Origin of the sequence: Clostridium sp. LIBA-8841 (genome assembly GCF_034439435.1) — a bacterium.
In the GTDB taxonomy this organism is placed as follows: Bacteria; Bacillota; Clostridia; order Clostridiales; family Clostridiaceae; genus Sarcina.
Window position 1 is genome coordinate 519,044 of sequence record NZ_JAPCKJ010000003.1, and the last position, 55,030, is coordinate 574,073.

Annotated in this window: 44 protein-coding genes, 1 tRNA gene, 1 pseudogene, 1 riboswitch and 1 other annotated feature (1 of these 48 only partly in view); of the genes and pseudogenes, 8 read left to right on the forward strand and 38 right to left on the reverse strand. The window is 27.8% G+C overall.

Features of this window, described 5'->3' with window-relative positions; all coding sequences use genetic code 11:
- The 8 genes from phoU to trpS form a co-directional block, all read right to left on the reverse strand.
- On the reverse strand, positions 1–211 hold the 5' portion of the coding sequence (phoU, locus tag OIF33_RS10880) for a phosphate signaling complex protein PhoU (protein WP_322504270.1). 443 nt of this gene lie to the left of the window's left edge; the window shows 211 of its 654 coding nt (coding positions 1–211); the start codon lies at positions 209–211; the stop codon falls past the left edge of the window.
- Positions 212–235: 24 nt separating this feature from the next.
- Complete coding sequence (gene pstB, locus OIF33_RS10885; protein ID WP_322504271.1) at positions 236–997, reverse strand: phosphate ABC transporter ATP-binding protein PstB; 762 nt, start codon at positions 995–997, stop codon at positions 236–238.
- A 17-nt stretch (positions 998–1,014) separates the two neighbouring features.
- Positions 1,015–1,836 (reverse strand): phosphate ABC transporter permease PstA, encoded by an 822-nt coding sequence (gene pstA / locus OIF33_RS10890; protein WP_322504272.1) that lies wholly within the window; start codon positions 1,834–1,836, stop codon positions 1,015–1,017.
- Positions 1,837–1,838: 2 nt separating this feature from the next.
- A complete protein-coding gene (gene pstC / locus OIF33_RS10895) occupies positions 1,839–2,726 on the reverse strand; it encodes a phosphate ABC transporter permease subunit PstC (protein ID WP_322504273.1) in 888 nt (295 codons plus the stop codon).
- Positions 2,727–2,804: 78 nt separating this feature from the next.
- Complete coding sequence (locus tag OIF33_RS10900; RefSeq protein ID WP_322504274.1) at positions 2,805–3,623, reverse strand: phosphate ABC transporter substrate-binding protein; 819 nt, start codon at positions 3,621–3,623, stop codon at positions 2,805–2,807.
- 222 nt (positions 3,624–3,845) lie between these two features.
- Positions 3,846–4,679 carry a phosphate ABC transporter substrate-binding protein gene (locus tag OIF33_RS10905; protein WP_322504275.1) on the reverse strand — a complete coding sequence of 278 codons (834 nt, stop codon included), beginning with the start codon at positions 4,677–4,679 and terminating at the stop codon, positions 3,846–3,848.
- Positions 4,680–4,963: 284 nt separating this feature from the next.
- Positions 4,964–6,076 carry an anaerobic sulfatase maturase gene (locus OIF33_RS10910; protein ID WP_322504276.1) on the reverse strand — a complete coding sequence of 371 codons (1,113 nt, stop codon included), beginning with the start codon at positions 6,074–6,076 and terminating at the stop codon, positions 4,964–4,966.
- Positions 6,077–6,773: 697 nt separating this feature from the next.
- Positions 6,774–7,772 (reverse strand): tryptophan--tRNA ligase, encoded by a 999-nt coding sequence (gene trpS / locus OIF33_RS10915; protein ID WP_322504277.1) that lies wholly within the window; start codon positions 7,770–7,772, stop codon positions 6,774–6,776.
- A 207-nt stretch (positions 7,773–7,979) separates the two neighbouring features.
- Positions 7,980–8,195, reverse strand: a binding site (T-box leader).
- A gap of 423 nt (positions 8,196–8,618) precedes the next feature.
- Between trpS and brnQ the strand changes: the two genes are divergently transcribed.
- Both brnQ and OIF33_RS10925 read left to right on the forward strand, forming a co-directional pair.
- A complete protein-coding gene (gene brnQ / locus OIF33_RS10920; RefSeq protein ID WP_322504278.1) occupies positions 8,619–9,893 on the forward strand; it encodes a branched-chain amino acid transport system II carrier protein in 1,275 nt (424 codons plus the stop codon).
- 307 nt (positions 9,894–10,200) lie between these two features.
- Entirely contained in the window at positions 10,201–11,205 is a 1,005-nt protein-coding gene (locus OIF33_RS10925; RefSeq protein WP_322504279.1) for an LCP family protein, read from the forward strand.
- A gap of 163 nt (positions 11,206–11,368) precedes the next feature.
- On the opposite strand, the gene OIF33_RS10930 is transcribed toward OIF33_RS10925, so the two are convergent.
- The 3 genes and pseudogenes from OIF33_RS10930 to OIF33_RS17095 all read right to left on the reverse strand — a co-directional run.
- Positions 11,369–12,265 (reverse strand): beta-1,6-N-acetylglucosaminyltransferase, encoded by an 897-nt coding sequence (locus OIF33_RS10930; protein ID WP_322504280.1) that lies wholly within the window; start codon positions 12,263–12,265, stop codon positions 11,369–11,371.
- Between the two features lie 75 nt (positions 12,266–12,340).
- A complete protein-coding gene (locus OIF33_RS10935; RefSeq protein ID WP_416173356.1) occupies positions 12,341–14,704 on the reverse strand; it encodes an N-acetylmuramoyl-L-alanine amidase in 2,364 nt (787 codons plus the stop codon).
- 3 nt (positions 14,705–14,707) lie between these two features.
- Positions 14,708–15,475: pseudogene (locus OIF33_RS17095) on the reverse strand (glucosaminidase domain-containing protein); the annotation flags it as partial.
- Between the two features lie 535 nt (positions 15,476–16,010).
- On the opposite strand from OIF33_RS17095, the gene OIF33_RS10940 reads away from it, so the two are divergent.
- Positions 16,011–17,150 (forward strand): glycosyltransferase, encoded by a 1,140-nt coding sequence (locus OIF33_RS10940; protein WP_322504282.1) that lies wholly within the window; start codon positions 16,011–16,013, stop codon positions 17,148–17,150.
- Between the two features lie 36 nt (positions 17,151–17,186).
- Here the strand turns inward: OIF33_RS10940 and OIF33_RS10945 are convergent, their stop codons facing one another.
- Genes OIF33_RS10945 through yidA form a run of 7 tightly spaced genes read right to left on the reverse strand, consistent with a single transcriptional unit; the run spans position 17,187 to position 24,057 of the window.
- On the reverse strand, positions 17,187–18,482 hold the full coding sequence (locus tag OIF33_RS10945; RefSeq protein ID WP_322504283.1) for a lipopolysaccharide biosynthesis protein: 1,296 nt from the start codon (positions 18,480–18,482) through the stop codon (positions 17,187–17,189).
- Between the two features lie 58 nt (positions 18,483–18,540).
- On the reverse strand, positions 18,541–19,482 hold the full coding sequence (locus OIF33_RS10950; RefSeq protein ID WP_322504284.1) for a glycosyltransferase: 942 nt from the start codon (positions 19,480–19,482) through the stop codon (positions 18,541–18,543).
- A 14-nt stretch (positions 19,483–19,496) separates the two neighbouring features.
- Entirely contained in the window at positions 19,497–20,717 is a 1,221-nt protein-coding gene (locus tag OIF33_RS10955; RefSeq protein WP_322504285.1) for a hypothetical protein, read from the reverse strand.
- Positions 20,718–20,731: 14 nt separating this feature from the next.
- Positions 20,732–21,811 (reverse strand): glycosyltransferase, encoded by a 1,080-nt coding sequence (locus tag OIF33_RS10960; RefSeq protein WP_322504286.1) that lies wholly within the window; start codon positions 21,809–21,811, stop codon positions 20,732–20,734.
- A gap of 3 nt (positions 21,812–21,814) precedes the next feature.
- Positions 21,815–22,537 (reverse strand): WecB/TagA/CpsF family glycosyltransferase, encoded by a 723-nt coding sequence (locus tag OIF33_RS10965; protein WP_322504287.1) that lies wholly within the window; start codon positions 22,535–22,537, stop codon positions 21,815–21,817.
- An 18-nt stretch (positions 22,538–22,555) separates the two neighbouring features.
- On the reverse strand, positions 22,556–23,203 hold the full coding sequence (locus OIF33_RS10970; RefSeq protein ID WP_322504324.1) for a sugar transferase: 648 nt from the start codon (positions 23,201–23,203) through the stop codon (positions 22,556–22,558).
- 53 nt (positions 23,204–23,256) lie between these two features.
- Positions 23,257–24,057 carry a sugar-phosphatase gene (gene yidA / locus OIF33_RS10975; RefSeq protein ID WP_322504288.1) on the reverse strand — a complete coding sequence of 267 codons (801 nt, stop codon included), beginning with the start codon at positions 24,055–24,057 and terminating at the stop codon, positions 23,257–23,259.
- 401 nt (positions 24,058–24,458) lie between these two features.
- On the opposite strand from yidA, the gene OIF33_RS10980 reads away from it, so the two are divergent.
- The 3 genes from OIF33_RS10980 (at position 24,459) to OIF33_RS10990 (ending at position 30,455) form a co-directional block, all read left to right on the forward strand.
- Positions 24,459–25,064 (forward strand): ATP-binding protein, encoded by a 606-nt coding sequence (locus tag OIF33_RS10980; RefSeq protein ID WP_322504289.1) that lies wholly within the window; start codon positions 24,459–24,461, stop codon positions 25,062–25,064.
- Between the two features lie 213 nt (positions 25,065–25,277).
- Positions 25,278–26,873 carry a peptide chain release factor 3 gene (locus OIF33_RS10985; RefSeq protein ID WP_322504290.1) on the forward strand — a complete coding sequence of 532 codons (1,596 nt, stop codon included), beginning with the start codon at positions 25,278–25,280 and terminating at the stop codon, positions 26,871–26,873.
- Positions 26,874–27,134: 261 nt separating this feature from the next.
- On the forward strand, positions 27,135–30,455 hold the full coding sequence (locus tag OIF33_RS10990; protein ID WP_322504291.1) for an MMPL family transporter: 3,321 nt from the start codon (positions 27,135–27,137) through the stop codon (positions 30,453–30,455).
- Between the two features lie 172 nt (positions 30,456–30,627).
- On the opposite strand, the gene OIF33_RS10995 is transcribed toward OIF33_RS10990, so the two are convergent.
- Positions 30,628–31,467, reverse strand: coding sequence for a Cof-type HAD-IIB family hydrolase (locus OIF33_RS10995; protein ID WP_322504292.1), 840 nt, complete (start codon positions 31,465–31,467; stop codon positions 30,628–30,630).
- A 327-nt stretch (positions 31,468–31,794) separates the two neighbouring features.
- Here OIF33_RS10995 and OIF33_RS11000 point away from each other — a divergent pair, with 327 nt between their 5' ends.
- Positions 31,795–32,001, forward strand: a complete 207-nt coding sequence (locus OIF33_RS11000) for a hypothetical protein (RefSeq protein WP_322504293.1) — start codon at positions 31,795–31,797, stop codon at positions 31,999–32,001.
- A 120-nt stretch (positions 32,002–32,121) separates the two neighbouring features.
- Here the strand turns inward: OIF33_RS11000 and OIF33_RS11005 are convergent, their stop codons facing one another.
- Both OIF33_RS11005 and OIF33_RS11010 read right to left on the reverse strand, forming a co-directional pair.
- On the reverse strand, positions 32,122–33,423 hold the full coding sequence (locus OIF33_RS11005; RefSeq protein WP_416173357.1) for a M18 family aminopeptidase: 1,302 nt from the start codon (positions 33,421–33,423) through the stop codon (positions 32,122–32,124).
- 134 nt (positions 33,424–33,557) lie between these two features.
- Positions 33,558–35,222: an SH3 domain-containing protein gene (locus tag OIF33_RS11010; protein ID WP_322504295.1), complete on the reverse strand. Its 1,665-nt coding sequence runs from the start codon at positions 35,220–35,222 to the stop codon at positions 33,558–33,560.
- A gap of 261 nt (positions 35,223–35,483) precedes the next feature.
- On the opposite strand from OIF33_RS11010, the gene OIF33_RS11015 reads away from it, so the two are divergent.
- Entirely contained in the window at positions 35,484–36,665 is a 1,182-nt protein-coding gene (locus tag OIF33_RS11015) for a cation diffusion facilitator family transporter (RefSeq protein ID WP_322504296.1), read from the forward strand.
- A 98-nt stretch (positions 36,666–36,763) separates the two neighbouring features.
- Here OIF33_RS11015 and OIF33_RS11020 read toward each other — a convergent pair whose 3' ends face one another.
- From OIF33_RS11020 to OIF33_RS11100, 17 genes are all read right to left on the reverse strand, one after another.
- Positions 36,764–38,608, reverse strand: a complete 1,845-nt coding sequence (locus OIF33_RS11020) for an LTA synthase family protein (RefSeq protein ID WP_322504297.1) — start codon at positions 38,606–38,608, stop codon at positions 36,764–36,766.
- A gap of 178 nt (positions 38,609–38,786) precedes the next feature.
- Complete coding sequence (locus tag OIF33_RS11025; protein ID WP_322504298.1) at positions 38,787–39,119, reverse strand: EamA family transporter; 333 nt, start codon at positions 39,117–39,119, stop codon at positions 38,787–38,789.
- Positions 39,112–39,450 (reverse strand): EamA family transporter, encoded by a 339-nt coding sequence (locus OIF33_RS11030; protein ID WP_322504299.1) that lies wholly within the window; start codon positions 39,448–39,450, stop codon positions 39,112–39,114. Before OIF33_RS11030 ends, OIF33_RS11025 begins: the two co-directional genes overlap by 8 nt.
- 9 nt (positions 39,451–39,459) lie before the next feature.
- Positions 39,460–40,095 (reverse strand): HAD-IB family hydrolase, encoded by a 636-nt coding sequence (locus OIF33_RS11035; protein ID WP_322504300.1) that lies wholly within the window; start codon positions 40,093–40,095, stop codon positions 39,460–39,462.
- Positions 40,096–40,177: 82 nt separating this feature from the next.
- The gene (locus OIF33_RS11040) at positions 40,178–41,089 is read right to left on the reverse strand and encodes a decaprenyl-phosphate phosphoribosyltransferase (protein ID WP_322504301.1); all 912 of its coding nucleotides are present in this window, start codon (positions 41,087–41,089) and stop codon (positions 40,178–40,180) included.
- A gap of 165 nt (positions 41,090–41,254) precedes the next feature.
- The gene (locus tag OIF33_RS11045; RefSeq protein WP_322504302.1) at positions 41,255–43,063 is read right to left on the reverse strand and encodes an LTA synthase family protein; all 1,809 of its coding nucleotides are present in this window, start codon (positions 43,061–43,063) and stop codon (positions 41,255–41,257) included.
- A 220-nt stretch (positions 43,064–43,283) separates the two neighbouring features.
- Positions 43,284–44,006 carry an amino acid ABC transporter ATP-binding protein gene (locus OIF33_RS11050; protein ID WP_322504303.1) on the reverse strand — a complete coding sequence of 241 codons (723 nt, stop codon included), beginning with the start codon at positions 44,004–44,006 and terminating at the stop codon, positions 43,284–43,286.
- On the reverse strand, positions 44,003–44,674 hold the full coding sequence (locus OIF33_RS11055) for an amino acid ABC transporter permease (RefSeq protein WP_322504304.1): 672 nt from the start codon (positions 44,672–44,674) through the stop codon (positions 44,003–44,005). The genes OIF33_RS11050 and OIF33_RS11055 overlap by 4 nt, the downstream gene beginning before the upstream one ends.
- A gap of 34 nt (positions 44,675–44,708) precedes the next feature.
- Positions 44,709–45,545: a transporter substrate-binding domain-containing protein gene (locus OIF33_RS11060; RefSeq protein ID WP_322504305.1), complete on the reverse strand. Its 837-nt coding sequence runs from the start codon at positions 45,543–45,545 to the stop codon at positions 44,709–44,711.
- 394 nt (positions 45,546–45,939) lie between these two features.
- On the reverse strand, positions 45,940–48,057 hold the full coding sequence (locus OIF33_RS11065) for a HelD family protein (RefSeq protein WP_322504306.1): 2,118 nt from the start codon (positions 48,055–48,057) through the stop codon (positions 45,940–45,942).
- A 270-nt stretch (positions 48,058–48,327) separates the two neighbouring features.
- The gene (gene ftsH / locus OIF33_RS11070) at positions 48,328–50,433 is read right to left on the reverse strand and encodes an ATP-dependent zinc metalloprotease FtsH (RefSeq protein WP_322504307.1); all 2,106 of its coding nucleotides are present in this window, start codon (positions 50,431–50,433) and stop codon (positions 48,328–48,330) included.
- 24 nt (positions 50,434–50,457) lie between these two features.
- A complete protein-coding gene (gene lepB, locus OIF33_RS11075; RefSeq protein WP_322504308.1) occupies positions 50,458–50,988 on the reverse strand; it encodes a signal peptidase I in 531 nt (176 codons plus the stop codon).
- A 2-nt stretch (positions 50,989–50,990) separates the two neighbouring features.
- The gene (locus tag OIF33_RS11080; protein ID WP_322504309.1) at positions 50,991–51,209 is read right to left on the reverse strand and encodes a DUF3006 domain-containing protein; all 219 of its coding nucleotides are present in this window, start codon (positions 51,207–51,209) and stop codon (positions 50,991–50,993) included.
- Positions 51,210–51,623: 414 nt separating this feature from the next.
- Entirely contained in the window at positions 51,624–52,919 is a 1,296-nt protein-coding gene (lysA, locus tag OIF33_RS11085) for a diaminopimelate decarboxylase (protein WP_322504310.1), read from the reverse strand.
- A 133-nt stretch (positions 52,920–53,052) separates the two neighbouring features.
- Positions 53,053–53,222: riboswitch (Lysine riboswitch) on the reverse strand.
- 108 nt (positions 53,223–53,330) lie between these two features.
- A complete protein-coding gene (locus tag OIF33_RS11090) occupies positions 53,331–53,870 on the reverse strand; it encodes an NAD(+) diphosphatase (protein WP_322504311.1) in 540 nt (179 codons plus the stop codon).
- Positions 53,871–54,091: 221 nt separating this feature from the next.
- The gene (sfsA, locus tag OIF33_RS11095; RefSeq protein ID WP_322504312.1) at positions 54,092–54,784 is read right to left on the reverse strand and encodes a DNA/RNA nuclease SfsA; all 693 of its coding nucleotides are present in this window, start codon (positions 54,782–54,784) and stop codon (positions 54,092–54,094) included.
- 165 nt (positions 54,785–54,949) lie between these two features.
- Positions 54,950–55,024, reverse strand: a tRNA-Glu gene (locus OIF33_RS11100).
- Between the last annotated feature and the right edge of the window lie 6 nt (positions 55,025–55,030).

Below are 55,030 nucleotides of genomic sequence, written 5' to 3' on the forward strand. Positions count from 1 at the left end.
TTAATGCCGTTAACTCTATAGATTTTTCAATTATTTTATTCCTTAAGTTATCTATTTCATCATCCATTTTTATAACTTCTCTAGCAAGAGCCAAGTCCTTATTAACTATTGAGTCTACTGATTTTTCTATTGCTATTTCACATAGTTCCATCATTTGTTTAGTTTCTGCCTTTAGCTCTTTTATGCTTACTCTTAAATCATCTATACTCATTTTTTCTAATCACCCCTTATATTTTTAGCCAAATCTTCCTGTTATATAGTCCTCAGTTCTTTTATCTCTTGGATTTGTGAATATTGTATTAGTATCACTAAATTCTACAAGCTCTCCATTTAAGAAAAATGCTGTTTTGTCTGATATACGAGCTGCCTGTTGCATGTTATGTGTTACTATTACTATAGTATATTTATCTTCAAGCTTTCTTATAAGCTCTTCTACTTTTAATGTTGAAATTGGGTCTAAAGCTGATGTTGGTTCATCCATAAGAATTATCTCCGGATTCATAGCTATTGCTCTAGCAATACATATTCTTTGTTGTTGTCCTCCTGAAAGACCTAATGCAGATGATTTAAGTCTGTTTTTAACTTCATCCCATATAGCTGCATCTCTTAAACTATCTTCAACAATTTTATCTAAAACTTTTTTATCTTTTATTCCATGTACTCTTGGTCCATAAGCAACATTATCATATATACTCATTGGGAAAAGATTAGGTTTTTGGAATACCATTCCTACTTTAGTACGAAGTGCTATAACATCATCATCTTTGTATATATCTTTTCCATCAACTTGTATTTCACCTTCGATTCTAACTATAGGAATTAAATCGTTCATTCTATTTAAAGTACGAAGAAAAGTTGATTTACCACATCCTGAAGGTCCTATTAATGCTGTAACTTCGTTTTCTTTTATATCTATATTAATTTTCTTTAAAGCATGATTGCTTGCGTAAAATAGATCTAAATCTCTTACTTGAATTTTTGTTTTTTTATCACTCATCTTAATACCACCTTAAATTAATAGTTTGCCTTATTGAACTTTTTAGCTATTAACTTAGCTGAAATATTTAAAGCTAATATTATTACTATAAGCACTATTCCAACCGCAGCTGCTGTTTCTATATCTCCTTTTTCCTTTGTTACAAGGTAAGCTTGAACTGTAAGTGTTCTTGCGCTTGAGAAAATTCCCTTTGGCATTTGTGCAACAGTTCCAGCAGTAAGTAATATGGCTGCTGACTCTCCAATTATACGTCCAATTGATAATATTACTCCTGAAAGTATTCCAGGCATTGCACTTGGTAATATTACTTTATATAAAGTTTGAAACTTTGTAGCTCCTAATCCTAAAGAAGCCTCTCTATATGATTCAGGCACAGTTTTTAATGCCTCTTCTGTTGTTCTAATTATTACAGGTAAAATTATTATTGATACTGTCAATGATCCTGCTAGAATTGAGTATCCCATTTTTAAAGCAACTACAAAGAATATACCTCCGAATAACCCATAAACGATTGAAGGAATTCCTGCTAAGCTCTCAGTTGCAAATCTTATAAACTTAACCATTTTCCCTTGCTTAGCGTACTCTTGTAAGTAAACCGCTGCTAAGACTCCTATTGGTGTAGCTACTGCTAATGAAAGTACAACTGTCCATAGTGTTGTTACTATCATTGGTAATATTCCACCACCGCTTGCTGAATAGTTACTTGTTAAAAATGATAAATTTATTTTTCCTATACCTTTTACGAATATAAATCCTAATATTATTACAAGGATTCCAATTGTAAAGGCTGCTGATAACCAAACTAATCCATTTAATATATTATCTTTAACTTTTCTCATATTTATTTACCACCCTTGTTGGAAAGTTTACTTAGCACTAAGTTTAGTATTAATATGAATGTAAATAATACTACTCCTGTTGCAAATAACATTTCTTGATGAGTTCCAAAAGCATATCCCATCTCTAAAGCTATGTTAGTTGTAAGTGGTCTTACACTATCCATTATAGAACCTGGAATAACCGGTGTATTACCTGCTACTAATATAACTGCCATTGTTTCTCCAATAGCCCTACCTATACCTAATACTACTCCTGTCATTATTCCTGATTTAGCAGCTGGTACAACAACTTTGAATATTGTTTCAGTTTTTGATGCACCTAAAGCCAATGATCCTTCTTTATATGCATTTGGTACGGCTCTTATGGCTGTCTCTGAAACTGTGATAACAGTTGGTAACATCATTATGGCTAATACTATTATTACAGCTAATAAACTTTGCCCTTTTGGTAAGTTAAATATATCTTGTATTGTAGGAACTATTACAGCCAATCCAAATACCCCATATAAAACAGATGGTATTCCAGCTAAAAGTTCTACTGCTCCAGACATAATCTTTGCTATTTTCTTGGGTGCTATCTCTGCTATGAATATTGCTGTTAATATTCCTATAGGTACTCCTATTATTAATGATCCTATTGTAGCACCTAAAGAAGCTACTATCATAGGTAATATTCCGTATTTATTTGCACTTGGTATCCATTGTGTCCCAAATATAAAGTCCCAAAAAGAATATCCTTCTATTATAAATGGTCTTAATCCTTTATAAAAAACAAATCCTATTATTAAAAGTAAGCTTATTACAGCTATTGAGGCACTTACTAAGAATATTTTTTCAGTTAAGCTCTCTATAAAGTACTTATTCTTATTATTTTGACTTTTAGCTTCCATATTTACCTCCACCTAAAAATGATCTTTCCATAATATCTTTCGCATTTTTTTCAAATTAATTCTTTTTAATTAATAAGCTTATCCTACACTTATTAATCCTTCCTCTTCTACTATTTCTTGTCCTTCTTTAGTCATCATAAAATCTATAAACTTCTTTGAATTTTCACTTAAATTATCTTCTTTATAAACTAATAAAAATGGCCTTGATAGCTTGTACGTTTTATTTTGTACATTTTCTGATGTAGGTTTTACTCCATCAACACTAACTGCATGAACTGAATCATCTACATAACTAAATGATATATATCCTATTGCATTCTTATTTCCTGCTACCATAGTCTTTATGCTTCCTGATCCATCTGATATTTGTGCTTGTGAACTTATCTCTTCTGAATTAAAACCAACTATTTCTTGGAAAGCATCTCTTGTTCCTGATCCATCTTCTCTTGAAACTAATACTATTGGAGTATCTTCTCCTCCGACTTCTTTCCAATTTGTTATTTTTCCTGTATAGATATCTTTTATTTGTTCCATAGTAAGATTTTGTACTGGATTCTCATTGTTAACTATTACTGACATTCCATCATAGGCAATAGGTTTTTCTTTTATTCCAGTCTCTAATTCTTTTTCTTTTAAATCTCTTGATGAAATTCCTATTTCTACAGTTCCATTTATAGCATCTTTAATTCCTGCTGATGAACCTAATTGATTAACCTCAACAGTCACCTCAGGCATTTCATTTTTAAATGCTTCAGCCTCAACCTCAATAACTGGCCCTACTGAACTGGACCCTGAAATTTTTACTATATTTGCTCTTGACCCTTCTCCACAGCCTGTCATTAAAAAACCCATTGATAAAATGCTAATTAATGCAACTATAATTCTTCTCCTATTCATTTTTTTATCCTCCGCTTATATCAATTTAATATACATTTAAAATCTAATCATTTATTTTTATTTAACTTTCTATTTTTATTTCGCTTACAAATTAATGATATTTCTCTTAAGTTAAGTTAATATTATTTCTATGTTAAATCTATGTAAAAAAAAAATAGAAAAAATCCTAACAATAACTTTAAGTTATCGTTAGGATAAATGTATATTAAATATATAAGCGAACTATTTAATTTTTATTAAGTGTTCTTTAGACACGATATCTTGCCCTTCTTCACTTAATATGAAATCTATAAAACTCTTACCTGATTCTGTTAAAGAATCTTCCTTGTAAACAACTAAGAACGGTCTTGAAACTTTGTAAGATTTGTTTATAACATTTTCTGGTATTGCATCTACCCCATCAACTTTTAATGCACTTACAGTATCATCTACATAACTAAATGATATGTATCCAATTGCATTCTCATTTCCTCCAACTAATGATTTTATGTTTCCTGAACCATCTGATATTTGAGAATTTACAGTTAGCTCTTCTGCCTTAAATCCTACTATCTCTTGGAAAGCATCTCTTGTTCCTGATCCATCTTCTCTTGAAACAACTACTATTGGTGCATCCTTCCCACCTACGTCTTTCCAATTTGTTATTTTGCCTGTATATATATCTTTTATTTGGGCTATAGTCAAATCCTTAACTGGATTATTTTTATTAGTTATTAATGCTATTCCATCATAAGCTATTTCTACTTCTTTAAGACCAGCTTGCTTTTCTTCTGGCTTAAGATCACGAGAAGCCATGCCTATTTGTGAAACTCCATCCATAGCATTTTTAATACCTGCTGATGAACCTATCTGATTTATTTCTATAGAAACATCAGGTTTTTTAGTTTTAAAAGCTTCAGCTTCAGCTTCCATAACTGGTCCTACAGAAGTTGAGCCTGATACGCTTACTACAACATTTGAAGATTTAGTTGCCCCACCTGAAGAAGTACATCCTATCATTGCTGTTGTACCTATAAATATAGTCCCTATAATTGCTATTAATCTCTTCTTAAACATATTCAATTTCCCTCCAAAATCTCAGTTAATATTGAGTACACTCTTATATTATCTTCTCAATGTTAAAAGGAAATTATGCTAAAGTTAAGTCCATGTTAATAAAAAAATAAAGGCTAAAATAGAATCCAAATCCATCTTAGCCTTTTATGTCTATAAACAATTAAAATAAAATTTATTAATATATTCAGACATTCTCTTCATACTATTCATAAGTTTTATATTTTAATTGCTAATACTATTTACTATTATATAAAAATTAAATATATAATTTTTCAAACTCTATATTACTTTATCGTATTAGCTACGTTAATTAGTCTAGGTAATGCATATTCAAAGAACTCTTTATAACTTTGACAGTAGTAGTTTAGATTTAGTTCAGAATCTTCTTTTGAATCTCTATATCTTCTACATCCGCCTTTGCAAAGAGTAAACCACTTGCATTTTTGACATTCTTCATCTACCTTGAATGATGATTTTATGAACTCATGATTCCTTTTTGTTTCAAATAGTTCTCTCATTGTCATTTCTTGTATGTTACCGAGTTTCCATTTATCTAAAACATAAAAATCACAAGGATAAACACTTCCATCACTTTCTACTACAAACTGACAAGTACATGCCCCATTCATCCCACAAGATGATGACTTTCTAAATATAATTGTTTCTAATAAGCTATCAAAATATCTGATACTAATCCTATGGCCTTTAATAAAATCATTATACCAATTATCAAATAACTCTTTTAAAAATTTAGTATAGTCTTGTATCTTAAGGGAATATTTATACTTTCCTTTTTCCTCATATAAAGGATCAAGACAATTTATAAATTGAATAAATCTAAAATCTTTTTCTTTAAAGTACTTATATACTTTGTTTGTATGCTTAGCAGTGTTAGAAGTAACAACACATAATATATTAAATTTAACTTTATACTTTTTAAATAGCTCTGCTGTCTTTTCTACTTTATTAAAAGTATCTAACCCTAAACAATCTTTTCTATTTAAATTATGTATTTCTTTTGGACCATCAATAGATAATCCCACAAGAAAATTGTTTTCGCTTAAAAATTTTGCCCACTTTTCATCTATTAAAGTTCCATTTGTTTGTAAACTATTATATATTTTTAACTTCTTATGATTATACTTTTTCTGAAACTCAATTAACTTTTCAAAAAATTCTAGTCCTGCTAAGGTAGGCTCTCCTCCTTGAAAAGCAAAACTACAATGCTCATCAGCTTCATTTAAAACTTTCTTGACCATATTTTCTAAAACTTCATCTCTCATAACTCCATAGCTTTTAACATTTCTATTGTCACTTAAAGAATGATAAAAACAATAAGTGCATTTTAAATTACATCCACTTGAAGCTGGCTTAATAAGCAAACTTAATGGTGGCATACCAATTCCCCCTTTTATTTTTACTAAATAATTTAAACAATCTATTAATCCTCAAAATGAATCTTATAAAAACTCCTTTGAATAAAGTTTATCATATATATAATCTAAGATATTTTAATAATTGGTTATAATTTCGTTCTAATATAACTCGTATATACTTAAACAAAAATAGCTTAATCTAAAATTTCTAATTATATTGAAAATTTCTATCTAGCTAAGTTATTAGAACTTAATTTATTACTTTTTATATCTAACTCCTATAATAAACTCTATAAAAAAATTCATCATATATAAAACTGATATTTGAATGAATTTGTCCTTAAGAAGTTTTTTTCTAAATGGAGCACCTTTTCACTTCGTTCAAATGTGTAAGTTCAATGTACAAAATTAAAAATTTGAACTTTCACTTAAAGCGAATCAAGCTTTTCAGCTTTAGATAAACTTAAGATCTATTTTCTTAATAAACAATAAAAAGCTCCATAAAGAAAGTTCGCTAGATATAAGCGAAGTAATACTTGCATAAGTGACTAGAATTTCATTTATTCTGTAATAAATATAATGTTAAAAATCTGAGACTGTTTGACCATCGGGGGTTTCGAAGCCTTAGTTATATTTATGGAAGAATGAATAGAAATTCTTCACGAAATTCAACAATTACTAAGCTATATCTAGCGAACTTTTACTTAATAGAGCTTTTCTATCTTGGAATTAATCCTATTTTCTTTTGCATTTTTCTAAGAGTTTTCATTGCAACATAGTTTGCTTTTTCTGCACCTTTTTTGTATATTTCCTCTAAAGCTTTCTTATCTCCTAATAAAGCTTTAACTTTTTCTTGAACTGGTGCTAGCTCTTCAACTATTGCCTCTCCAACATCCTTTTTAAAATCAGCATATCCTTTTCCATTATACATTTCAACAACCTCTTCTGGAGTATATCCTTTTATAGCACAAAGAATATTTATTAAGTTTTTAACTCCTGGTTGTTCATCAGTATAATTTACAACTCCAATGCTATCTGTTACAGCTCTTGAAATTTTCTTTCTTATAACATTAGGTTCATCCATTATTAATATGAAACCATTTGGATTAGCATCTGATTTAGACATTTTCTTACTTGGATCTTGTAAATCCATTATTTTTGCTCCCTCTTTTGGAACATATCCTTCTGGTATAGTAAATGTTGGGCTATAAGTATTATTAAATCTAGTAGCTATATCTCTAGCAAGTTCTAAATGTTGCATTTGATCCTTTCCAACTGGAACAAGGTCAGCATTATATAAAAGTATGTCTGCAGCCATAAGAACTGGATAGTTAAATAATCCTGCTCCTATTGAATCTCCCATTTTCTTTGATTTATCTTTATATTGAGTCATCCTGTTTAATTCACCCATGTATGAATTGCATGTTAAAAGCCATGAAGCTTCCGAATGAGCTGGTACATGTGATTGAATAAATAAAGTATTTTCTTCTGGATTTATACCTGAAGCTATATATATAGCTAAAACCTCTAAAGTTCTTCTTCTTAAGTCAGCTGGCAATTGTTTTACTGTTATTGCATGTAAGTCAACAACACAGAAATAGCAATCATATTCCTCTTGTAACTTAGTCCAATTTTTTATTGCTCCTAAGTAATTTCCTAATGTCAAATCTCCTGATGGTTTTATTCCACTAAAAATAACTTTTTTCTTATCTTCCATTATGACTCTGTCTTTTCACTAAAATTATATAATTGTATGAAGAGACAGATACACCTCCTTTATTTTAATTACTATATTATAAAAATTAACTTGTTTTTCTTAAGTAGCTTTCTTAATTAAATTCATGTCATTTAAAAATCTTGAACTTTAAATGTCTCATCTTATTTATTAACTAAGAAATAAAAAAGTCCTATAAGTCATTAAAACTTATAGGACGAATATATCGCGGTACCACCTAATATTACAAAGATAAAATCTTTGTATCTCTACCCTGTAACGTAAGGATTACGGTTTAGAATACTAAAAATTCCTCTAAACATCTCAAAGATCCATTCAACCTAATCATAACTATCATACTCTCAGCAATATATGATTCTCTGTAAGTCTGCTTTTAAGCTTACTAATTCTTTTCATAGATATTTTATATTAACTTTAATGTTATTTTATCATTTTTTTACTTTTAGTCAAGAATATTTATTTTTTCAATTATTGATAAGTTAAAAATTATATATGTTTATCTTTAAATCACATTAACACTAATTCAATGTTTTCTTTATTTTTTTATTAAATTATCAAATTTATAATCTTTTTATTTTATTTATAAAATATTTTTATTGATTTTATTTAACATTATGATAATATATTATTATAACTTTTATAAATAAAATTAAAAATCACATGAATAATAATAATGTAAATAAAGTAAAAAATATTGTTATAGAATCAAATTATATTTACTCATTTCTCATAAATTTTAAAAATTTCTATATAAACAATCTTAAACAAAGAACATTTTATGAGTTAAATATTTTATTGATTTGATTTTACAGAAAGATGAGGTGTGTTATGAATAACAAAAGATCAGATTTTTTAGTAATCGGCTTTGCATTATTTTCAATGTTTTTAGGTGCTGGTAACCTTATTTTCCCACCTTTTTTAGGAAGAAATTTAGGACCTGACTACTATTTAGGTATTATAGGATTTATAATAACTGGTGTTGGTGTTCCTCTACTTGGAATACTATCTTCAATGAGAGTTAACGGAAGATTTGAATTATTCGGAGATAAAGTTGGTAAGAAGTTCTCATTAATATATTCAATAGCATTGTTTATACTTATAGGACCATTATTAGCTATACCAAGAACAGCGGCTACTACATATGAATTGGCTTTTGCGCCTAACTTCCCTAACATAAATTACTTTGCAATAATAGTTGCTTATTTCTTAATAAACTTAATATTTGTATTAAAACCATCAAAGGTTATTGATGTTTTAGGTAAATTTTTAACACCTATATTATTAGCTATACTATTCTTCTTAATAGCTAAAGGTGTACTTAATCCTATAGATGCCTTAACTACATCATATACTCCAGATGCACTTCCAGTATCATTACTTGAAGGATATCAAACAATGGATGCTATTGCAGCTGTAATATTCTCTTCAATAATATTAGGTTCAATAAAATCTAAAGGATATACTGGAAAAGCAAGCTTTAAAATACTTATTAAAGCTGCAGCTATTGCAATCGGTGGGTTAGCAATAATTTACGGTGGATTAATATTCTTAGGTGCTCACACTGGGAACCAAGCTTTAGATTTATCAAAATCTCAATTATTACTTTTTATTGCTGAGAGTATTCTAGGACATGCAGGTGCAATATTAATCGGAATATCAATGGCATTAGCTTGCTTAACAACATCAATAGGATTACTTTCTGCTGGTGGAAGCTTCTTTGAAAGAGTTTCTAATGGTAAACTACCTTATAAATTTAATGTTATTTTAATGACTGTAACAAGTATACTAGTTGCCAGCATGGGATTAGATAAAATAATATCTTTATCAGGTACTTTACTTGGTATTATATACCCAGTAACAATAGTTCTTATATTATTAAACTTATTCCATAAGAGAATAACTAATCCACTTACTCATAAAGTTACTGTATATGTTACTTTAGTATTTAGTATATTAATAACATTAGCTGGTTTTATGCCTGGATTAGAAAACTTAGTTTCTCTACTTCCACTATACTCTAAGGGATTTGGTTGGTTATTACCTGCATTAGTAGGATTTATAATACCTAGCATTATTCCTAGCAGAAGAACTGCTACAGCTTAAAATATAAAAATTATAAAAACAAAAGAAATTAATGTATAAAATTTCTTTTGTTTTTTTATTTGGCTAATTAAAATAATCACTCATTTAAAACAGAGCTTTTTATTTATTATTGTACTTTTAAATTAATGTCGATTTTTAATTTTTGATTAGTATATTTAAACATAATTTTAATACTTTTCTATTTAATATTTTTATAAATAAATAGAATTATTTTATCAAAATTTCAACAATTTTATCCATAACTTTACAACTTATATAATAGAATGCTACAATTGTTTTGTAATTTAAAAAAGGGAGGATGCTTACATTGGCAAGAAATAATAATAAAAAAGGGAAATCCAAAAAGCCCGCTAAAAATCGTAAGTTAATAATAACACTTTCGATTATTGGTCTTTTGATAGTGGGTTTAGTAGGTGGAGCTGCTACCTATGGCTTAACGATGCTTAACAAAATGAATAAAGTTGATTTAAACGAAGAAAATTTAGGAATTAATAAGGATATTGATGAAAAGCTTTCTAAATATGATGGAATAACAAACATAGCCTTATTTGGAGTTGATGCTACTGAAGGAAATACTGGCAGATCTGATGCTATAATGATTGCTACAATTGATAAAGTACATAAAAAACTTAAATTAACTTCAATAATGAGAGATTCTTATGTAGAAATTCAAGGACATGGAAAAGATAAAATAAACCATGCTTATGCTTTTGGTGGTCATGAGTTAGCTTTAAAAACTTTAAATGAAAACTTTGATTTAAATATTAAAGATTTTGCTACAGTTAACTTCTCATCATTACCTAAAATAATAGATGCTGTTGGTGGAATCGAGTTAGATATAAGATCTGATGAACTTCAATATATAAATAATTATATAAATGAACTTAATACTTTAAATAAAACAAATTCACCTAATATAACTTCAGCTGGTACTCAGCATGTAGATGGAACTCAAGCATTAGCTTACTGTAGAATAAGATATACTTCTGGTGGAGATGGAGAAAGAACTGAAAGACAAAGAATAGTTTTAAGTAAACTATTTGAAAAATTCACTAAAGTTTCTCCAACTAAATATCCATCGATATTAAATGAACTTATGCCTATGGTAACTACTAACCTTTCATCTAGTGATATTTTAAGTCTTGCAACAACTGTTGCTTCTATGGGAGGATCTGGCTTAGAACAAGAAAGATTCCCTAAAGATAATTATTCAAAGGGTGAGATGATAAAAGGAGTTTATTACTTAACTTTTGACAAAGATGCTACAGTTAAGCAAATACATGATTATATCTTTGAAGATATAAAAAGCTAATAAAAAATAAACATTAGCTTTGTATTATATACAAAGCTAATGTTCTAAAATAATAGATAGTTTTACCTTTGTATCAAACTACCTAATTTCCACAAATGGCATAAGATAACTTATATTCTTGTTAATATCTATATAATTACTTTAATCATTATAGTAATTAATTTTATTTGCTTTTGGAGTTTAAATAATTAAAAACATCAGTTACTATATCTTTATCCACAGTAGAACTAAATTTTCTTGCAAATAGTCTACCAGAACCTATTAATTCATTAAAATCTTCTTTTCTAAATACGTAAGGATTTCCTCTCTTCCAATCTATATATCTCATACAAGATTTATAATTGTTTTCTCCTTTTAAATAGACATTCTCATAAAAACTTGAATTATAAACTATAGTTTGTAAAAACAATTCATCTGAACATGTAGAAAACTTAAAACTTTTCTTTGCCCATTCTTCTTTACTAACAACATATTGAGCTAAATCATCTGTAATACTAAACCATTGTGCACCAAAAGAAATTTTAATGTTATCATCCCATTTTCTTTCAAACTTAGTTGCTTTTTGTATCCTACCAATTACTTTATTAAAATTTCTTATCCCATATCCAAGTAATTTATTTGATGACTTGTAATATTTCATAAAGTGATAATTTTTCACTCTATTTTCAACAGATTTTGCTTCTTCATCACTACAAAAATGTATAAATTCTTTTCCTTTATTTTCTTCAAAAAATTCATGTATTTCATCTTGAGTTTTTAGGGGTAAATCTACTCCTGAAATTAAATGATAATATGAATATCCCTTTTTAGTTGCTGCTTTTAATAAAACTAATTCACATTCAACTTGAGTTGGTGCTCCCCATCTAACATCTTTTCTTTCAACGAACTCTATATTAGAATTTTTAACTAAATTTTTGAAATAATCAAATGGAAAATCCTTAACCTTTTTATCTATATGTAAATATAGATCATTTCTTTCATCATCTAATAATCTAATCAACTTTTCTAAAATTTCAAATTCATTATGTGCAATAATCATATATGCATGTTTTTTTTTCATTCGTCTTCCTCCATAAACCTAAAATATTACTAGGAATACGAAATATATTCCTAGTAATATCCAAATTTCAATTTATTACCCTATAACTTGTTTAACTGACTTTGCAATTGATTCTGCTATTTTTTGTTGATTTTTAGGATCTGCAGCTTTCTTAGCTTCATCTGGATTGGTAATAAATCCATTTTCAACTAATACTGCTGGCATATTAGTTCTCTTAGTAACACCTAAGTTTCTATCATGCTCTTTTCTATTAGAATAATTAACATCTGATGATAAATTATTTACTATAGTTTTAGCTAAGTCCTTTCCAACTAAAGCTTCTTTTGTTGGAGTTAAATCAACACTTAAATCATACCAATCATACCCATTAGGATCTTTTCCTGGAACTATATCTGTATTATCTAATCCGGATTTCCAACTACTATAAAATGTTGTTACTCCTTTAGCCATAATACTAGAAGATGAGTCATGATGTATACTGATGAATGCAGAAGCATTTAGTCCATTTGCCAAATCTACTCTTTTAGCAATACTTGTACTTAAATCATCCATAGGTCTCTCAAATAATTGTCTTGTTAATATAACAGAATATCCTTGCTTTTCAAGCTCATTTCTTAATTTATCAGCAATAAACATATCTAATTCTGTTTCACTATATTTTACACCATCAATAGTTGACTCTGCTCCATAGTCACCACCATAATTATGTCCTGGATCTACTACAATTAATTTTCTAGAAATATCTGTTGCTACACCATTCTCGTCAATTTCTTTTCCATCTATTGTAGTGTTTTTTGCCATAATTCCACTTTCAGGATAGAAGTAATATTCTTTTCCTTCAATAATTTGCCAACCTATTTGCATTCTTCCTAAATCATTAAAGTAATATTTATCACCGTTTATTTCTGTCCACCCTTTACTCATTACTCCATCATTGGTAAAGTAGAATGTATTTCCACCTAATTCCTTAAATCCTGTTGCCATTTCTCCATTATTTATATCTAGATAATAACTCTTATCTCCAATATCTTTCCAACCTCTATGCATTTTTCCATCGGCATTGAAATAATATTTATTATTATCTATAGTCATCCAACCTGTTTGCATTTTACCTTCAGCATTGAAATAATATTTTTCAACACCTATAGTTACCCATCCTGTTTCCATTCTTCCTAAATCATTAAAATAATAAGTATTTCCATCTATTTTAACAAGTCCCTTACTCATTACTCCATCATTAGTAAAGTAGAATGTTTTTCCTCCTAATACTTTAAAGCCTGTTGCCATTTCTCCATTATTTATATCTAGATAATAACTCTTATCTCCAATGTCTTTCCATCCCTTATGCATTTTTCCATCAGCATTGAAATAATATTTATTATTATTAGTAGTTATCCAACCTACTTGCATTCTTCCTAAATCATTAAAGTAATAAGTATTTCCATCTATATCTACTAATCCTTTACTCATTACTCCATCATTAGTAAAGTAGAATGTTTTTCCACCTAATTCTTTAAAGCCTGTTGCCATTACTCCATTTTCATCAAAATAATAGCTCTTATTATCTAAATCTAGCCATCCAATGTGCATTCTTCCATCTTCATTGAAATAATATCTTTTACTGCCCATATCAAGCCATCCACTTCTCATAGCTCCATCAGCATTAAAATAATATAAATTACCATCAATTTTTTTCCAACCTACTTGAAGTGTACCATCTTCATTTAAATAATATTTTTTTCCATTATCTTCAAACCAACCGTGAGTAATCATTTCTCCATCATTATTAAAGTAATAAGTTTTTCCATCAATGACAAGTTTACCTTTTTGCATAACACCTTTTTCATTGAAATAATATTTTTTTCCATCAAAATCTAAGAAACCTTTGTGAGCTTTTCCATCTTCATTGAAATAATATTTATTATTTCCTGAAGTTATCCAACCTGTTTCTCTTCTTCCTAAATCATTAAAGTAATAAGTTTCACCATCAACTTCTACTATTCCTTTACTCATTACTCCATCATTAGTAAAATAGAATGTTTTCCCTCCTAGTACTTTAAATCCAGTTGCCATTTCTCCAGTATTAACATCTAAATAATAGCTCTTATCTCCTAAATCTATCCATCCCTTATGCATTCTTCCTAAGTCATTAAAGTAATAAGTTTTTCCATCTATTTCTGTAAAGCCTTTACTCATTACTCCATCATTAGTAAAGTAGAATGTATTTCCACCTAATACCTTTAATCCAATTGCCATTTCTCCAGTATTAACATCTAAATAATAGCTCTTATCTCCTAAATCTATCCATCCTTTATGCATTCTTCCTAAGTCATTAAAGTAATAAGTTTTTCCATCTATTTCTGTAAAGCCTTTACTCATTACTCCATCATTAGTAAAGTAGAATGTATTTCCACCTAATACCTTTAATCCAGTCGCCATTTCTCCAGTATTAACATCTAAATAATAACTCTTATCTCCAATGTCTTTCCAACCTTTATGCATTTTTCCGTCTTCATTGAAGTAATATCTATTTCCTTTTATATCAATAAACCCAGCTTGTCTAATTCCATTTTCATCAAAATAATAAGTATAACCATCAATATCCTTTAATCCAGTTACTTTTTTATCATTTTCATAGTAATACCAGTTATTATTTTCTTGAATCCATCCATTCTTAACTTCATCAGCTTTAGCTGCCATTTCATTATATAAATTTAAAACTTCTAATCCATAAGATGGATTTGGTGCCCAAGCTCCACCTAATTCTTCTACAGTCTTAGCTTTTCCACAAATACTATCAAAATGTCTTGGATCATATGTATCCTTTCTTGGATATCCATTCGCACCAGCATATAAAGCTAAATGATCTAGATGAGCTTGTACACCTTGATCCCAGTTTTCAAATCTGAAATGAGCATTTGGATCATTATCCTCTCCACCTTGTCTTGTTTTTAATCCACAAGGATTATGATAAGTTGCATCTATTACTCCACCAAACTTACCATAACCAGTCTCCTTCGCTGATTGTGCATAAGCTACTGCTGGATTTACTCCGCCATGATCTTTAGCATATTTCCAATATAAACTTGCTAATCCTATAAACTCATCTGTAGCACCTTTTGATTTTGCCCATTCTTCTGCTATTTTTTGAGTTACTTTTGTATCAGAAATAATGTTTTCATTAGCTACATTTTGAACTGCAAACATCATAACTCCATTATTTGGTGATTCAGTTTCAAATTTATCATATAAATTCTTATCTTTATTTATGTCAATTTCATCTTTACTTATGTCATCTTGATTGTTTTCTAGATTTTTAGAATCTTTTTCTTTAGCTGTACCTTCATTAGAATCTTTAGAAGTGTCATCTTTTTTCTCAGTAATAACTGTATCCTTTTGGTTTGAATTAACCTCACTAGCTTGTACACTTAAATTCCCTACTAAACTAGTACTTAATGCTATTGCAACAATTAGCGCTATTCTTTTCATATAAATCCTCTCTATCTATAAATTTCTATTTTACCGTATATTAACACAATAATCTTATCATATTACCCATTAATTTTCAAAAATATTTAATGCAAAAACAATTTTTTTTAAATTTGTTAAAATATAAGAGTTTTTACTTAACTTTATTATCAATTTTTTAACAAAAATTGATAATAAAATCATTTCATACTTTTAATTTTTTCACTTTATAGTATAATAAATATGTAAAATTATATATAAAATTAAGGAGTTTTAAATGAAAATTTTATTTATACCATGGACATTTAGTAATGGTGGTGGTTCTGAAAAAATACTTTCCAACTTGTTAAATGCCTTAAAAAATTATAACTTTGATATAAGTTTATTTGAAATAGAAAAAGGTCATCATAACTTTGATACTAATAGTACTTTATTTAAATACCTAGGTTTTTTATTTAAAAACACACATCTTGAAAATTCTATTCCTTATAAAATAAAAAGAAAGTTTTTATTCTTTTTACTAGAAAATTTTCCTTCATTTATTAAAAAATTTTATATAAAAGAAGATTTTGATATAGTAATATCCTTCAATTACTTATACCCTAGTTTTGTAGCCTCTACTTTTAAAGGAAAAAAATTAATGTGGTTTCATGAGTTTATAGAAAACCTAGACTATTCTAAATTTAGCGGTAAAGAAAAATTTAAAATGAAACATTTATATAAAAATCAAAAAAAAGCTTTGAAGGAAGCAGATTACATAATTTCGATTTCTGAAAAAACTGAATCTATGATAAAAACTATATATCCAGAGTTTTCAAATAAAACGGTTAAGATATTTAATGGATATAATTTTGATGAAATCATAAAAAAATCTGATGAAACTTCTATTGATCCAATAGATATAATAGCTATAGGACGTTTAGATGAAAATAAGAATTTTTCATTACTTATAAATTCAATAAAAGAGGTAAAAAAGAGTCTTCCTAATATAAAAGTTAAAATTTTAGGCGAAGGAAATGAACGCGAATTACTAACTAACTTAATAAAAGAAAATTCCCTTCAAAATAATATAGAATTACTTGGATATACAAATAATCCTTATCCATATATAAAGTCAGCATCTATATTAGCTTTAACATCTAAGAAAGAAGCTTTCCCCACTGTAATTGTAGAAGCAATGTCATTAAATTGTCCTTTTGTTTCTACTAATGTTGGGGGAGTCAAGGAATTAAGTAATGATGGAAGATGTGGTAAAGTTATTTCTACTGAAGAGGATTTAGCTAAAACTTTAACACTATTATTAACTAATAGAGATTTATTAAATGACATGAAAAAAAATTGTAGTGAATATGTATCTAAATATTCATTAGAAAATCAAGCTACTGAATTAAATAAACTAATCTCTTCTCTACTTTAACAAAAAAGCTACTAGTAAAAACTAGTAGCTTTTTTGTTATATTTTTTCTCTATAATTATTTTTTCTCATAATTACTAGCTTAAACATAACAACTACAAAGGCTTGTAAACTTAAAGCTAATATTACTCCATTTAATCCAAAAGTATTTACTAAGAAATAAATTGCAACTAAATATACGGCATTAACACCTAATAAAATAGGAATTGTATATTTTATATAATTTAATGCTATAAACAAACTATGTACTCCTACAGTTCCATTTATAAATACAACAAATATTAAATAAAACATTAATGAGAATACATAATCATCATAATTTGGAATAAAGAATCCTAACCATAATTCATGAGTAAAATAAGCTAAAACTATTATTACAGTTCCTAAAGCAAAAATTGAATACATAAGCTTATCATTCATTTTTTTAGCACTTTTATAATTTTTCTTAGCTATTCTTTCGTTCATTTCAGGGTAAATTATTTGTCCTAGTGGTGAACCTAATTTACCAATAATTGAACCTATTTTCTCAAAAACTTTATATATAGATATTTGTGAATAACCTAAATATTTATTTATTATTACAGTTGTAAGAGTTCCTACTGGTATATCTATGGTTGATGATATATTACTATAAAAATTAAACATAAAGAATCCCTTATCTATATTTAACTTTCTTTTATAGAAATCTGTTAATTTTTTCTCTTTTAATGCTTTGTAAGCCAAATAGTTTATTAATACATTTGGAAGTATAAATAATATTACCTCTGAATAAAAATAATAATTGAAATTAAATCCGCCTACTATTCCTATTAAATATAATATTAATCTTGCAATAGCTACTAAAACATTACTATAGGTTATATAATTAAACTTGTTAAATGTTCTTAATATACCAATTGGTGTTCCTTGTATTTGGAATATTGATGCCCATATAAATATTTTTGCATAAAAGATCATATGACTATTCCAATCCATAAATCTTCCATACATATTTAAGAATACAAAACTAAAAAATGTTGCTAATATTACAGCAATTATATCAAGTGCATATGACTGATATATATAATCCTTAACCTTCTCATTATCTTTACGCTCAAATGCTACTGCAACATACTTTATTAGAGCTTGGAAAGATTTAAATCCAAAAATATTATTTAATAATAGACAATATGTTTGAATTGATAATATCATACCATTAAATTCTAACCCAATAGCTTTTATGATTATCATCATACTAAGCATTCCAATTAATGATACAACACCCTCTCCAGTTAGCAAGACAATAAAATTGTTTAAGAATTTATTATTTTTAAAACTATTAATTAAATTCTTCATTAATTATCCTCTATATTATAATAAAATTATTTCACTTTATATTTTTCATTAATAACTCTTATTTAAATAATATTTTTACAGCTACTTTATTTTTATACCAAGTAAAATATTTAGGCGAAATTATACTTATTAATAAAACATAAAAACCTTTTGAAACCTTATTGTTATTTTTTCCTAGGTCTAAAGCCTTTTTATGTAATTCATAAGCTTTCTTATTCCAACTTGAATCATCTTTAAGTAACAACCTATCTAATTCTTTTAAATTTAAATTATATAAAGTATTATCCTTCAAGTGCTTCTTATAAGTTTTTTGTAAAAACTGAGTTGTTGTAATCTGATAATCTTTCTTACTTATTGAAATTCCAGTATCTCTTAACCTATACTTTAATAATTTTTTATCTAAATTACACACCTTTTTCCCATTAACAACAAACTTTATTATTAATTCATAATCCTCTGCATACAATGCTTTGTCATATCCACCTAACTCTTTAACTGTATCAGTCTTATAAATAATAGTTGGATGAGCAAATGGGTTATCATATTTTAAATATTTTTTTATATCTTCATAGCTACAAACTCTATTATCTTCTAAAAGAATTTCATTTCCAATATCGTCTATATACTGAACTTTCGTTCCGATAAGCTCATATTCTGGATTATTAATTATAAAATTCATTTGTTCTTCTAATCTAGTGTTAATTGCTATATCATCTGAATCCATTCTTGCAATGTACTCACCACTTGAAAGGCTTATAGCTTTATTTAAAGTATCTATTAATCCTAAATTTTTCTCATTTACATAAAATTTTATTCTATCATCATTTTTAGAATATTCTTCTATTACTGATTTTAATTTTTTATTCTCTGGATTATCTAGTATTATTACAAACTCTAAGTTTTTATATGTTTGATTTAATATTGACTCAATACTTTCACGAACCCATATTTCTTCTTCATTATAAACACCCATTATTACTGAAATTTTAACTGAATTCACCCTATGCAGCCTCCCTATTTATAAAATATATTTTCAGTTCTATTATTTTTTATAGATTCTGCAATCCATAAAGCATTTATAAACCAAAAAATATAAGTCATTTCAGCTGCTATAGTATAATCTATACATCCACCAGCAATAAATAATATATTGGCAACTAAATATTCTATTCTTCTATTTCTATAATATATAAATAACATTGCTAATATTAATGCTACAAATAAAATACAACCAATAATTCCTCTTTCAATTAATTCATTTATGAAAATATTATGTCCATTTGTAAATGGGAAATCCAAATTAGGATTTGTCATAAGAAAATCACTTCCCATAGATACATTTCCCATAGGATCTGAGCCTATTTGATGCATTGCACTTTGCCAAATATATAATCTAGACCCTAAAGTAAATATGTTTCTTTTCATACTTACAATCCAAATACCCACAACCCCTATTATAGGTACGCCTACCATAGTTAATATTTTTAACCATCTGAATCTACAGAATAAACTTAATATCATATCTTTTAATATAAATATTAATGCTAGTCCTCCTATTGCAATAGATGTAATAGAACTTGATAGTATCAAGTTTATGTAAAGTAATATTATTGTAAAAATCTTCATTTTCTTATTTACAAACTTATTATAGTTAACAAAGAATATACCTATTAAGCAGTAAAGAGCATATCTACTTTTATGTGAAGTCAGCCATGATAATCTAATCTCATGATCCCACATAAGATAGGTTTTTGTTGGTGTTAAATATATTCCATGTTCAAAAGATAAATCTATTTTACTATACCCTAGAATAACCATAACAATTGCTGCTATTGCTGTTATTAAAAATATATAAAAAATAAATTTATTTAATTTCTCTATTATGTAATCACTATTAACAAAATCATAAATTAAAAATAACATAGTTATAAATGGAATTACTATATTTGCAGAATAAACTATTGCACTAGGCATTTTTACTAAAGTAAGTACTAAAACATATATCGCATATATAGCAGTTATGTAATAAAAAGGCTTCAAATCTCTATTTTTATCTAAGAATCCTCTTATGCTCCCTAATATTCTTATTCTATAAAGTATAAATAATCCTGAAATAAGTGTTACAAAATAAAAATAATTAAAATTATCTAGAACAATTACTTTTATTAAAACTAAAGCGAATAAATATAATACTATTATGGGTATTAAATTGTATTTTTCATTTTTCAAATTCATATAAACATCCTCCACTATTGTAAACTTTTATATAATTCACAATAAGAATTTATAAACTTACTAATTTCATATTTGTTAATAAAATCTATTTCTGCTTGTTTTGCTCTTAATTTAATTTCCTCTTCATTTTGCATACAGAATTTAATTTTATTTTTAATTTCATTAGCATCATTTCTCTTCATTGGTATTCCATTTTTTTCATTAATGACTCCAGCAATTCCTCCTATTTGGTGAGCAATTATAGGAACATCATAACTCATAGTCTCTAATAGTGTTATAGGTAACCCTTCCATATCAGAATGTATTATTAAACAGTTACTTTCATCTAAAACATCCCTAACATCATCTATAAAGCCATAAAACTTTATTTCATTTGTCATATTATTTTCATTTGCAAATTCTTTTAACTCTTTTTCTAATTCTCCATTTCCTGCTATTACACACTTAAACTTAACATTTTCTTTTTTTAATTCTATTAAAGCATCTATTAATTTTTTATGTGCTTTTACTGGAGTTAGTCTACCTATTGTACTTATTGTAAAAACATCATTTAAATTTTTTTTTCTTTTTTCTAAAGGCTTTATTCCATTTATAATAGTATCAATCTTTTTCGAATCTACTTTCATTTCATTAATAAAAAAATCACTTAAAGCATCAGAAACAACTATATATTTACTATTATATTTTAATAATACTTTTTGAAGAAAACAGTATATTTTCCCTTTCAATTCATTTGTAGTATCAAAATCAGCCCTACTATGAATAGTAGTAACTAATTTACGCTTAGTCATCTTAGCTAATAAAACTCCAAAAATTTCAGAGGTAACTCCATGAGCATGAATTATATCTATTTTATTATTTTCTATATACTTTTTCACTTCAAATAAACTCTTTAAAATTTTCTTTTTATCATTTTCAATAAATACACAATTTTGCTTATTATCTTTAGATTCTATCACCTCAAAAAATTTAGTATCCTTCAAAGCTACTAAATGCATATTTATATCTGAATAATTATAAAAAAACAAATTCTCTATTACTTTTTCAGCGCCACCATAATCTCTACCTAAATCAATCGTTAAAACATTTATCATTAATTACCTCTTCATTTCATCCATAAAATGTTTTATAAATTTAGGATACTTAACAAAATATCTAGAAAACAGTCTTGTAGGTTCTTTCATAAATCTGTAGAACCATTCCATACCTATTTTCTGAACAAATTTCGGAGCTCTTTCAATTTCTTCTGAATATATTTTTAATGCTCCTCCAATAGCTATCGCAATATTTACATTAAGTTTTTCTATATTTTCAGTAATCCAAATTTCCTGTTTAGGAGATCCCATACCAACAAAAAGTATATTAGAATTTGTTTCATTTATTTTTTTCACTATTTCATCATTATCTTCTTCACTAAAATAACCATTATTATAACTTACAGATTTTATGCCATTAAAATCTCTTTTAATATTATCTGTTAACTTTGTCAATGTTTCATCTGTAGCACCTAAAAAGAAGATATTTAAACTCTTTTTATCAGCTATCTTTAATAATTCATCCATTAAATCAACACCAGTTATTTTGTATATTGGAGTTTTTTTTGCTTTTGCAGTAGCAACAACTGGCCATCCATCCGCAATTATATACTCAGCCTTACTGTATTTGTCAAAAACATTATTATTTGCTTTTATATTAATTATGTGATCTACATTAGGCGTATATATTCTTACCTTTTTATTCTCATCTATATCCTTTTCTAATTCTATCTTTATATCTTCTAAATTCTTATCATAAAAATCTAGATTGAAAATCTTAACCATCAATTACTCTCCTTAAAATTAACTAGCATTTTCATCTCCAAATAGTACGAAAAATGTTTTAAATATAAGTTTCATATCTAAACTTAGACATCTTTCATGTACATATTTAACATCTAGTTTCATCCAATCTTCAAATCCAATTGAATTTCTCCCCATAACTTGCCAATAACATGTTATTCCCGGCTTAACAGTAAGTCTTTCCATCATCCAAGGTTCAAACTCAACAACCTCTTTTGGCAAGCTTGGTCTTGGTCCAACTAAAGTCATCTCTCCTTTTAGGACATTTATTAATTGAGGTAACTCATCAATACTTGTTTTTCTTATGAATTTTCCTATCTTAGTTATTCTAGGATCATTTTTCATCTTAAACATAGGACCAGACATTTCATTCTGTTCTTTTAATCTCTCTTTAATCTCTTCTGCATTTACTACCATTGATCTAAACTTGTACATATTGAAAGTTTTACCATTTAAACCAACTCTTTCTTGAGAAAAAAAGATTGGCCCTTTAGAATCCAATTTTATTAAAATTGATACTATTATAAATATTGGACTTAATATTATTAATCCTAAAGCTGAAGCTAATATATCTATAAGTCTCTTTATAAATAAATATCCTATTTTATCTTCTTTAACTTTATTTTCCAACTCTTCTTTGGCAAAAATATTTTTTTCAACCAAAACTAGCACTCTCCTCAAATTTTATTTTTCACTTTTAATTAAAGAACAAACTTTTCGAAAACGAAAGCTACCCCATCTTCCTCGTTACTCTTAGTAACAAAGTCAGCCTTTTCTTTTACTTCATCAAAAGCATTTCCCATGGCAACTCCAAGCCCAGCATATTCTATCATATGAAGATCATTACCAGCATCTCCAATTGCTATAACTTCTTCTCTTTTTATATCTAAACTCTCAGCAAGTGACTTAACACCTTCACCCTTATGACAAGTTTTACTTAAAAACTCTAAGAAATATGGAGCACTTCTTACTACAGTATATTTTTCATATACCTCTTTTGGTAACTTTTTAATTCCAGCCTCTAAAATTTCTGGTTCATCAATCATCATTATTTTTATTATTTCTTCATCTTCCTTGACATCATTATAATTGGTTTCATAAACATCTATTCCATTTATTCTACCTTCTAATTCCGTATATTTATTCATTTTAGGAGTTATACAGCCATCTTTAGAAAAAGCATGTATATTAACTCCAACGTTTTTGCTTATTTCATGTAAATATTTTAAATCGTTTCCTCTTAAAGTATCTCTACAAATTACTCTATCCGGACCAATCTCTTTAACTATAGCTCCATTAAAAGTTAAAACATATTCATCATTGTGATATAAGTCTAATTCTTCTAAATATCTTTTAACTCCATCAACTGGTCTTCCTGTTGCTAAAACAACCTTAACATTTTTTTCTCTAGCTTTTTTTATAGCATCCTTAGTTCTTTCAGATATAGTTTTATCTTCTCTTAATAAAGTCCCATCCATATCTATCGCTACTAATTTATACATTAAATTCACCTCTTAAATATATTAAAACAAAGTATATATAGCCATCTTATTTTTATAAATACTACGTAATTATATCAAAATACATATTTCATTTCATCATTTTTTGGCATATTTACTTAAAATTATACCATATGCTTGTATTTTTTTAAAATATAACAATTGAATTGTAACAATTTGTCTTCTCTTATTATATTTTTTTAAACTTTTTGAAACATCATTTTCTTTATTAAAGATTGAAATAAAACTTCTAAATTGATATAATGAAATTTGTCATTTATTTAGATATTTGAGTTTATTCAAATCAAAATAATGTAATTTTCGTAAAAAAATATACTCAAACAGAAATAATTTTAATGAAAATTTTAACTTATTATAAATACATACTTTAATGGGGGTTTAATATGCCAATTAGAATTGCAATTCTTGGTGGTCCAAGATGTGGGAAGACAACTTTAATACAACAACTTTATGTTGAATTTAAAATTAGAGGCTTAGATGTTGGAGCCGCAACTGAATACAGTACAGAATACCTTAAAGAAAAAGGCATGATAGAAACTATTTCTGAGCAATACGGTATTTATTTAGGACAACTTCGTTTAGAAGAATCATTAAATCAATTTGATTATGCCCTAACTGACTATGCAACTTTTGTACCATATATATATGGAAGATTTATGTTAGGCGACAAAAAAAGATCTGAAAAAGAAATTGAAATATTAAAAGATCTTTATCACTTAGCCCTTAAGGACCTTCCAAAATACGACTACGTATTCTTTGTTCCTAGAGAGTTTGGTTATACTCAAGATGGTGTTAGATGGCAAGATGAATCAACTGCTTCTGCTGTTGATAATGCACTAAAGCAATTCTTAGATAGTGAAAATGTTAAATATACTATAATAGAAGGTTCAACTAAAGATAGAGCCAGACAAATACTTTCAATTGTAGGATTAGAAAATAAGGAAACTCTACCTACTATAAAAGAACTAAAAAAGAAAAATACTAAGTAAAAATATAAAAATAGGTCATATTAATATAAAACAATATGACCTATTTTTTATATTAAAACTATTTATTAATTTGACAGTTATTTTATGTTATAATAATCTAGGCTATTTAAGAGGTAAACTAAATTATTTTCTTAATCTTTCATATTTGTATATATTAATGAAGGAAAATAGTTAATATTTTAATATACATAGAAAATCAAGGAGGAAATTAGATTGAGCGATTTAATTAAGGAAATAGAGAAAAGAAGAACCTTTGCCATCATCTCTCACCCTGATGCTGGTAAAACTACTCTTACTGAAAAATTCTTACTTTATGGAGGAGCTATTAGAATGGCTGGTTCTGTAAAGGCTAGAAAAGCTGCTACTCACGCAGTTTCTGACTGGATGGAAATTGAAAAGCAAAGAGGTATCTCTGTTACTTCATCTGTTATGCAATTTAACTATGGCGGATACTGCATAAACATACTTGATACTCCTGGTCACCAAGATTTCTCAGAGGATACATATAGAACACTTATGGCTGCAGACTCAGCTGTTATGGTTATTGATGGAGCTAAAGGTGTCGAGGATCAAACAAGAAAGCTATTCCAAGTTGCTTCATTAAGAGAAATTCCAATATTCACTTTTGTAAACAAAATGGATAGAGAAACTAGAGATCCATTCCAACTTTTAGAAGATATCGAAAGTGAACTTGGAATAAAATCTTATCCAATGAACTGGCCAATAGGATGTGGAAACAACTTTAAAGGAGTTTACGATAGAGCTACAAATACAATTCACATGTTTGACGGTGGAAATCATGGTCAAAGTGAGGTTACAACTATAACTGGAGATTTAGAAGACCCTAAATTCAAAGAACTTTTAGGAGAAGATTTACATAGTAAACTAATGGAAGATGTTGAATTATTAGATATTGCTGGTGATGAATTTGATTTAGAGAAAGTTAGAAAAGGAGAATTAACTCCTGTATTCTTTGGATCAGCTCTTACAAACTTCGGAGTTGAACCATTCTTAAATGATTTCTTAAAATTAACTACTTCTCCATTACCAAGAAACTCATCAATAGGAGAAATTAATCCTATGGAAGAGCCATTCTCAGCTTTCGTATTTAAAATACAAGCTAATATGAATAAAGCTCATAGAGATAGACTTGCTTTCATGAGAATATGTTCTGGTAAATTTGAAAAAGGAAAAGATGTATTCCATGTTCAAGGTGGTAAGAAAGTTAAACTTGCTCAACCTCAACAATTCTTAGCTCAAGATAGAGAGGTTGTTGAAGAAGCATATGCTGGAGATATTATAGGGGTATTCGATCCAGGTATATTCTCAATCGGAGATACTTTATGTTTAAATCCTAAAAAATTCAAATTTGAAGGAATTCCTACATTCGCTCCTGAGCACTTTGCTAGAGTTAAACCTATAGATACTATGAAAAGAAAACAATTCATAAAAGGTGTTACTCAAATAGCTCAAGAAGGTGCTATTCAGGTATTTAAAGAATTACACATAGGTATGGAAGAAATCATAGTTGGTGTTGTTGGTGTTCTTCAATTCGAAGTTTTAGAATACAGATTAAAAAATGAATACAACGTTGATATAAAAATGGAAAGACTTCCATTTAGATATGTTAGATGGATTGAAAATGACAATATAGATGTAGATTCATTAAACTTAACTTCTGATACTAAGAAAGTTAAAGACTTTAAAGATAGAAATCTACTTATATTCCAAAATGACTGGGGTATTTCATGGGCTATAGATCATAATCCTGGAATAATACTTTCTGGTGTCGGTAAATCTAACGATTAATATACTATTTTAAAGAAAACACATGATTTTTAAGAAAACTCTTAAAAAATCATGTGTTTTTTCGCTTTAATTCTATTAACACTAAGTTCATATTTATAGAAATATATAGTACTATTAATTTATAAGCATTCTAAATTAACTTACAAAAACTTAATAAAAAGCTAGTTTTTTTAAAATCTCATACCACTCTAAATTATAATTAACTATGAACTTTTTATTAATTAATTATAATTTAAAGTGGTAAAAGAAAGAAGGGACCACATGAAAGAGAATTTATTGAAAAAATTTAAACTTAATAAACCACTTAGCTTTTTTATTTTAGTACTATGGTGTGCAATTGTAGCATTTTTATTTTTTACTTCTCCTTCCCTCTCAAAGCTAGTTAGTGAAAAAGGTGGAGTTCAATTACCTAATGATTATTCTTCTAAAATTTCAGAAATACTTGAAGAAAATAATCAATTTAACAGTAATGATAGCTACATAGCTATTTTCCACTCTGATAGCAAATTAACAGATGAGAACTTAAAAAATATAAAAAATACAATTGATAGGTTAAAGTCTGAAGAAAATAGTGATTATATTCAGAGCATAAATGATAGTTTTGATACTCCAGAACTAAAAAATCAACTTAATTCAGATAATGGTAAAACTATCATAGCTTTAATGACAATTGATCCTAAGGGAGCCTCTGTAAGCACGATTGAAAAGACATTAAATGATAAACTAAAAACTCCAGGTGTTGAAACCTATGTAACAGGTCAAAGTCTTATAGAAAACGATGTTAATGTTGCTGCACAAAAAGGATTAAATAAAACTCAAACTATAACCGTTATATTTATATTTATAGTACTTATATTATTATTTAGGTCAGTGGTTACTCCATTTATTCCTCTACTTACTGTAGGAATAAGTTATCTGGGAGCTCAATCAGTTGTAGCTATTTTAGCAGATAAATTTAATTTTCCACTTTCAAACTATACCCAGATATTTATGATATGTATTATGTTTGGTATAGGAACAGACTATTCAATCCTTTTATTAAATAGATTTAAAAGAGAATTGGCAAATGGAAATGAGGGATTCACTGCTGTAAAAACTACTTTTAAGACAGCTGGTAAAACAGTCTTATCTAGTGCCACCCCAGTTTTTGTAGTTTTCGCTTCTCTTAATTTTATAGAATTTAATCTATATAGAAGTGCTGTTGCCGTGGCAATTGGTATATTATTTTTAATCACAGCATTATTTACAATTTTCCCTGCTGTAATGATTATATTAGGCAAAAATATCTTTTGGCCTGTTAAAGGAACTTTTAAAGCTGAAGAAAATAAGCTTTGGGCTAAACTAGCTAATAAGGCTTTTGCTAAGCCTATACCTGTATTAGGAATTATATTCGCTATACTTTTAATTCCTATTTTATTTAATAACTTTAACCAATCATTTAATAATCTAAATGAAATAGGAAATACATATTCTGCAAAGGAAGGTTTTAATATAATAGCAGATGACTTCGGAATAGGACAAGCTTCTCCAGTTTCCATCTACATAGAAAATGATGATGATATGAGAAAACCAGAATACGTAGCTCTTATAGAAAAACTTTCTAATGACTTACAAAATTCTAGCGATGACATAAAATCTGTTTTAAGTGTTACTAGACCTACAGGTACTCGTATTGATGAGATTTATGTAAATGATCAAGCTAGTCAGGTTCACCAAGGAATAGATAAGGCTAATAGTGGATTAAATGAAATAAATAGTGGATTAAATGATGCTAGTAAAAAAATAGATTCCTCTAAAAGCCAGTTGAAAGGTGCTGAAGAAGGAACTGCACAACTTCAAGAAGGTACTAAAAAAACTGAGGAAGGCGTTTCAGATCTTCAAGGTGCTCTTAATGAACTTGTTGAAAGCATAAGAGAAGAACATACTGGCGCTACAGAATTAAAGGATTCTATAGATGGAGCTTTAAATAAAGTAAGTGCTTTAAAATTAAGCAAATCACAGCTTGAAAAAGGTTATACTGATATACTTAACTCAGCTAATGATGTCCTTAATAACTTAAATACTATTGGTTCCTTAGCTGGAGATCCTAATGCATTTAATGTTGATACAAGTAATCTAAAAAACTCTCTTTCATCATTAAATTCTCACTTAAGTGAATATTTAAAAGCTCATCCTGAAATCGCTAATGATGAAAACTTTAAAAAATTATCTGAAGATGCTAATAAATTAAATAATGCTTCTAACAATTTAAAAGGAGTTCTTAATAATAGTCCAGAAATCAAATCTATAAATGAAAGTATAGGGGCATTAAAGGTTCTAATAAACAATTTAAATGATAAAAAAGATACTGTAATAAATGATTTAGAAAGTTTCAACTCAGGAATTTCTGAAATTGAAAATGGATTAAACGCCTTAGATAGTGGACTTGGAAAATCTCTAGCAGGTGGTGAAGAAATTTCTTCTAAGGTACCTGAAATTTCAAATGCATTAAGCCAAATAGCTAATGGACAATCTAAAATTCAAGATGGATTCAAAGAATTTTCAGGACAAATAAACGAATTATCAAATGGTCTTGAAGCAGGGTCTAATGGAATAACTGAAATTCAAAATGGTCTTAAATATGCTAATGGATTCATAAATGACTGGTCAAATCTTTCTTATAATATTTCAGGAATTTGTGTTCCAGTACAAGTATTCAATAACAATGAATTCAAACAATCACTAAATCAATATATAAGTCCAGATGGCAAACTTGCCGTAATAAATATAATAACTAATGAAAATCCTTATTCTAATGAGGCTGTTAATGCTATTCCTCAATTAGAATCTATTGTTCAAGATAGCGTTAAAGGTACGAAACTAGAAAATGCTAATATTGGTATTGGTGGAATGGCTAGCACAACCTATGAAACAAAAAAAATGGCTGATACCGATTATGATAAAGCCTTAATTTTTGTAATAGTTGGTGTATTTATTACATTAATTATTATATTAAGATCTTTAACAATGCCAATATATTTAATGATTTCATTATTATTAACTTATTTTACATCCATAAGTATAATTCAACTTGTAGTTACTAAAATAATGGGATATCCAGGAATATCATGGATAACATCATTCTTTGGTTTTGTTGTACTAATGGCTTTAGGAATAGATTATTCCATATTTATAATGACAAAATTTAACCAAGATGTTGATGGAACTATAAAAGATCGTATAATAAGAACAATGAAAAGTATGGGTGGAGTTATAATTTCTGCTGTAATAATCCTTAGCGGTACCTTTGCAGCGTTACTTCCATCTGGAGTACTCACATTAATTGAAATTTCTATGGTAGTTTTAACAGGTATTCTTTTATATGTTGTTGTTGTTCTTCCTTTATTCATACCAGCAATGGTAAAAATATTTGGTAAAGCAAACTGGTGGCCATTTAAACCAATCATCTCAAAAGAAGATTCAAATTTAGATGATTCAACTACAATTGTTACAACAGTAGTTACAACAACTACTACCACCACAAGTAAAGGAACATCTACTACCACAAAGAAGGAATCTAAAACAACTACAAACCCAAAATAAAAAACTTTATAAATCATTAAAATAAAAGAACTTATAATAATATAGAAAGAGCTTTCACTCTCTACATATTTTATAAGTTCTTTTTAATTATACTTTACTTTTAAAATTATACTACATAAAAAAATAATTTTGCATAAGCTCAAGATACCAAATTCAAAATTTGGACTTTCACTTAATCTAATACAAATTTTTCTATAGCCTTAGCTACTCCATCATTTTCATTTGTGTCTGTTATATAGTCTGCTTTTTCCTTTAAAAACTCTTCAGCATTTCCCATGGCAATTCCAAGTCCAGCAAATTCTATCATACTAAGATCATTTTCACTATCACCTAGGCAAATAATCTCCTCTCTATTTATATGAAGCATATCTGATAGAACTTTTACTGCATTTCCCTTTGAAGTTCCATTATTCATAACTTCAAAATTATTAGGTGATGAACTTACCACTTCAAAATCCGCATATTTCTTTAACTCTTCTTTTGCCTTAAATAATTCATCTAATTTATTATTATCATTTTCTATACAAATAGCTTTAAGTATATGTTTTCCATGAGTTTTAAAAGACTCTCTAAAATCTACTCCTTCTGAAAACATTACTTTTTCATCAGATTCTCCCATCATTCTATTCATAACCTTATATCCATGTTCTTCTGGAACTATATTCTCAGATATAACAGTATCAGGTGTATTAAAATATGCCATTTGAATATCATACTTCTTTATAACATCATATATTCTTTCTATTTGTTCCTCATTTAAAACAGATTCATATATAACTTTATCTTCATCCTTCTCTCTTATAAAAGCTCCATTACATGATATTATAGGTGTCTTAACACCAATAAGACTTGCATAATATTTTGCTGAAGCAAATAATCTACCAGTTGTTACAGCTACTTTCACGCCTTTTTCCGTAGCTTTTTTTATGGCTTCTTTATTTCTTTCACTAACTTCATGCTTGTTATTTAATAATGTTCCATCCATATCTATACATATTAATTTATATGCCATACTTAAATTCTCCCTTCAAATTACCAATTCGTTATTACCTATTTTTTCTTCTTATATCCTATCCTAAAATATAGTATTTGTTTTTTCAACTTTATTAATCAGACTTTACGTAAATATAACCTATATAAAACTTAATAATAATAGATTTAACAATCCAACTCATAGATTTACTACAAACCTTAATAATTACCAAATAAACTTAAACTCTATTTTAAATAACTTAAATCATTTTGGAGAAACTAAAAGTAGACTTAATTTAAAGAAAATTAATTCACTCTAAATTATAGTCAAGTTTATATAGTTTAAAATTGAAAGGAGAAATAAAAAATGAGCGAAAAAAATGAAAGCAAATTATATACTCCTAAAGATAGGACATTTTATAGTCCTGAAGGACATGATCTAGTTTCTTATTCAAAAACAGGAAAAACTTATTCAAAACTACCTAGTCCCGTTAAAGATGATATAGTTTGTAACAATATAGCATACAATGAATTTGATTATACAGAAGATATTTTTGATGACGATGATATGTAAAAAATCAACATTTACAAAACAACTCCAAAAAATAAAAAGTGTATCAGTATTTGATACACTTTTTTATTCTTATAATTAATAGAAATTATATTAACTAATATATTGAAAATTATTAATAGACTAAATTTTAAAGAATTCAGTGAATGATTTTATACAATCAAAGTGATCTTTTACAGCACCGAACTCTCTTATTGAATGCATTGCTAATATTGGAGTTCCCATATCAACTGATCTTATTGGTAAATGAGTTGATGATATTGGTCCTATAGTTGAACCACCTCTCATATCAGATCTATTTACAAACTTTTGAACATTAACGCCAGCTTTTCTACATACCATTTCATAAACAGCTGCTGAATCACTATCACTAGTATAGCTTTGTGATGCTGCTATTTTTATTACAGGTCCTTTTCCTAAAACTGGTCTAACTACAGGATCGTGTTTTTCTCCTAAGTTTGGATGAACAGCATGAGCTAAATCTGCTGAAATCATAAATGATTCTGATAAAGATCTTAAGAAATCTTCTCTATCTTTACCTAAAGCTAGTACAATTCTTTCTAATATTGTTTTTAAGAAATCTGAATCTCCACCTTGTTTAGTAGCACTTCCAACTTCTTCGTTATCAAAACATACCATTACATTAGTAGCTTGTGATACTTCTGCATCCATTAATGCTTTAATACCAGCATGAACCATTGATAAGTCATCTAATCTTCCTGAAGATATAAATTCTTCGTTTAAGCCCATTAAACAACCTTTTTCATATTCATATGGATATAATTCAAAATCAAGAATATCCTCTTTTGCACAATATAATTCTTTTGCTAAAAGCTCAATTAGATAGTTACCTTTTTCTAAAGTTTCATTAACAAGTGATAATAATGGTAATGTATCCTTTTGTCTGTTTATTTTATATCCATCATTAACTTCTCTATTCATATGAATTGCTAAGTTTGGAATTATAAGTATTGGTCTATTTATATTAACTATTTTATTAACTGGTTTTAATGGATTTTTACTTACTAATGATACTCTTCCTGCTAAAGCTAATGGTCTATCAAACCAAGTATTTAATATCGGTCCACCATAAACCTCAGTATTTAACTTAACATAAGTATTTTCAACTGTTATCTCTGCATTTGGCTTTATTCTAAATCCTGGTGAATCAGTATGGGCACCTATTATTTTAAATCCATTCTCTGCAATGTCACCTTTACCAACTCTGAAAGCAATTAAAGCTGAATCATTTTTAGTAACAAAATATTTGCCTTCAACTTCTAAATCCCATCTATCTGTCTCTTTTAATTCTTTAAATCCTTCAAATTCCAATGTGTCTTTTACATTCTTTGTAGCATGAAAAGCTGTTGGACTTTCATATAAAAAATTAATTAGTTCATTTGCGATAACTTTTTCCATCTGTATCTCACCTTTCTATCTAAATAGATACTTTTATTTATACTTTACCACAAAACTTATAATTAACAAAATATTAAAACACTATGAAAAACCCTGTTTTCACTGAAAATATATTAGTTTTTCAATAGATTTACAGATAATTACACCTTAATATACTTTTTGCTTACATATCCAATTTTTATTCCACTATTAGTAGTAAATTGAACTTTATACCAATCATTTTCTTCTCCTAAAATCTTAACCTTATTTCCCGGTAATAGATAACCTAATACTTGATAATTAGTTCCAGGACCTGTTCTCACATTTAAATTTGTACTTACCCCATAAACAGTTCCTTCTTTATTTTCATTGTTACTTTCATTATTCGATCCTTCATTAACTATAGTTATATATGACTTTGAAGCATATCCAGTCTTACCATTGAATTTTATTTCATACCAGCCATCTACTTCCTTAAGTATTTCTACCTTATCATTATTACGTAAAGTTCCTATAACACCATAATTGCTTCCAGGACCGCTTCTCATGTTTAGAGTGCTATTAACTTTAATTATTCCTTGTTTATTTACTGAGACTGATGGCTTTTCTGGCTCTACTGACGGTTTTTCTGGATTTTCTGGTGTACTATCATTTTCCAAAGAAATATATTTTTTACTTACATATCCTTCTTTATTTCCATTAAAAGTTATGTTATACCAACCATCTTTTTCATAATTAACCTTAACCTCTTCACTATTTAAAAGATAGCCTACAACACTATATGATGTACCTGGTCCTTTTCTTACATTTAAATTTGAGGATATACCTACAACCTTACCATTTTTATTTATGGTATTTTCCTGATTATTTCCTGTATTATCACTGTCTCCAGGCGTTTCACCTATTACTGATATATACTCTTTACTTACATATCCATATTTTTTCTTTAATCCATCTATATAATCAATCTTATACCATCCATTTAGCTCTTCATATATTCCTACAACTTGATTTCTATTTAATTTGTGTACAATTCTCCCAGAAGTGCTTGGACTTTCTCTTACATTTAGAACAGATGCATTCACAACTTTCCCTTGCATTTTAGGCTTTAATCCATCATCTTCTACATTTCCATCTCCACCAGAAATTTTATTCTTAAAGTAAGGCCATAAGCTCGGTCTATCTTCAATCATCATTCTTGAACATGTTTTTCCACTTGCATCTCTATGCATCACAACGTTTTCTGAAGGTATATTATATTTATTCATTAAATACTTAGTTAGTTCAACTCCATGTTCTAGAGTTTTATCAAAATTATTTCCCTTATTAACACATAACTCTATGGCTATAGTTGTTGAATTATTTATATTAGGATTATTACCATCTCCAACATGCCATCCCTTCCAAGTATCTTCTAAAGCTTGAACAATATTTCCCTCATCAATTATGTAATGAGCTGATGCTTTAGCATTTGGATGGTTTGCAAAATAATTTCTATTAGCCATAGCATTAGCTCCAGCTTGTCTATTATCAGTGTCATGTATAACTATATATTTAGGCTTTATAGTAACACCCTGAGAATAGTTTATATCTATTAATTGCTTATTTACCTTTATTCCATTTATAACTGGTGTATTCTTCGAATTTTTTAAATTTCCCTCATTAACTTCATGATAATCACCCGCTATACAATTGCTTTCCTTATTGCTTTCACTATGACTTTCGTTTCCACTATTTTCATTTGCTAAAACCACTTCATTAAAACTTGAAATATTCGCAACAAAAACACACGACAGTATTAAAGCACTTATTTTCCTTCTCTTCATCCCTAACCTCTCCCTATATACTATAATTATCCTTATATTGATTTTTTTATAATTGCCTTATTATTTTATATTCTATTTCAATATTTTTCAATATAAAATATTATGTTATAATAAAATGAGATTTAGTTCAGGTTAGTTTTTGAAACTTCTGGATTTTATTTAGTCAATCTATTATTTAGTATTTTATCTTATGAAAGCTTAAATATTATAATTACTAGTATTAGATTCACAATTTAATATAAAAATGGAGAGATGATACTTATGTTTTCAAATTTTATAATAAAATTATTCATTAAGGATTATAAAAATACAGAAAATGAAGATGTTAGAAGTGCATATGGTTATCTAGCCAGTATAGTTGGAATAATTATTAATACACTCTTGTTCTTAATTAAAATTTCTGTTGGATTACTTTCAGCAAGTATAGCTATAACAGCTGATGCCTTTAACAACCTTTCTGATGCCGGCTCTTCTGTAATAACAATGATTGGTTTTAAACTAGCCAAAATGCCCGCTGACAAGGAACATCCATTTGGTCATGGTAGAATTGAATATATTTCAGCTCTAATAGTTGCTTTCATGGTAATGCTAGTAGGTTTTCAATTCACAAAATCATCAATAGAAAGAATTATGAACCCCACCCATGTCAATTTTGAACTAATTCCTTTTATTCTACTTGTAATCTCAATATTCTTCAAATTTTGGTTAAGTAGATTTAATAAGATTACAGGTGAAAGAATAAATTCTTCAGCTCTTAAAGCTACTTCAGTTGATGCTTTAGGTGATGTGTTCACATCAACATGCGTTGCTATATCATTCTTAGCAGCTAAGTTTACTACATTTCCTATTGATGGATATATAGGAGTTATTGTTTCACTAGCTATATTATACGCTGGATTCACTTTAATAAAAGAAACTATAAATCCACTATTAGGAGAAGCTCCTGATCCTGAGCTTGCAAAAAATATTAGAGATATGGTTTTATCATACGATAATATTATAGGTGTTCATGACCTTATAATTCATAACTACGGTGTAGGAAAATGTATGGCTTCAATTCATGCTGAAATACCATCTGATATAAATGTTATGAAAATACACGATATTATAGATATGGCTGAAAGAGAAATTTCTAAAAAGCTTAAAATTTATTTAGTAATTCATATGGACCCTATCTGTATAGAAGATGATGAAATAAAACAAGCTAAAGAAGAAATAGATAAAATAATCAAATATAATCCATTAATAGAATCAATGCATGATTTTAGGATTATTGGTCATGGTGAAAAGAAAAATCTTATATTTGATGTGGTTGTAAACCCAGAAAAACTAAAAAAAGTTATGTCTGAAAGTGAGTTAAAGGAAAGCATAATAAATGCTGTTAAAGAGACTCATCCACAATATAACTGTATAATAACTATAGATAGAGATTTTACTTGTTAAAAAAGAGTAGAAATGATAATTCTCATTTCTACTCTTTTTAATTCTGTTTAAGATAAATTTTAATTACCTACTCCTCCACTATTAATGAGACATGAGTATTAATTATTTTTAAAGTAATCTGATCTTATTATTTTAGTTGATATATCATAAGATTGTTTAACGTGATTTAACTCATCTTGTGATTTAGCTTCTCCGGCTACTTCTCCACCTGGAAGTGGTGCTATATTTCTATTTGTATTTAAAAGATTTCTTCCAATTACATTTCTTAAGCTTCCATCATTAACACCTAGTAAATATGAAACTGTTGGCATAACATCTATAAGACCACCTTTAGTTTCTATTGTCTTTCCTTTTATTGATGGGTTATAAATTATAAGTGGAACTTTCTTCTCATCAAGTTTCCAATAGTTTCCGTCAAAATTAACATCTTTTAATTGATCTTTATAGTATTTATTAGGACCAGCATGGTCTCCATATATAACAAATACTGTGTCATCGAATCTACCCTCAGCCTTTAATTTATCCATAAACATCTTAATAGCTTCATCTGTATATCTTACAGTCTTAAAGTATTGTCCTAAAAGAGTTCCGTCTATTTCACTTGGTACTTTTATTGTTGTATGCGCATCATCAATTTCAAAAGGACCATGATTTGTTAAAGTAACTGTAAATAGATAAAATGGTTGTTTTAAACTTCCTGCTTTCGTTGCTAATTGTGATAAATAACTCTTATCTGATATTCCTAATCCTATTATTTCATCTTCATTAAAATCATATAATGTGTATGAATTTTGGAATTTTAATAAACTATGATGTACTTCTCCCCAGTTCCAGCTTCCAGCAACCTCAGGATGAGCTGAAACCGTAGTATAACCATCCTTTTCTAATAAAGATGGTAAAGTTGTTAATGTTCTACTTGGATATGCAAATGATGTTGCAGCATTAGTTACTGGTAACATACCTGTATTAACCATTAAGTCAGCATCTGAACTAAATCCAGTTAAATTTTCTTCATAAATATTAGGGAAATAATATGAATTCTTTAACATTGAATTTAGTGTTGGAGTTATTTCTTGTCCATCTACTTTTTTGCCTATAACGAAGTCCTCTAAAGATTCAACTTGTATAACAACTAAATTTTTACCTTTTAACTCCCCTTTGTATTGATTATCAGGTAAATTCTCATAGTTAGCATCAAGCCAGCTTTGTACCTCTTGCTTTTCTTGATCACTTAATTTTATATCCTTATCAAGAACTAAAGTCTTATAAATATCAAAGAAATGATATCCTAAAGGAGTAGCTCTGAAAAGTCCACTAGTAGGTGTCCAAGCAACTCTTAAGAATCCCTTTTCTCCATTAGTTATATCCTTAACATCATATAAATAGTATTTTCCCAATATACATCCACTAGGAACTAAGAATGTTAATAAAAATGCTATAATTCTATATTTAAGCTTACCAAAATACCAATTCTTAGTGTACTTTCTAAATAATATGTAAAGTATAGGTAGTAACACTAAATCTATTAAAAATAAAAGCATTCTACTTCTAAAGAATAGCAAGTCCTTATTTAAAGGATTAAATAAATCTGGATAAATTAAGAACTTTATTGATGGAAAAGTTCCATAAAGTCTGTAGTAAAGTAAATCAAAAATTAAAAGTGCTGAAATTCCTAAATCCACAATATATAAGTATATGAATTTCCCCCATCTTTTAAATAAGAATCCAAAACTTATGAATAATAATGGGAATAAAAGATATATTATTTTATAATCTATTAATCCATATACAAACCCTAAATTTAGTTCCATTCCGCTATTACTCTTTAGCATTGTACAAAATACAGTAATTTTAAATACAAGTAAAAGATAGAATAGTATTTCTAAAGGAAATTTCTTAAGAAACCTACCTATTTTACTTAAAAGTCCATTACTCTTTGGCATAAAATATCCTCCTTTTTTATTTTTAAATATAATTTATTTTTATTTTCACTTAGCTAAAACACTCTTAAATTAATAAATGTATAAAGTGTAATTTTATATTAGCTTATGAAATTTTAAAAACACACCATATTCATATTTTTTTTGCAAATTACTAGTTATAAATTTATATTCATTTAAACTACATAGCTATAAAAATAGATCCTATTATTATTAAAATAGTTCCTATTATTTTATTTCTAGTTATCTTCTCTCCTAAAGCTATTTTTGATATTATCATTGTCCATATATATGTCATGGCAGTTAAAGGTAAAACAATACTATATGGTAAAAACTTAAGTGCTACTATGTTTAAAAGTGCTGCACTTACGTAAAATATTCCGCCAATATAAACTCTCCAATTTAAAATAAGCGATAATAGTCCATTTAAGTTATCTGCTCCTCTTTTAAAAAAGTATCCACCTAATGCTCCCAAAAGAGTCATTATAGGGAATAAAAAATATATCTTATTCACCTTCATCCCCCCTTGCTATGAATACAATTCCTATAATTATCACAACTATTCCTACCAATTGTAAAAATGACACTCTTTCATTTAGAAATACAAATCCATTTATTAGAGCAAAAATATATCCTATACACATAAGAGGATGTAAAATTGATAATTCACCAAATTTAAATGCTATTATCATCGTTAATGCTCCAACACCATAAAGAATAAATCCTAATAATATAATCCATATGCTCTGATTTACTCCAATTTTCCAAAAAAGTTGTCCAAATGAAGTACACAAAGCTGATATTACTATTAGTAATATTCCCTTCCAAAGCTTATTTTCTTTCACAACCTTCTCCTACTTCCATCTTAGTATTTCATAATCTAAATTTTTCTTATTATAATTTATTAAATATGCCTTTCCTACCAAATTAAACATAGGTAAATCTGAAAGGGAATCTGAATAAGCTACAGATTCAGCCTTATTGATGCATAAATCTTTTTCTTTTAGATACTCAGTTATTCTTTTTACTTTCTCTTTTCCTTTGCAATTTTCTCCCTCTATCTTATTTATGTATCTGTCATTTTTCAAACTTAATTTTGTTCCTATTACTCCATCTACGTAATCTTCTATTTCAAAAAATTTCAAATAACATTCTGGAGAAGCAGATACTAATAATATGTAATAATCCATTTCTCTTAGCTTTTTAATCTCTTCTATGGCATCATTATATACTGTAGCTTTTATTACCTCATTATAAAACTCTTCAAGATCATTATTATTTAAATAATTTAGAGTATAAAACATATTCTCTTTTGCCTTTTTAGTATCAATAAACTTTAATTTATATGAGACTAACATAAAAAAAAGTTTTGGTAAATTCCATTTAGCTCTCGGATATTTTTTTATAGTGTACTTTAATAGCTTAAACATAGAATCACCATTTATTAAGGTCTTATCAATATCAAATAAAGCAATCTTTATAGATTTCATCCTTATACCTCATTTCTTAAATAAATACACAATTAACTTTATATATCATAAAAATAATATATAACTAAGTAAATTTAAACTATTAAACTATCCATAAAAGTATTATTACACTTGTAACTGCCCATAATATTACATCAATTATTATACTTTTATCTGTTAATATTGTTTCGGTAGGACTTCCCCCTTGACCTTTTTTCATGCTTAAATATTTATATCTGAAAAGTCCATAAATAACAAAAACATTTGTTATCATCATATAAGAAGTGTCATAAGCTACGAATGTATACATAGCATAAGCTATAACAGTGCAAGTTAATGTAATATCCGAAAACTGTTTTAATAATTCATCCGAATAATCATCTAATATTTTTCTATGTTCAGTAGCCTTTTCTTCTAATTTAATTATCTCATTTCTTCTTTTTTCAAATCCTAAAAATAATGCTATAAAGAAAGTACATAATAATATCCATCCAGATAATGAAACATCAATAACTACTCCCCCAGCAATGACTCTTAATATAAATCCAAAAGCAATTGAAATAACATCTAATATTACTACATTTTTTATTTTAAATGAATAAAAAATATTGTTTATAAAATATACTGCTAGTATAAAAAACAACTTCCTATTAATAAAAAAGGCGCATGTCATACTAAATACTAGCAAAATAAATAAAGCTATTTCAGCTTCCTTTATTGAAATTGCTCCACTTGCAATAGGTCTAAACCTTTTTTTAGGATGTACCCTGTCTTTCTCTACATCTAAAATGTCATTCATAATATAGACAGTAGATGATATTAAACAAAATAGTATAAATGTAATAATTGCATAAATATCCTTATTTAAATCAAGGAAACTATATGAAAATATTAAAGCCCCAAAGACAAAAAAGTTTTTTATCCACTGCTTAGGTCTCATCAATTTGAATAGACTTACAAAAAAACTTTCCTGCTTACTGCTTATCTCATTATTATTTTTTTCTTTAAATTCCATCAGTAGGCCTCCATCAATAAAATACTTGTTTTTCCAAGTTTTACAACGATTAATATTATACCATACTTATTTTGTTTATAGTTTACGTTTTTTACTAAAAAAATACATATTTAAAAGCTATTAGCTAGATTATTTTCAAAATCGAACTAATAGCTTTTAATTTTATTAATTATTCTTAAAATAATTACCTTGTATAACCATATCTGCAATATTAAATGAATTTTCTAAATGAACCCTTTCCTCAATAGTTGGATTTCCTACTATTGTTCCATCATTTAATATTGTTGCATTTCTATTTGTATTTACTAAAACTCTACCCATTGATGTATTATCAAATGCATCTCTATTAAATCCTAAAAGATATGCTGCAGTTGGTAAGAAATCTATTTGCCCACCTTCTTTTGATATAGTTTCCCCTTTAATGCTTGGGTTATATATTAAGAAAGGTATTTCTTTATGATCATCTTTCCACCAATCACCTGCTAATGGTGCGTCTTTTATTTGATCTTCATAGAATTTATGAACTCCGCCATGATCTCCATAAAGCATTATTACAGTATTATCTAAAAGACCTTCCTCTTTCAATTGGTTTAAGAAATCTCCAATTGCTTGATCTGTATATCTAATACTTTGGAAATATGCTCCTAGCATATTGTTATTTAAATCTTCAGGCAAGTCTAAATACTGCTTATCCTTAGGCATATCAAAAGGTCCATGACTTGTTAATGTTACTAAGAATGTATAGAATGGTTGTTTTTGATCTTTTAGTTTATCTCCAACCTGTTTTAAATAAGACTCATCTGACATTCCAAGTCCTATTATTTCACTTTGATCAAATTGAGATGCATCCCATATTTCATCTGCATTAAATGCTTTATGAACTTCAGCCCAATTCCAATTTCCTGGAACCTCTGGATGTGTTGAAATTGTTGTATATCCTTTACTTTCTAGTAAATCCTGTAGAGTATTATATTCAGTCCATGGATATCCAAAGAATGTAGTTCCTTCTCTAACTGGTAATATTGATGTATTAACCATTAAATCGGCATCTGAGCTTGTTCCTGAGTTATTTTGTTCCTTTATATTATCAAAATACAAACTATTCTTTAAAAGCTTATTTATATTTGGAGTAATCTCCTGACCATATACTTTTTGGCCTATAACAAAGTTTTCAAGAGATTCAACCTGTAAAGCTATAAGATTCTTGCCTTCAAGCATTCCTTTGTATTTATTGTCTGGTAAGTCCTCTTTGTTTTCATTAAACCATTCTTTAATTTCATTTTTCTGAGCATCACTTAAAGTCTGCTCTCTATTTGAATAGTAATAAATATCATATCCATGATATCCTAAAGGACTCATATCACTAATTGTTTGGAATGGTGCCCATGATATTCTAAGGAAACTTTTATCAGATTTCCTTTCAATATCTATATAATAATGGGATATTCCTATTACAGTTGCACTTATTCCAAATACACATATAAATGCAATTAATCTAGTTTTTATATTACTCTTGTACTTTACATTTTTTAAACCTGTAAAGTTATAAACTAAAAATAATAATATAAAGTCTACTATAAATACTAAATCTACAGGAGCAAAATTAAATAAACTCTTTCCTACAGGATTAAAAATCCCTGGCTCAATTATATGTCTTATTGATAAAAAAGTACCATTTACTCTGTAGTACCAAATATCAGCTATAAATAGTAATGTCACTAATATATCGATTACTATAGCTGACCACATTCTTCCTTTACCTTTAAACAAGTAAACAAAACTTGCTATTAATGTTACTATTGCTATATGTCCCCACCAAGCTGGAGGAGTAAAATACATTGAAGATAAGTTAATACTTGTAGATCCTGGTGTTCTAAGCATTGATAAAAGCAACATTGATTTTATTTGAAGTGTTATCACTAGGAAAATAAAAACCCAGTTACACTTAAAAAAGCTTTTTACTTTTTCCTTCATAAAATTTTCCTCACTATCTTTATTATTTTAATCTTTACTCTCATTATTATATCATTTACAGTAAATTTTTCATAAAAAATAATTAAGTTTTGTTAAGAATTTATTTTTTTCTTAAAAATACAAAAGAGGACATAAAGCTTTAAATCTTTATGTCCTCTTTTTGTACTAATTAATTTATTTAAAAGATTAAACCTATTAAAATTTAATCTTCTAAAGGCTACTATAAAACTTTTGATAAAAAATCTTGTGTTCTTGAATTTTTAGGATTCTCAAATATCTCCTCTGGAGTGCCTTCTTCAATAATTTTACCTTCATCCATGAACAAAATTCTATCTCCTACTTCCTTTGCAAAACCCATTTCATGGGTTACTACAACCATAGTCATTCCATCCTTTGCTAAAGACTTCATAACATTTAAAACTTCTCCTACCATTTCAGGATCTAAAGCCGATGTTGGTTCATCAAAAAGCATAACATCAGGTTCCATAGCCAAAGCTCTTGCTATGGCTATTCTTTGCTTTTGTCCTCCTGAAAGAGAATTAGGATAAGCATCTTTTTTATCTAAAAGACCTACTTTTTCCAATAACTCATTTCCTTTCTTTATAGCATTCTCACTAGAAACTTTTTTTATTTTAGTTGGTCCTATAGTTAAATTCTCCATAACTGTTTTATGTGGGAAAAGATTAAATTGTTGAAAGACCATTCCCATCTTTTCTCTTATTTTATTTATATCAACATTCTTATTTGTTATATCTTCTCCTTCAAAGTTAATTACTCCTGAAGTAGGTTCCTCTAATAGATTTAAACATCTTAAAAATGTACTTTTTCCTGATCCTGAAGGGCCAATTATAACAACAACTTCTCCCTTTTCTATTGTTTCACTTATATCTTTTAACACTTCATTTTTCCCAAAATTTTTATATAAATTACTAACATTTATCATGCTTTATTCAACTTCCTTTCTATATAAGCTATAGCTCTTCCTAAACTAAACGTCATAACAAAATAGAACATAGCGATAACAATAAGTGGCTCAAATCCTTTATAGGTAGCCCCTGTGACTATCTTTGATGAATACATAAGTTCTGCTACACCTATTGTAGATGCCATAGATGATTCCTTAATTATAGCAACGAATTCATTTCCTATAGCTGGAAGTATATTTTTTATAGCTTGCGGAAGTATTATAAGCCTCATAGCCATTCCTTCTGTCATACCTAAACTTCTAGCCGCTTCTAACTGACCTTTATCAATAGCATCTATTCCTGCTCTTATTATTTCTGAAACATAAGCTGCTGAGTTTAATGAAATAGCAACAATACATGAAGTTAGCACTCCTAATTGTATCCCAAATGAAGGTAATCCGAAATAAACTATATATATTTGTAATAAAAGAGGTGTTCCTCTTACTAATTCTACGTAAGCACTAGAAATTACTTTTAATATTCTAACTTTAAATATTGAAATTTTAGAACGCTTCATAAAGCATAAAATTGTTCCTAATAAAGCTCCCAAAATAACTGTTATTGCTGAAATTATTAATGTCCACTTAGCACCTTCCAAAAATATTGGAAAATACTCTTTTAAAAAACCAAAGTCTAAGCCCTCCATGTGTATTGCCCCCTAATTATTAAAACTTTTATTATTACTCTTTCTTTTGATATGGAACTAATTCAATAGCATCATTTACAAATTGATCCATATTTCCATCATCTTTTAATTTTTTAATTGTAGCATTTACTTGATCAACTAAATCCTTATTTCCTTTTTGTATTGCTATAGCTGATCCTCCCTCTGAATTTTTTATACCATTGTCTGCAGTAGCTAACTCCTCATTAACTTCAGTAGCTATTTTTGCAACTGGTAATTCTACTATTAAAGCATCGAGCTTTCCTGTTTTTAATTCTAAAATTAAAGTATTTACATTATCTAAAAGTTTGACATCTGCTCCTTCTATTCCATTTGCTATTTCAGCTTGTATAGATCCTATTTGAGCTCCAACTTTCTTTCCTTTTAAATCTTCAATGCCTTTTATAGAGTCCTTATTGTTTTTATTTATTAAAATTCCTTGATCTGCTTCATAATAAATATCTGAAAAATCTACAGCTTCTTTTCTTTTTTCATCAGGAGTTATTCCTGAAATTCCAAGATCAATGGCTCCACTTTTAACTGATTGAACTATAGCCCCAAAGTCCATTTCTTTAATTTCTAAATCAACGTCCATATCCTTTGCAATTTCCTTTGCTATGTCTATATCAAATCCAACTATCTGATCTTTTCCATCTTTCATTATATGAAATTCATAAGGCGCATAATCTGCACTTAATCCAACAACTAACTTTCCATTTTCTTTTATTTTAGCTACTTTTCCATTAGAATCATTTTCTCCCTTAGTAGCATTTGCCCCACATCCTGCTAAGCTTAAAGTTAATCCCCCGATCATAGCTATTGATAATATTTTTTTAAACAAATTCTTTTTCATATTTATTCCCCCTAATATTTATTCACTTATTGCTTCCTTCTTGTATAATTATACGTTATTGATGAATAAAATTGCAATATATTTTTTAAAACCAATATATTCCTCATCATTGTTTTTTGCTATTAATTTATTTTTATAGTATATATTTTATTAATTTACTCCTTTTGAAAAGGTATTATATAATTATTTAATCAATTTTATTGCATATTTTTTATAAATTCATCATAAATATCCTCTGTATATTTCCTGTGTTTTTATACATTTTATTATTATGTTAAACAAATTTTATATAAACTTCCCAAAAACGAAATAAATTCTAAATATAAAAAAGCATAAAGATATTAGAGAATTATCTCTCTAATACCTTTATGCTTTTAATAAACAAAATAAGAATTTATCTAAACTTTATTTCTTTTAATCTATGTAGAGCTCTAGTACTCATTATATATTTTATTAAATCCTCATTCTCTTCACTTTCTCTACTATCAACCATTATAACTCCATCAAATTCTAATCCCTTTGCAAAATATGATGGTATTATAACATTTCCTCCTTTATATAGTACATCCTCATTGTCAAACTTGACTAAATGAACTTTATCACTGATTAAGTTATAAACCATATCTAACTCTTTTTTATCTCTTGTTATTATAGCTATACTTTCTAATCCATCATTAGAAAACTCTCTTAAAGACTCAATAACTGTATCCACAAATTCCTCAGTGTTATTAAATTCTAATTCTTCTACAGGTTTACCATGTCTAACAAGTGGTATTATTCTATCTTCGTTAAGATACTTATTTGCATATTCTATTATTTCATAAGTACTTCTGTAACTTTTATTTAGGTCATATATTTCTGGATTCACATCATTAAATATTTTTTCTAATTCCATCATTGATGCTACATCTAAATATTTAACAAGTCTTTGATTAACGTCCCCAACAATTGTGAAATATTTAGTTCCTGTTAACTCTCTTACAACTTTAAATTGAAGTGGTGAATAATCCTGAGCCTCATCTATAACCACATGTCTATAATCTTTAGAAGCTTTTTTCCCCTCTAACTTTATAGCTAAATAAAGCATTGGTGCTAAATCATTTAATGTGTATTCCTTTTTATCTCCATTAAATCTATCATATATATCAACAATACTTTCTCTAGAAATCCAACTATCTAACTTAGCTCTTGAATCCATTACTTCTTTAACAATTTCTCTTATTCTTAATTTTCTTCTAAATTCTAAGTTATTTTCTTCAACTAAAAGCTCTTCTGGAGTTAATTTTTCCTTCTCTTTTCTTAATTCTTGATTAAGTTCCCAAACTTTTTCATCTCTCTTATCCTTTATTTTAGATAAGATTATTCTCTTAATTTTATCGCTTCTTCTGAATAAAGGCATGTATTCATAATGCTTAGTGAACATCTCTTCTATCTCTTCTTTAGAAAGCACTACTTCACCAAAGTATTTTACATCTTTAATATTAAAATACTCCTTATCCATATCAATAATTAGTTTATCTAAATCATTAATTATATCATATGAATTTTTATAAGTAGCATCTTTTATGAATTCCTCATCCTTTGAAAGTATTTTTTCTAAATACTTGTCAAAACTCATAATATATACTTCCTCATCCATCTCTTTTAAAGCAAAGCTAGCAAAAGTTTCTTGCTTAACTCCAACTTCTCCAAGACTAGGTAATACCTGTGAAATATACTCCATGAATATACCATTTGGTCCTAAAATAAGAACTTTATCTTCTAATTCTTTTCTATAGTTATATAAAAGATATGCTACTCTATGAAGAGCAATTGTTGTTTTACCACTACCTGCTACTCCATTTACTACTACATTAGCAGTTCTATCTTTTCTTATTATTTCATCTTGTTCTTTTTGTATTGTCATTATTACATCTTTAAGCTTATCAGAACTATTATTACTTAAAACCATTTGTAATATATCATCTTTTACATCTATAGCAGAATCAAATACCCCTTTTAACTCTCCTTTTTTAACTATAATCTGTCTTCTTCCTTCTATGTCACATTTTATAGGTCCATCTGGTGAATTATATGTTGCCTCTCCTAAGCTTCCATGATAGAAAAGTGAAGCAACTGGTGCTCTCCAGTCAACTACTACTGGCTCATAACTTCCCTCTGGAGTTACTCCAAATCTCCCAACATATAATGTATCTTTTTGCTCAAATTCTAAATCATTAAATGTAACTCTTCCAAAGTAAGGAGAATCTTTTAATATTGTTAATTCCTTTAATCTTCTATCTATTGTAGTAAATGCCTGTTCTTTTACATATCTCTCATGATCAAAATATTCTATTAATTTATCTTCATCATCTTTATATTCTTCAACTGCATTTTTTCTATAATCTAATATGTATTCTGTTACAAATTTTCTTTTATTTATATATGAAAGCATTTCTTCATTTAATATATTAGAAACTTCCTCTAATTTTTTCTCTTCAACTAAAAACTCTATATCTTTTTTATCAGTCATTAAAATCTTCCTTTCTTATTTTCTCTCTTACATTATAACCAATTATACCACTAAGATTTCCTCTAAACAAAAATATAAATGAAAAGTCAAAAAGTGCATGAAGCATTTTTAACTTCATACACTTTTTATTGCCATATAAAATTAAACTCTGTTTAATTAGCTATTGATTTTAGCTAATCATTCAGACATAACTTGCGGTTCTATCTAAAATCAACCTGCGTTTAAAACACAGCCAAATTTTAAAACTTTTTCTAGAATGTTGTTTAAGATTTATTCACCATCAATTTTATTTGTAGAGTTATCATCTTTCTTTTGATCTTCAGGTTCTTTAGCTAAATCCAATGCTTCATTATTAGCTTTAGCTAATCTTGCTGCTTCCTCTTGAGCTTCAATCATAGCTTTTAATTCAGCTTGTTTTCTTTCTTCTTCTTCTAATCTTAAGGCTTCTTCTCTAGCCTTCTTAATTGCTTCTTCTTTTTCTTTTCTCTTAGCTAATGCTTGTTCTCTTAGGCTTTGAATTTCTTTCTTAGCCTTTTCATCGGCTTCTCTTTTTTCTGGATATTTCCCATAAACTATTTCTATGAATTCCTCACCCATTATAGTTTCTTTATCTAAAAGAACTCCTGTTATTTCATCTAATAACTCTCTATTTTCAATTAAAAGCTTAATTGATTTTTCATGAGCTTTCTTAATAACAGATAATACTTCTTCATCAGCTATAGCAGCTGTAGTCTCTGAACAGTTTCTAACTGGTCTTCCATCTAAATATCTACTACTCATAGCTTCTAAAGCCATCATATCAAATCTATCACTCATACCATATATAGTTATCATATTTCTAGCTGATTGAGTAGCTCTTTCTATATCATTTGAAGCCCCAGTAGTTATTGTATTAAATACTACTTCTTCAGCTGCTCTACCTCCAAGCATAACTGATATCTGATCTATCATTTCATCCTTAGAAACTAAGTACTTTTCTTCTTCTGGAAGTTGCATTGTATAACCTAAAGCTCCCATTGTTCTTGGAACTATAGTTATCTTATGAACTGGATCTGTATTGTTTAATAAAGCAGCAACTAATGCATGCCCAACCTCATGGTAAGCAACAATTTTCTTTTCTTTTGGTGAAAGAATTCTATCTTTCTTTTCTTGACCAGCTATTATAACCTCAACAGCTTCATCTAAATCTTCTTGAATTACAAACTTTCTACCATGCTTTACAGCCCTTAAGGCAGCTTCGTTAACTATGTTAGCTAAATCAGCTCCAACAGCACCTGGAGTAGATTTTGCTACTTCTTCTAAAGATACATCATCTGATAACTTAACATCTCTAGAGTGAACTTTTAATATTTCTTCTCTTCCTATTAAGTCTGGTCTATCAACAATTATTCTTCTATCAAATCTACCTGGTCTTAATAAAGCTTTATCTAAAACCTCTGGTCTATTAGTAGCTGCTAATATAACTACTCCTTTAGAGGAATCAAAACCATCCATTTCAGTTAATAATTGATTAAGAGTTTGTTCTCTTTCATCATTACCTTGAATAGAACCTTCTCTACTCTTACCAATAGCATCAATCTCATCTATAAATACTATACATGGTGCTTTTTCTTCAGCTTGCTTGAATAAATCTCTTACTCTTGCAGCTCCCATACCAACAAACATTTCTACGAAGTCAGAACCTGACATTGAGAAAAATGGTACTTTTGCTTCTCCTGCAACAGCTTTAGCAAGTAAAGTTTTACCTGTTCCTGGAGGCCCTACTAATAAAGCTCCTTTAGGAAGCTTAGCTCCAATAGCAACATATTTACTAGTATCATGTAAAAAGTCTACTATTTCTACTAATGATTCTTTTGCCTCTTCTTGACCTGCAACATCTTTAAATGTTATTCCAGTTTCATTTTCAGCATAAAGCTTAGCATTATTTTTTCCAAATGACATCACTCCGCCACCCATTTTATTATTCATCTTAGAGAACATCATTCTTCCTAAAAAGAATATAAGTAATAATGGGAATATCCATGACATTAAGAATCCTAAAAATTGATAGTTTTCAGGTTTAGTAACATTAAAACTTACACCTGATGCATTTAAGTCCTTAAGTAACTCTGGTTGAGTAATACCAGCAACTGCTGGGTTAGTTGTATATAATATTTTTCCTTTTAATTCACTACTATCTGAAGGTGTTATTTCAATTTGATTTCCTGAAAAATTCACCGCTTTAACTTCTTTTTTCTCTACCATTTGCATAAAAGTACTATAATCTACTTTTTCATATAGCATTTCATCTTTAACCATGTTAAAGGTTAGTACTATACCAAATGCTATAATACCATATATGAGAATATATTTAAGCATTTTTTTATCTTTAAACATCTCTCATTCCTCCTTTTCTAACGTTTATTTTACAAATCCTATTCTATTAAAAGGATATACTGTTATCTGTGCTTTTGCTTCTATGTCTTTTCCATCTACATATGGATCATTCCAATATCTAGCATCATCACTGTTATTTCTATTGTCACCTAACATTAAAAATTTTCCTTCAGGCACATTAAAAGACATATCAGTTTTTCCACCTGGATATTTAACATAATCTTCTTCAAGTTTATTTCCATTTACATAGACTGAACCATCACTTTTTATTTCAACGTGATCACCTGGTAATCCTATAACACGTTTAAGAAGCGGTTCACTAAATTCATCTGAATTGAATACAACTATATCTCCTCTTTTAATATTGGAAGTATTGTATATTCTAGTAACAAATAATTGATCTCCAATCTCTACTGTCGGCATCATTGACCCTGTAGGAACTTTTATTTTAAACAATAAAAATTTGTGAATCAAAAAAGCTAATAGTAAAGCTGCTAAGATTGGTACAATCCAATCTAAAAAGAATGATGTCTTTTTTGAATTACTAGTGCCCATTCCTATTCCCACATACCTTTCATTAAGTCTTCTATTTCTTTTTTTCTTTTCATTGTAAGCGCTTTATCAGAAAGAAACTTTCCATCCTTACCTTTTACTAAAACATCCCCCTCTTTTATCTCTCCTATTACGTCATCCTTATTTAATTCTAAAATCTTTTCATTTTCATCTTCACATACAATAAAATGTCCTTCTATTCTATCAACTATCAATTTTTTCATTTTATACTCCTTGTTCCGAATATTAATATGAGAAATATTAAAAATTTATTTTAAATTAATTCTCACCAATTTTAGAATTTTCTACTTTAAAAAATTTAAAAGTATCAAATATAAGTATATCATAAATTACCATAACTTTGTAAACTTTAATTCATAGTTTTTTCCTCAAGTTTGAAAAATATTTTACTATAATTTTATCATCCTTTTATGTCTTTTTTATGTCTTTTTTTTATTAAATATTTTTCAATCAATTTTAACTAAAAATTTGATATAAGTATATATAAACTCTAATTAAATTCATATTTATTAATTTATTTACTACTTCACCTTTTATTATATACTTTAATGAAGTATTCTAAATCATTTTAAATAAAAAAAGTTGCATAGTTTTTACCATGCAACTTATATCATAAATTAAAAACATTCGTTTCTAAGCAGATCTTCATAAGTTTCTCTTTTACACATCACTCTCGAGTTTCCATTATTTACACTAACTACAGCCGCTTTAGGTATCCTATTATAGTTATTAGCCATTGAATGACCATAAGCTCCAGTGGACATTATTGCTAATATATCTCCAGTTTCCATTTTAGGCATTTCTATAGAATTTAAAAGTACATCTCCTGATTCACAGCATTTTCCTGCTACAGTTACTACTTCTTTAGAATTATCATAAACTCTATTAGCTATTAATGACTCATAATTTGCACTATATAATGCTGGCCTTATATTATCACTCATTCCACCATCTACACTAACATATTTCCTTATATTAGGGATTTCTTTTATAGCTCCAACAGTATAAAGAGTTAATCCTGCATTTCCTACAATACTTCTTCCTGGTTCTACACTTAATATAGGAATATTCATATTTAAATTTTTACAAACTTCCTCAGCCTTATTTATTATAACTGAGCAATATTCCTCTATTTCCTTAGGTTGATCTCCTTCCGTATAATATATACCAAATCCACCACCTAAATCTAGCTCTTTTATTTCATATCCAAATTTATTTTTTATATCATTTATAAGATTTAACATTATCTCTGTTGTGTCCTCAAAAGGTTCTAAATCAAATATTTGTGATCCTATATGACAATGTAATCCACTCAGTTCTATATACTCTAACTCTATAGCTCTTTTAACCACATCATATACAGTATCTCCAATCACAGGGAACCCAAATTTTGAATCCAACTGTCCTGTTTTTATATATTCATGAGTATGAGCTTCTACTCCTGGAGTTATTCTTAAATAAACCTTTTGAATCCTTCCATATTCTTGCGCTATTGAATTTAAAATTTCTAATTCATGCAAATTATCTACTATAAATCTTCCTATCCCTAATCTAACACCTAAATCTATTTCATAATTAGATTTGTTATTTCCATGGAAATATATTCTTTCTAACGGGAACCCAGCTTTATATGCTGTATAAAGTTCTCCCCCTGAAACTACATCTAAATATAAATTCTCCTCATTAACTAAATTGCACATTGACATGTTTATAAATGCCTTCCCTGCATAGGTAACTCTGTTTCCTCTTTCTTCACATTTCATAGCATTGTAGAACCTTTTACAATTGCTTCTAACTAACTCTTCGTCAACTATATATAAAGGAGTTCCATACTCTTTACTTAAAGTACTTGCTTTTATTCCTCCCACATACAATTCATTTCCTTCTACTTTCATTGATCCAAATAATTTCATATCTTTTCCCTCCACACAATTAAGTTTTTAGTGGCAGAGTATAAAAGTATGCAAAGCTACCGAGATTTTGGCATTTAATTCCAATAAATAAAACAGCAAAGGAACACCTTTGCTGCTTTAATCGCAACTTAGCGTACCTTGTAGCACTCCACTTTTTTAAAGTGACAGTTATATGCATATTTTACATATACCCAGAAAAATTAATTACCATCAATTATCCTTCGGCCATAATTCCTTTCATCATATCTCATCGCTCGTCAGCTACTTATGAATACTCTTAATTACAGCACCTCTACTTTGGTCCTATTTCTAATTCATTTATATTTTTATTATATTAATTGATTTTCTATAATGTTACTAAAAAACTTTAATTAATGCAATACCCTAAGAAAATATTATTAATAAAAATTTTTATACATTACAATCATTTCCTTCACATCTAAAAGCTTTAGTACCTTCATATCCAATTTCTTTTAAAAGTTTTTTTACTACTCTTTTTCCAATTCTATCTTCATTTAACTCACAAAGAGCATCCTCTATATTGTACCAAGCAGCTCCTTCTACTTCATTTGACTTTTTTATTTCACCTGATTCATAATATGCTAAATAAGTTAACATAAGTAATTCTTTGCCATCTACAAAGTCACTTCCTAAATATTTTATATCCTTAACTACTATACCTGTTTCCTCTTTTACTTCTCTATAAACAGTTTCTTCAGCACACTCATCTACTCCAACATATCCAGATATTAGTACTTTAGAGTTTTTATATATATAACTTTGTTTTAATAAAATTATTTCATCACCTTTTATTACAGCAACAACAATACATGGTTTAGGCAAATCAAAAAACATCATGCCATGTCTCTTACAATAAGGTACCATTCCCTCATCCCAGCTATCCTTAAGCTCTAATTTTTCACCACATAGTGGACAATATTTAAATTTCATAATTAATATCTTTAGTGAGGCTAGTTTAATATATTACAATATAAAATTTATTAATTTTCATCATTTAATATTAAAATAGTAATATATAAATTAAGCTAACTAAAGTTCACCACCTTTCATAATCTCAAATACTAATTTATATTCTTTATTATATTTCTAATCTATATCTTAAAAATTCTACTATTATCTACTTAAAATAAATAAATTATATTTCCTATAATTTATAATATTATTTCAACCGGATTAAGTAACTCTATTTCTTCTTCTGTAACTTTACAATTATACGCAAATACATCTACCCCTTTAGCCTTCGCCAATCTTAGGGCCTCTCCGAATTTTGGGTCAGTATCATCATTAGGAGAGAACTTAGAAACATTCTCTATTTGAATTAAAAAAATTATTCCTGCTCCCATACCTAATTTTTTTACTTCAATTAACTCTAATATGTGTTTTCTTCCTCTTTCAGTTGGTGCATCTGGAAATCTAGTTTCCCCGTTTTCTTCTAAGGTTACACCCTTTACTTCTAAAAAATATGTATTTTCATTTCCATCTTGTAATTTAAAATCAAATCTAGATTTTCCAAAAGTTTTCTCTCTACTTATATTATTAAATTTTCTTAATTCCTTTATTTTATTGTTTCTAAGTGCTTCTTCCACAACTTTATTAGGAATTTGAGAATCTATACTTATTAAAGTTTCTCCCTTGTATGCTGCTATTAAATCATAGGGAGTTTTTCTATTTGGAGTAGTTCCCTTTCTTAAAAGTACAGTACATCCCTCTTTTAATATTTCTCTACATCTTCCTGTATTAGGAACATGAACCAATAACTCTTCTCCATCTAAAACTACATAGGCTTGAAATCTATTTGGTCTTCTTAAAAAAATAGCTTTTTTAATAATACTATTATAATTCATCTATAGTAACCTCTTTATCTTTATTAGACTTTTAATTTTTATTATAAAATATTTATTTTTATATTCCTTGTTATTATATTCTACATAAAAACTCTTTTATTAACAAGTTAGAAACACTCTATATAAACATAAAAAAAACTCGATAAGCTAAGCTTATCGAGTTAATGGTGACCCCTAGGGGAATCGAACCCCTGTTACCACCGTGAAAGGGTGGTGTCTTAACCGCTTGACCAAGGGGCCAAACTA

Bases quoted from the DNA above. Each gene is read 5' to 3' on its own strand.
- pstB (WP_322504271.1), bottom strand. From the start codon at position 997: ATGAGTGATAAAAAAACAAAAATTCAAGTAAGAGATTTAGATCTATTT.
- pstA (WP_322504272.1), bottom strand. From the start codon at position 1,836: ATGAGAAAAGTTAAAGATAATATATTAAATGGATTAGTTTGGTTATCA.
- pstC (WP_322504273.1), bottom strand. From the start codon at position 2,726: ATGGAAGCTAAAAGTCAAAATAATAAGAATAAGTACTTTATAGAGAGC.
- OIF33_RS10900 (WP_322504274.1), bottom strand. From the start codon at position 3,623: ATGAATAGGAGAAGAATTATAGTTGCATTAATTAGCATTTTATCAATG.
- OIF33_RS10905 (WP_322504275.1), bottom strand. From the start codon at position 4,679: ATGTTTAAGAAGAGATTAATAGCAATTATAGGGACTATATTTATAGGT.
- OIF33_RS10910 (WP_322504276.1), bottom strand. From the start codon at position 6,076: ATGCCACCATTAAGTTTGCTTATTAAGCCAGCTTCAAGTGGATGTAAT.
- trpS (WP_322504277.1), bottom strand. From the start codon at position 7,772: ATGGAAGATAAGAAAAAAGTTATTTTTAGTGGAATAAAACCATCAGGA.
- brnQ (WP_322504278.1), top strand. From the start codon at position 8,619: ATGAATAACAAAAGATCAGATTTTTTAGTAATCGGCTTTGCATTATTT.
- OIF33_RS10930 (WP_322504280.1), bottom strand. From the start codon at position 12,265: ATGAAAAAAAAACATGCATATATGATTATTGCACATAATGAATTTGAA.
- OIF33_RS10935 (WP_416173356.1), bottom strand. From the start codon at position 14,704: ATGGCGACTGGATTAAAGGTATTAGGTGGAAATACATTCTACTTTACT.
- OIF33_RS10940 (WP_322504282.1), top strand. From the start codon at position 16,011: ATGAAAATTTTATTTATACCATGGACATTTAGTAATGGTGGTGGTTCT.
- OIF33_RS10945 (WP_322504283.1), bottom strand. From the start codon at position 18,482: ATGAAGAATTTAATTAATAGTTTTAAAAATAATAAATTCTTAAACAAT.
- OIF33_RS10955 (WP_322504285.1), bottom strand. From the start codon at position 20,717: ATGAATTTGAAAAATGAAAAATACAATTTAATACCCATAATAGTATTA.
- OIF33_RS10960 (WP_322504286.1), bottom strand. From the start codon at position 21,811: ATGATAAATGTTTTAACGATTGATTTAGGTAGAGATTATGGTGGCGCT.
- OIF33_RS10965 (WP_322504287.1), bottom strand. From the start codon at position 22,537: ATGGTTAAGATTTTCAATCTAGATTTTTATGATAAGAATTTAGAAGAT.
- yidA (WP_322504288.1), bottom strand. From the start codon at position 24,057: ATGTATAAATTAGTAGCGATAGATATGGATGGGACTTTATTAAGAGAA.
- OIF33_RS10980 (WP_322504289.1), top strand. From the start codon at position 24,459: ATGCCAATTAGAATTGCAATTCTTGGTGGTCCAAGATGTGGGAAGACA.
- OIF33_RS10990 (WP_322504291.1), top strand. From the start codon at position 27,135: ATGAAAGAGAATTTATTGAAAAAATTTAAACTTAATAAACCACTTAGC.
- OIF33_RS10995 (WP_322504292.1), bottom strand. From the start codon at position 31,467: ATGGCATATAAATTAATATGTATAGATATGGATGGAACATTATTAAAT.
- OIF33_RS11000 (WP_322504293.1), top strand. From the start codon at position 31,795: ATGAGCGAAAAAAATGAAAGCAAATTATATACTCCTAAAGATAGGACA.
- OIF33_RS11010 (WP_322504295.1), bottom strand. From the start codon at position 35,222: ATGAAGAGAAGGAAAATAAGTGCTTTAATACTGTCGTGTGTTTTTGTT.
- OIF33_RS11015 (WP_322504296.1), top strand. From the start codon at position 35,484: ATGTTTTCAAATTTTATAATAAAATTATTCATTAAGGATTATAAAAAT.
- OIF33_RS11020 (WP_322504297.1), bottom strand. From the start codon at position 38,608: ATGCCAAAGAGTAATGGACTTTTAAGTAAAATAGGTAGGTTTCTTAAG.
- OIF33_RS11035 (WP_322504300.1), bottom strand. From the start codon at position 40,095: ATGAAATCTATAAAGATTGCTTTATTTGATATTGATAAGACCTTAATA.
- OIF33_RS11040 (WP_322504301.1), bottom strand. From the start codon at position 41,089: ATGGAATTTAAAGAAAAAAATAATAATGAGATAAGCAGTAAGCAGGAA.
- OIF33_RS11045 (WP_322504302.1), bottom strand. From the start codon at position 43,063: ATGAAGGAAAAAGTAAAAAGCTTTTTTAAGTGTAACTGGGTTTTTATT.
- OIF33_RS11050 (WP_322504303.1), bottom strand. From the start codon at position 44,006: ATGATAAATGTTAGTAATTTATATAAAAATTTTGGGAAAAATGAAGTG.
- OIF33_RS11055 (WP_322504304.1), bottom strand. From the start codon at position 44,674: ATGGAGGGCTTAGACTTTGGTTTTTTAAAAGAGTATTTTCCAATATTT.
- OIF33_RS11060 (WP_322504305.1), bottom strand. From the start codon at position 45,545: ATGAAAAAGAATTTGTTTAAAAAAATATTATCAATAGCTATGATCGGG.
- OIF33_RS11065 (WP_322504306.1), bottom strand. From the start codon at position 48,057: ATGACTGATAAAAAAGATATAGAGTTTTTAGTTGAAGAGAAAAAATTA.
- ftsH (WP_322504307.1), bottom strand. From the start codon at position 50,433: ATGTTTAAAGATAAAAAAATGCTTAAATATATTCTCATATATGGTATT.
- lepB (WP_322504308.1), bottom strand. From the start codon at position 50,988: ATGGGCACTAGTAATTCAAAAAAGACATCATTCTTTTTAGATTGGATT.
- OIF33_RS11080 (WP_322504309.1), bottom strand. From the start codon at position 51,209: ATGAAAAAATTGATAGTTGATAGAATAGAAGGACATTTTATTGTATGT.
- lysA (WP_322504310.1), bottom strand. From the start codon at position 52,919: ATGAAATTATTTGGATCAATGAAAGTAGAAGGAAATGAATTGTATGTG.
- OIF33_RS11090 (WP_322504311.1), bottom strand. From the start codon at position 53,870: ATGAAATTTAAATATTGTCCACTATGTGGTGAAAAATTAGAGCTTAAG.
- sfsA (WP_322504312.1), bottom strand. From the start codon at position 54,784: ATGAATTATAATAGTATTATTAAAAAAGCTATTTTTTTAAGAAGACCA.